Origin of the sequence: Streptomyces sp. NPDC053431 (genome assembly GCF_044544925.1) — a bacterium.
GTDB lineage: Bacteria > Actinomycetota > Actinomycetes > Streptomycetales > Streptomycetaceae > Streptomyces.
Genome location: NZ_JBITXX010000018.1, coordinates 1 through 57,671, shown reverse-complemented (window position 1 = coordinate 57,671; position 57,671 = coordinate 1). Strand labels below are relative to the sequence as shown.

At 72.1% G+C, this 57,671-nt stretch carries 50 protein-coding genes and 2 pseudogenes (1 of these 52 running past the window's edge); 37 read left to right on the top strand and 15 right to left on the bottom strand.

All coding sequences use genetic code 11. From position 1 onward, the window contains the following. The 4 genes from ACIGXE_RS31160 to ACIGXE_RS31145 form a co-directional block, all read left to right on the top strand. Positions 1 to 961, top strand: the 3' portion of a protein-coding gene (locus tag ACIGXE_RS31160) for an alpha/beta hydrolase (protein ID WP_399752578.1). The gene continues 11 nt to the left of window position 1, outside the view; only the last 961 of its 972 coding nucleotides appear in the window; its start codon lies off the left edge, out of view; the stop codon is at positions 959 to 961. Positions 962 to 1,163: 202 nt separating this feature from the next. Continuing rightward, on the top strand, positions 1,164 to 2,828 hold the full coding sequence (locus ACIGXE_RS31155) for a flavin-containing monooxygenase (protein ID WP_399752576.1): 1,665 nt from the start codon (positions 1,164 to 1,166) through the stop codon (positions 2,826 to 2,828). Further along, entirely contained in the window at positions 2,825 to 3,205 is a 381-nt protein-coding gene (locus tag ACIGXE_RS31150) for a hotdog fold domain-containing protein (RefSeq protein ID WP_399752574.1), read from the top strand. Before ACIGXE_RS31155 ends, ACIGXE_RS31150 begins: the two co-directional genes overlap by 4 nt. Before the next feature lie 247 nt (positions 3,206 to 3,452). After that, positions 3,453 to 4,922, top strand: coding sequence for an MFS transporter (locus tag ACIGXE_RS31145; protein WP_399752572.1), 1,470 nt, complete (start codon positions 3,453 to 3,455; stop codon positions 4,920 to 4,922). A gap of 133 nt (positions 4,923 to 5,055) precedes the next feature. Here the strand turns inward: ACIGXE_RS31145 and ACIGXE_RS31140 are convergent, their stop codons facing one another. Then, a complete protein-coding gene (locus tag ACIGXE_RS31140) occupies positions 5,056 to 5,856 on the bottom strand; it encodes a hypothetical protein (RefSeq protein ID WP_399752570.1) in 801 nt (266 codons plus the stop codon). Between the two features lie 335 nt (positions 5,857 to 6,191). On the opposite strand from ACIGXE_RS31140, the gene ACIGXE_RS31135 reads away from it, so the two are divergent. The 3 genes from ACIGXE_RS31135 (at position 6,192) to ACIGXE_RS31125 (ending at position 11,024) form a co-directional block, all read left to right on the top strand. After that, positions 6,192 to 6,527, top strand: a complete 336-nt coding sequence (locus tag ACIGXE_RS31135) for a hypothetical protein (protein ID WP_399752568.1) — start codon at positions 6,192 to 6,194, stop codon at positions 6,525 to 6,527. A gap of 77 nt (positions 6,528 to 6,604) precedes the next feature. Further along, positions 6,605 to 8,200 (top strand): multicopper oxidase family protein, encoded by a 1,596-nt coding sequence (locus ACIGXE_RS31130; protein ID WP_399752566.1) that lies wholly within the window; start codon positions 6,605 to 6,607, stop codon positions 8,198 to 8,200. A 298-nt stretch (positions 8,201 to 8,498) separates the two neighbouring features. Further along, a complete protein-coding gene (locus ACIGXE_RS31125) occupies positions 8,499 to 11,024 on the top strand; it encodes a heavy metal translocating P-type ATPase (protein ID WP_399752564.1) in 2,526 nt (841 codons plus the stop codon). 72 nt (positions 11,025 to 11,096) lie between these two features. Here the strand turns inward: ACIGXE_RS31125 and ACIGXE_RS31120 are convergent, their stop codons facing one another. Then, positions 11,097 to 11,471 (bottom strand): winged helix-turn-helix transcriptional regulator, encoded by a 375-nt coding sequence (locus ACIGXE_RS31120; RefSeq protein ID WP_399752562.1) that lies wholly within the window; start codon positions 11,469 to 11,471, stop codon positions 11,097 to 11,099. A 64-nt stretch (positions 11,472 to 11,535) separates the two neighbouring features. Between ACIGXE_RS31120 and ACIGXE_RS31115 the strand changes: the two genes are divergently transcribed. Beyond that, a complete protein-coding gene (locus ACIGXE_RS31115) occupies positions 11,536 to 12,240 on the top strand; it encodes an NADPH-dependent F420 reductase (RefSeq protein WP_399752560.1) in 705 nt (234 codons plus the stop codon). Between the two features lie 72 nt (positions 12,241 to 12,312). On the opposite strand, the gene lanL is transcribed toward ACIGXE_RS31115, so the two are convergent. The 4 genes from lanL to ACIGXE_RS31095 form a co-directional block, all read right to left on the bottom strand. Continuing rightward, on the bottom strand, positions 12,313 to 14,544 hold the full coding sequence (gene lanL, locus ACIGXE_RS31110) for a class IV lanthionine synthetase LanL (RefSeq protein WP_399752558.1): 2,232 nt from the start codon (positions 14,542 to 14,544) through the stop codon (positions 12,313 to 12,315). Further along, positions 14,441 to 14,989, bottom strand: a complete 549-nt coding sequence (locus ACIGXE_RS31105) for a hypothetical protein (RefSeq protein ID WP_399752555.1) — start codon at positions 14,987 to 14,989, stop codon at positions 14,441 to 14,443. Before ACIGXE_RS31105 ends, lanL begins: the two co-directional genes overlap by 104 nt. 2 nt (positions 14,990 to 14,991) lie before the next feature. After that, on the bottom strand, positions 14,992 to 15,174 hold the full coding sequence (locus ACIGXE_RS31100; RefSeq protein WP_399752553.1) for an SflA family class IV lanthipeptide: 183 nt from the start codon (positions 15,172 to 15,174) through the stop codon (positions 14,992 to 14,994). A gap of 190 nt (positions 15,175 to 15,364) precedes the next feature. Further along, complete coding sequence (locus ACIGXE_RS31095; protein WP_399752550.1) at positions 15,365 to 17,953, bottom strand: SpoIIE family protein phosphatase; 2,589 nt, start codon at positions 17,951 to 17,953, stop codon at positions 15,365 to 15,367. Positions 17,954 to 18,541: 588 nt separating this feature from the next. On the opposite strand from ACIGXE_RS31095, the gene ACIGXE_RS31090 reads away from it, so the two are divergent. From ACIGXE_RS31090 to ACIGXE_RS31035, 12 genes and pseudogenes are all read left to right on the top strand, one after another. Next, positions 18,542 to 21,037 carry a SpoIIE family protein phosphatase gene (locus tag ACIGXE_RS31090; protein WP_399752548.1) on the top strand — a complete coding sequence of 832 codons (2,496 nt, stop codon included), beginning with the start codon at positions 18,542 to 18,544 and terminating at the stop codon, positions 21,035 to 21,037. Positions 21,038 to 21,124: 87 nt separating this feature from the next. Next, positions 21,125 to 21,271, top strand: a pseudogene (locus tag ACIGXE_RS31085) (hypothetical protein); the annotation flags it as partial. Between the two features lie 151 nt (positions 21,272 to 21,422). Next, on the top strand, positions 21,423 to 21,767 hold the full coding sequence (locus ACIGXE_RS31080; protein ID WP_399752545.1) for a hypothetical protein: 345 nt from the start codon (positions 21,423 to 21,425) through the stop codon (positions 21,765 to 21,767). 11 nt (positions 21,768 to 21,778) lie between these two features. Further along, positions 21,779 to 22,402 (top strand): TetR/AcrR family transcriptional regulator, encoded by a 624-nt coding sequence (locus tag ACIGXE_RS31075; protein WP_399752704.1) that lies wholly within the window; start codon positions 21,779 to 21,781, stop codon positions 22,400 to 22,402. Positions 22,403 to 22,679: 277 nt separating this feature from the next. Next, the gene (locus ACIGXE_RS31070) at positions 22,680 to 23,906 is read left to right on the top strand and encodes an acetyl-CoA C-acetyltransferase (RefSeq protein WP_399752544.1); all 1,227 of its coding nucleotides are present in this window, start codon (positions 22,680 to 22,682) and stop codon (positions 23,904 to 23,906) included. Between the two features lie 17 nt (positions 23,907 to 23,923). Continuing rightward, positions 23,924 to 24,679, top strand: a complete 756-nt coding sequence (locus ACIGXE_RS31065; RefSeq protein ID WP_399752542.1) for an SDR family oxidoreductase — start codon at positions 23,924 to 23,926, stop codon at positions 24,677 to 24,679. Then, positions 24,676 to 25,359, top strand: a complete 684-nt coding sequence (locus ACIGXE_RS31060) for an HAD family hydrolase (RefSeq protein ID WP_399752540.1) — start codon at positions 24,676 to 24,678, stop codon at positions 25,357 to 25,359. The genes ACIGXE_RS31065 and ACIGXE_RS31060 overlap by 4 nt, the downstream gene beginning before the upstream one ends. 13 nt (positions 25,360 to 25,372) lie before the next feature. Next, on the top strand, positions 25,373 to 25,564 hold the full coding sequence (locus ACIGXE_RS31055) for a hypothetical protein (protein WP_399752538.1): 192 nt from the start codon (positions 25,373 to 25,375) through the stop codon (positions 25,562 to 25,564). A 398-nt stretch (positions 25,565 to 25,962) separates the two neighbouring features. Further along, entirely contained in the window at positions 25,963 to 27,492 is a 1,530-nt protein-coding gene (locus tag ACIGXE_RS31050) for a Re/Si-specific NAD(P)(+) transhydrogenase subunit alpha (protein ID WP_399752536.1), read from the top strand. A gap of 1 nt (position 27,493) precedes the next feature. Then, positions 27,494 to 28,912 carry a Re/Si-specific NAD(P)(+) transhydrogenase subunit beta gene (gene pntB / locus ACIGXE_RS31045; protein ID WP_399752534.1) on the top strand — a complete coding sequence of 473 codons (1,419 nt, stop codon included), beginning with the start codon at positions 27,494 to 27,496 and terminating at the stop codon, positions 28,910 to 28,912. 210 nt (positions 28,913 to 29,122) lie between these two features. Continuing rightward, positions 29,123 to 29,884, top strand: a complete 762-nt coding sequence (locus tag ACIGXE_RS31040) for an aspartate/glutamate racemase family protein (protein WP_399752533.1) — start codon at positions 29,123 to 29,125, stop codon at positions 29,882 to 29,884. A 69-nt stretch (positions 29,885 to 29,953) separates the two neighbouring features. Further along, positions 29,954 to 31,627: a PucR family transcriptional regulator gene (locus tag ACIGXE_RS31035; protein WP_399752531.1), complete on the top strand. Its 1,674-nt coding sequence runs from the start codon at positions 29,954 to 29,956 to the stop codon at positions 31,625 to 31,627. A gap of 10 nt (positions 31,628 to 31,637) precedes the next feature. On the opposite strand, the gene ACIGXE_RS31030 is transcribed toward ACIGXE_RS31035, so the two are convergent. Then, positions 31,638 to 32,225, bottom strand: a complete 588-nt coding sequence (locus ACIGXE_RS31030) for an isochorismatase family protein (RefSeq protein ID WP_399752529.1) — start codon at positions 32,223 to 32,225, stop codon at positions 31,638 to 31,640. Between the two features lie 216 nt (positions 32,226 to 32,441). On the opposite strand from ACIGXE_RS31030, the gene ACIGXE_RS31025 reads away from it, so the two are divergent. The 12 genes from ACIGXE_RS31025 to ACIGXE_RS30970 all read left to right on the top strand — a co-directional run bounded on the left by ACIGXE_RS31025 (position 32,442) and on the right by ACIGXE_RS30970 (position 46,132). Next, positions 32,442 to 33,767, top strand: coding sequence for a serine hydrolase domain-containing protein (locus ACIGXE_RS31025; protein WP_399752527.1), 1,326 nt, complete (start codon positions 32,442 to 32,444; stop codon positions 33,765 to 33,767). A gap of 23 nt (positions 33,768 to 33,790) precedes the next feature. Continuing rightward, positions 33,791 to 34,828 carry a serine hydrolase gene (locus tag ACIGXE_RS31020; RefSeq protein ID WP_399752526.1) on the top strand — a complete coding sequence of 346 codons (1,038 nt, stop codon included), beginning with the start codon at positions 33,791 to 33,793 and terminating at the stop codon, positions 34,826 to 34,828. Continuing rightward, positions 34,825 to 35,739 carry a serine hydrolase gene (locus ACIGXE_RS31015; RefSeq protein WP_399752523.1) on the top strand — a complete coding sequence of 305 codons (915 nt, stop codon included), beginning with the start codon at positions 34,825 to 34,827 and terminating at the stop codon, positions 35,737 to 35,739. The genes ACIGXE_RS31020 and ACIGXE_RS31015 overlap by 4 nt, the downstream gene beginning before the upstream one ends. Before the next feature lie 198 nt (positions 35,740 to 35,937). Next, complete coding sequence (locus ACIGXE_RS31010) at positions 35,938 to 37,539, top strand: ABC transporter substrate-binding protein (protein ID WP_399752522.1); 1,602 nt, start codon at positions 35,938 to 35,940, stop codon at positions 37,537 to 37,539. After that, positions 37,536 to 38,564 (top strand): ABC transporter permease, encoded by a 1,029-nt coding sequence (locus ACIGXE_RS31005; RefSeq protein WP_399752520.1) that lies wholly within the window; start codon positions 37,536 to 37,538, stop codon positions 38,562 to 38,564. The genes ACIGXE_RS31010 and ACIGXE_RS31005 overlap by 4 nt, the downstream gene beginning before the upstream one ends. After that, the gene (locus tag ACIGXE_RS31000; protein WP_399752519.1) at positions 38,564 to 40,381 is read left to right on the top strand and encodes a dipeptide/oligopeptide/nickel ABC transporter permease/ATP-binding protein; all 1,818 of its coding nucleotides are present in this window, start codon (positions 38,564 to 38,566) and stop codon (positions 40,379 to 40,381) included. Before ACIGXE_RS31005 ends, ACIGXE_RS31000 begins: the two co-directional genes overlap by 1 nt. After that, positions 40,378 to 41,070 (top strand): ABC transporter ATP-binding protein, encoded by a 693-nt coding sequence (locus ACIGXE_RS30995; RefSeq protein WP_399752517.1) that lies wholly within the window; start codon positions 40,378 to 40,380, stop codon positions 41,068 to 41,070. The genes ACIGXE_RS31000 and ACIGXE_RS30995 overlap by 4 nt, the downstream gene beginning before the upstream one ends. 74 nt (positions 41,071 to 41,144) lie before the next feature. Continuing rightward, positions 41,145 to 42,167, top strand: a complete 1,023-nt coding sequence (locus ACIGXE_RS30990) for a dipeptidase (RefSeq protein ID WP_399752515.1) — start codon at positions 41,145 to 41,147, stop codon at positions 42,165 to 42,167. A gap of 243 nt (positions 42,168 to 42,410) precedes the next feature. Continuing rightward, on the top strand, positions 42,411 to 43,493 hold the full coding sequence (locus ACIGXE_RS30985; protein ID WP_399752702.1) for a M20 family metallopeptidase: 1,083 nt from the start codon (positions 42,411 to 42,413) through the stop codon (positions 43,491 to 43,493). Next, the gene (locus ACIGXE_RS30980; protein ID WP_399752512.1) at positions 43,490 to 44,248 is read left to right on the top strand and encodes a GNAT family N-acetyltransferase; all 759 of its coding nucleotides are present in this window, start codon (positions 43,490 to 43,492) and stop codon (positions 44,246 to 44,248) included. The genes ACIGXE_RS30985 and ACIGXE_RS30980 overlap by 4 nt, the downstream gene beginning before the upstream one ends. Positions 44,249 to 44,273: 25 nt before the next feature. Then, on the top strand, positions 44,274 to 45,386 hold the full coding sequence (gene menC / locus ACIGXE_RS30975) for an o-succinylbenzoate synthase (RefSeq protein WP_399752511.1): 1,113 nt from the start codon (positions 44,274 to 44,276) through the stop codon (positions 45,384 to 45,386). A gap of 107 nt (positions 45,387 to 45,493) precedes the next feature. Beyond that, entirely contained in the window at positions 45,494 to 46,132 is a 639-nt protein-coding gene (locus tag ACIGXE_RS30970) for a TetR/AcrR family transcriptional regulator (protein ID WP_399752509.1), read from the top strand. A 110-nt stretch (positions 46,133 to 46,242) separates the two neighbouring features. Here the strand turns inward: ACIGXE_RS30970 and ACIGXE_RS30965 are convergent, their stop codons facing one another. The 4 genes from ACIGXE_RS30965 to ACIGXE_RS30950 all read right to left on the bottom strand — a co-directional run bounded on the left by ACIGXE_RS30965 (position 46,243) and on the right by ACIGXE_RS30950 (position 49,733). Then, positions 46,243 to 46,470 carry a hypothetical protein gene (locus ACIGXE_RS30965; RefSeq protein WP_399752507.1) on the bottom strand — a complete coding sequence of 76 codons (228 nt, stop codon included), beginning with the start codon at positions 46,468 to 46,470 and terminating at the stop codon, positions 46,243 to 46,245. Between the two features lie 367 nt (positions 46,471 to 46,837). Then, on the bottom strand, positions 46,838 to 47,746 hold the full coding sequence (locus tag ACIGXE_RS30960) for an MBL fold metallo-hydrolase (RefSeq protein ID WP_399752506.1): 909 nt from the start codon (positions 47,744 to 47,746) through the stop codon (positions 46,838 to 46,840). Positions 47,747 to 47,887: 141 nt separating this feature from the next. Further along, the gene (locus ACIGXE_RS30955; protein WP_399752504.1) at positions 47,888 to 48,739 is read right to left on the bottom strand and encodes a helix-turn-helix domain-containing protein; all 852 of its coding nucleotides are present in this window, start codon (positions 48,737 to 48,739) and stop codon (positions 47,888 to 47,890) included. Positions 48,740 to 49,292: 553 nt separating this feature from the next. Next, positions 49,293 to 49,733 carry a hypothetical protein gene (locus ACIGXE_RS30950; RefSeq protein WP_399752502.1) on the bottom strand — a complete coding sequence of 147 codons (441 nt, stop codon included), beginning with the start codon at positions 49,731 to 49,733 and terminating at the stop codon, positions 49,293 to 49,295. 280 nt (positions 49,734 to 50,013) lie between these two features. On the opposite strand from ACIGXE_RS30950, the gene ACIGXE_RS30945 reads away from it, so the two are divergent. The 3 genes from ACIGXE_RS30945 (at position 50,014) to ACIGXE_RS30935 (ending at position 51,761) form a co-directional block, all read left to right on the top strand. Further along, positions 50,014 to 50,427 (top strand): hypothetical protein, encoded by a 414-nt coding sequence (locus ACIGXE_RS30945; protein WP_399752500.1) that lies wholly within the window; start codon positions 50,014 to 50,016, stop codon positions 50,425 to 50,427. Positions 50,428 to 50,523: 96 nt separating this feature from the next. Beyond that, positions 50,524 to 50,883: a hypothetical protein gene (locus ACIGXE_RS30940; protein ID WP_399752497.1), complete on the top strand. Its 360-nt coding sequence runs from the start codon at positions 50,524 to 50,526 to the stop codon at positions 50,881 to 50,883. 308 nt (positions 50,884 to 51,191) lie between these two features. Continuing rightward, on the top strand, positions 51,192 to 51,761 hold the full coding sequence (locus tag ACIGXE_RS30935; RefSeq protein WP_399752495.1) for a GNAT family N-acetyltransferase: 570 nt from the start codon (positions 51,192 to 51,194) through the stop codon (positions 51,759 to 51,761). A gap of 187 nt (positions 51,762 to 51,948) precedes the next feature. Here ACIGXE_RS30935 and ACIGXE_RS30930 read toward each other — a convergent pair whose 3' ends face one another. Beyond that, entirely contained in the window at positions 51,949 to 52,596 is a 648-nt protein-coding gene (locus ACIGXE_RS30930; protein ID WP_399752494.1) for an NADPH-dependent F420 reductase, read from the bottom strand. A gap of 54 nt (positions 52,597 to 52,650) precedes the next feature. Continuing rightward, positions 52,651 to 53,451: an inositol monophosphatase family protein gene (locus ACIGXE_RS30925; RefSeq protein WP_399752700.1), complete on the bottom strand. Its 801-nt coding sequence runs from the start codon at positions 53,449 to 53,451 to the stop codon at positions 52,651 to 52,653. A 128-nt stretch (positions 53,452 to 53,579) separates the two neighbouring features. On the opposite strand from ACIGXE_RS30925, the gene ACIGXE_RS30920 reads away from it, so the two are divergent. Both ACIGXE_RS30920 and ACIGXE_RS30915 read left to right on the top strand, forming a co-directional pair. Further along, positions 53,580 to 54,479, top strand: a complete 900-nt coding sequence (locus ACIGXE_RS30920) for a LysR family transcriptional regulator (protein WP_399752492.1) — start codon at positions 53,580 to 53,582, stop codon at positions 54,477 to 54,479. A 1,207-nt stretch (positions 54,480 to 55,686) separates the two neighbouring features. Next, a pseudogene (locus tag ACIGXE_RS30915) lies at positions 55,687 to 56,814 on the top strand (IS630 family transposase). A gap of 7 nt (positions 56,815 to 56,821) precedes the next feature. Here the strand turns inward: ACIGXE_RS30915 and ACIGXE_RS30910 are convergent. Together ACIGXE_RS30910 and ACIGXE_RS30905 are read right to left on the bottom strand one after the other, a co-directional pair. Beyond that, the gene (locus ACIGXE_RS30910) at positions 56,822 to 57,106 is read right to left on the bottom strand and encodes a DUF3027 domain-containing protein (protein WP_399752490.1); all 285 of its coding nucleotides are present in this window, start codon (positions 57,104 to 57,106) and stop codon (positions 56,822 to 56,824) included. 119 nt (positions 57,107 to 57,225) lie between these two features. Then, the coding region (locus ACIGXE_RS30905) for an IS5 family transposase (RefSeq protein WP_399752488.1) at positions 57,226 to 57,671 on the bottom strand (446 nt) is incomplete at its 5' end.

Below are 57,671 nucleotides of genomic sequence, written 5' to 3'. Positions count from 1 at the left end.
GAATCCCTCGTACTGGGACCGGCTGGACGCCGACGCGCAGTACGTGGCACGGGTCATCGCCCGCACCCTCGGGAAGCCCGTACGGGAGCTGGGTGCGGAAGCGGCACGGAAGCTGCTGGCGACCCCGCCGGCGGAGCGGCCGATCACCCCTCTCGCCCGGGTCGAACGGCTGACCCTGCCCGCCCGCTCCGGTGAGCTCCGCGCGCGCCTGTACCACCCGGACGGCACGCCGCCGTCCGCCGGACCGCGTCCGGCGCTGGTCTATCTGCACGGCGGCGGCTTCGTCCTCGGCACCCTCGACGGAGTGGACGAGGTCTGCCGCGCGATCGCCGCCCGATCCGGGTGGGCGGTGTTGTCCCTGGAGTACCGACTCGCGCCGGAGAACCCCTATCCGGCCGCGCTCGACGACTGCCTCGACGCGTTCGCCTGGTTGCGCCGATCGGCTTCCGGACTCGGCGTCGATCCGCACACGATCGCCGTCGGGGGAGACTCCGCCGGCGGCAACCTCGCTGCCGCGCTGTGCCTCAAGCTCCGGGATCTCGGGCTCGCCGGCCCCGTGTCCCAGGTGCTCGTCTACCCGGCCGTGGACGGGGCGTTCGCCACCCCGTCCTGGACGGAGTTCGCCGACGCACCCCTGCTGACCAGTGCGGATGCCCGCTGGTTCTGGGAGCAGTACCTCGGCCCGGACCATCGGGGAGCGGTCGATCACTACGCCGCCCCGATGCGTGCCGCGTCGTTGCGGGACCTCCCGCCGGCGCTGGTTCTCACCGCCGAGGTCGACCCGCTTCGCGACGATGCCGAGGCCTACGCCGAGAGGCTGAGGCGTGACGGAGTGGAGGTCACGGTGACCCGCTGTGCCGGTGTCTTCCACGGCTTCTTCACCGAGGTGGGCGTCTTCGCCAGGACGGACGAGGCGATCGCGCAGGTGGCGCGCCACCTGCGGGGCGTCGGCGGCTCCTGAGCGCGCGGCCGGGGCGAACCGACTCGCAGCCGACTGTTGACGGCACCCGGACCCGTGGCTAGATTCCGTTGGTCATACGACTAAGTCGTTTGACTGAGACTTGCGCTCCCATGCGCCGAGGGGCGAACGGCCCCCGCGGAGGCGAAGCCCTGACGGCCCGATGTCATCCGCATTCGCATTTCGACTATCCGAAGGCACACGCATGACTGAGACCGCTCCACCCACCGCGCCCGTCGTCGACCTCCTCTGTGTCGGCGCGGGCTTCTCAGGCCTCTACGCGGCCTACAAGGCCGGGGAGAAGGGCTGGACATTCGCCGGATTCGAGCTCGCGCCCGACGTGGGTGGCACCTGGTTCTGGAACACGTACCCCGGCGCCCGGTGCGACGTCGAGAGCATCTACTACTCCTACTCGTTCAGTCAGGAGCTTCTGCAGGAGTGGACGTGGAGCGAGCGCTTCGCTCCGCAGGCGGAGATCCTGAGCTACATCAACCACGTCGCGGACCGCTTCGACCTGCGCCGGCACTTCAGCTTCAACACCCGCGTGACGTCCGCGACCTGGCTCCCGGACGAGCGGCTCTGGGAGGTGACCCTCGACTCCGGCGACACCCGGCGGGGCCGCCATCTGCTCGCCGCCTCGGGCGGTCTCTCGACGCCCAAGGACTTCGACGTGCCGGGCCTGGAGAACTTCACCGGGACCACGGTCTCGACGAGCCGGTGGAACATTCCGCTGAGCGACCTGGCGGGCAAGCGCGTCGCCGTGATCGGCACCGGATCGTCCGCGGTGCAGTGCATTCCGCTCATCGCCGAGGTCGCGGAGCACCTCACCGTGTTCCAGCGCACCCCCAACTACGTGTTCCCGGCCCGGAACGCCCCGCTGTCGGCGGACTACGTCGAGGAGATCAAGAGCAACTACGCGGCGATCCGCGAGGAGTGCCGCCACTCGCTCGGCGGCATCCCGGACCGCATCCCGGACGCCGCCGCGTTCGACGTCTCCGACGAGGAACGGCGTGAGCGCTACGAACGGGCCTATGTGCGCAGCGGGTTCAACGGCGTCGGCGGCGAGTTCTCCGATCTGCTGACCGATGCGAGGGCCAACGAGACCGCGGCGGAGTTCGTGCGCGAGAAGATCCGCCAGATCGTCCACGACCCCAAGACCGCCGCCGTCCTCGAACCCCGCTTCCACCCGCTCGGCGCCAAGCGCAGCTGTTTCGGCACCGACTACTACGAGACCTTCAACCGCCCCGACGTCTCGGTGGTCTCCCTGCGCGACGAGCCGATCGAGACCATGACGAGCGACAGCCTTGTCACGAGCGGCGGCTCCTACGAGGTCGACGCCATCGTGCTGGCGATCGGGTTCGACGCCTTCACCGGCCCGCTGTTCGCGCTGAACGTCTCCACCCCGAAAGCCGGGAGGCTGCAGGACGCGTGGAGCGAGGGAGTCCGGACGTACCTGGGCATCATGGCCGCCGGGTTCCCCAACTTCTTCATGATCGCCGGGCCGCAGAGCCCCGCGCTCGCGAGCAATGTCGTGGTCACGATCGAGCAGGCCGTCGACTGGATCACCGATCTGATCGGGCACGCCAAGGTCGTGGGGGCCGAGGTCATCGAGCCGACGGCCGAAGCCCAGGACGACTGGGTGAAGATCACCGAAAACACGGTGAACCAGACGCTCTACGCGACCGCCGACTCCTGGTACCGGGGTTCGAACGTGACCGGCAAGCCGACGACCTTCCTCGGTTACGTGGGCGGGGTCGGCAAGTACCGCCGGATGTGTACCGAGCTCGCCAAGCGCGGCTACCCGGGCGTCGAGCTCGACGGCGCGACCGTCGCCCGCCGCCTCGGCCGCATCGACAGGGAGATCGCATGAAGGTCGTGCACCAGCGCTACGTCGCCCACTCCGAGGCGCACTACGCGGGGAACCTCGTCGACGGGGCCTTCGGGCTGAAGCTCTTCGGAGACGCCGGAACGCATCTGGCGATCGCCATCGACGGCCACGAGAGCCTGTTCGCCGGCTATGCGTCGGTCGAGTTCCTCGCCCCGGTCCGCGGCGGCGACGTGGTCGAGGCCGAGGCGCGCCTGGCGTCGAAGGGAAGGCGCAGCCGGACCGTCGACTTCGAGCTGCGGATCATCTGCAGGTCCGTCGACGACAGCGGCCGGGCCGAGGTGCTGGCGGCGCCCGTCGTGGCCACTCGGGCGCGAGGGACGGCCGTCGTGCCGACCGACGCCGCGGCGACGGCACCGTGACCGTCGGGCACGGCGTCGGCCGCGCCGGCGGTCCGACACGCACCACGACACGTAGCCGGTCACGGCCGCGTGAAGCAGTTCACGGCGGTGGGCCCGAAGGTCCACCGCCGCACCGGTAGAGGCCGTCCGGGCATCGACGGGACGCAGTCCCGGCCGGGCGGCCGTCAGTGCGTACGGCCCGCCGATTCCGGCGGCAGGCCGTGCCGACGCATGCGTGGTCCCGCAAACAACCAGTTCGGAGACTGACATGACCGAGATCAATCAATCGGGCGTGCTGGCAGGGGAGTTGAGGCGGCACCGTGCGCCGCGAAGGGGGGCGCTCATCGCGGTCGGCGCCCTGCTCGTCATCCTGACCAACGCGATCATGTTCATCCTGCCCCCGCTCCTGCCGATCATCCAGGCGCAGTACGGACTCACCACCGTGTCCGCCACCATGTGGATCTTCACCCTGCTCACGCTGGGGGGAGGCGCGGGCTACATCCTGCTTCCGCGACTCGCCGACGTGTCCGGCGATCGCAACGCGTCCGTGTTCGCCTCCGGGTGTCTCACCGTCGGCGCGCTCGTCCCCGCCGTGGGCGACTCGTACCCGGCCCTGCTCGCAGGGTCCACGATCATGGGCTTCGGCAGCGCGGCCCAGCTGCTGCCCCTGGGCTTCCTGCGCCGGAGCCTGGGGGAGGAGGGGATCGTCACGGCGGTCCGCGTCCTGGTCGTCGCGTCAGGAATCGGAATTGTCGTGGGCATGATCGGCGGCGGGCTGATCGTCGAGACCCTGTCCCTGCGTACGTTCTTCTACGTCCTCGTCGCGGCGTTCGTGGCGACCACGCTTGCCTCGTTCGCGCTCATCCCCCATGTCCCGCCGGCGGAGTCCGGCGCTCGCATCGGCCTGCTCGGCACGGTGTGGCTGATCACCTGGGTCGGGGCGGTGCTGCTGACCCTGACGCAGGGTCTGGTGTGGGGCGCCGCGGCCGTCATCCCGTTGGCCGCCGGTGTCGTCGGCGGAGTCCTGTGGACGCGTGTCGAACGGAGGTCCTCGGCCGCGGTGTTCGACGTGGTGCTGCTGAAGTCGCCCCTCGTCACCGTGGCGTGCCTGTCGATGGCGGTGTTCGGTGCCGTGAACGCGGCCTTCCTGTTGCTGCTCAGCACGTACAGCCAGGTCGTCCCCTCCTACCTCCCGCCCGAGGACGCGTACGGACTCGGGCGCACCGCGCTGCAGACGGGCTGGCTCATGGTGCCCTTCGCGGTGATGTTCGTGGTGGGCGGCAAGGTGGTCGATCGTCTGGCCGCCAAGGGGTGCGGTGCTTCCGTGCTCGTGACGGGGGCGCTCCTCAGCGCCGTGGGACTCGCCTGGCTCGCGCTGGCCCACGACCGCCCGTGGCACTATCTCGTGGGCGCCGGGGTGATCGGCCTCGGGTGCAGCATGGGATACGCGGCCGGTTTCGGCATCGCCCAGATGGCCGTGCCCGAGGAGAAGGCCGGGATGGCCGCGGGTGTGGCCGGCACCGCCATGGCGATCGGCATCGCGTTCGGATCGGCGCTGATCACCGGCGTGCTGAGCGCCTCGGTCGTCGCCGTTCCCGGAACGGAGGTCGAGGTCGCCGAGAAGGGCCTCTACGGTACGAGCTACTGGATCTCGGTCGGCCTGACCCTGCTGATCGTGGTCGCCGTGCTCGTCTCGCGAGCGCGCAACGGCCGGCGCGTACCCGCCGCGGCTGCCTAGACCGGCCGCGGCGGCCTGGACCGGCCGCGGCCGGGGGGTGGGCCGAGAGGGCGCCGGCGAGGCGGTGCCCGGGCGGCCGGCGACCCGCGTCACCGGTTGCGGTGCCGCGGGTCGCCGGTCAGGGCCCGCCGGATCAGGCGGCGCGGCGGTCGCCCTGGTCGTCGCAGGGCAGGCCGGTGGCCGGGTTGTGGGCGAGGAAGTCGCGGGTGGCCTGTCGTTCCACCTCGGTGATCGCCGTCGGCGCGACGTCGATGATGCCGCCGAAGGGCCGGTCGACGTCCCGGATGATGATCAGCATCGTCGTCAGGAGTGCGGTGATCACCGTCAGGGTGATCAGCTGGCCGCGGTTGTTCCTCCGGGGCAGGCAGATGCCGAGGGCCATCACGGTGATGAAGAGAGTGGCGAGCAGGAACCAGAAGATGGCGCTGGGAATGCTCGCGCTCGCCTGGGTGAGGCGCTCCTCGCGCTCGTCGGAGCGCTTGTTGTCGGCGGCGATCAGCATGCCGAAGACCGGCTTGCCCTCCAGGGTGCGAAACGTCAGACGGAAGTCCGTGGACCACACGCTGGGCGCCGGCGACCCGTGGCCGTCCGACATGGCCGGCCACTCCCGCTCGCGCACGGCGCGGGCGTAGCAGACGGCGTCGGCCTGGATCCGAGCCCGCTGCGCCTGGGGCGCGTACTCGGCGGTCTCGACGAGCTGGTCCAGGGCCCGGGCCTCGCCGCGCGAGGCGACCTCGGCCTTCCCGTACGAGCTGTTGGCCGTGACCAGGACGAAGGAGAGCAGCAGGACCGTCATCGTCAGCAACGGGCCGACCATGTCCTTCACGGCCATGCCCGAGTCGTCGTCCTCCTTGAGCAGCTTCGGCCTCAGCCAGTGGTTGGCGGCGAGACCCGCCAGCAGAGCCACCACGGCGACGACGATGACGAGGACCACGAGCGGCCACCTCCAAGTAAGGAGCGAGCGGAGTCTCCCCTGCTGTGGACACAGGCGGAGCCTCGTGATCATGACGGGGCCGCTGACGGAATCCGAACGCAAAAACGATTACTCGCCTCCTAACGGGGGACCTCCGTTCCCCCAGGGGGACGCGGACCGCCGACCCCGTCCGACACGCCGCCGCCGACTGACCTTGGCGTTCTCGAGCCCGGGGCCGCACCGTTCGGCCGCGGTCAGCCGGTGGCGCCGACACCGGCGCCCGGTCGCGTGGTCGGGGACGGGCGCTGCTGCATCCGCTGCCCGTACCTGGTCCGGCCTTGCGGCTTGTACACGCCTTGGGACACTCCGCGGAGCACCGTGCCGTCGTCGCCGCGGCCGCCACGGCGAGCTGGTCGCACGCCTCCGTCCCGGCGGCGGAACAGGCGGCCGTCGCCGAGGAACATCACACGTCGCACCCCGCGCCCGCCCATGGAGCCGGAGCCGTCGTGCTCTGCCTCGCCGTGCTCGGCGCGGGCGTCCGACTGCTTCTCCTGTGGCGTGCCGCCCGCCGGCGGCTGCCGCCCGGCGACGTGTCGCGGGCGACGGGGCCAGTCGCGTACGCGCTTCGAGCGATCCCGCCCCCGACTCCGCCCGGGTCTCTCCTGACACGTCTGTCGTTGCTGCGCATATAGGACCATCGGCCGCTTCTCGCCCCGAGCGGAACCGATCCCCTTCGCCTGCCACGACCACGTCAAGAGGTTCCACCGTCATGACCCGACCCACCCGTCGTACCGTCCTCGGCGCCGGACTCGCCGTCGCCGGCACCGGCCTGCTGACCGCCTGCTCCGGCGGCGACACCGGCCACGCGTCTCACGGAAGCGGCGCGTCGGCGCCGACCGGCGACTACATCACCCCCGACAGCAAGGAGATCTCCGCGACCGAGGCCCTGCGCAGGCCCGGCCCCGAGCGGAGGTTCAAGCTGACCGCCGTGGAGACCCCGCTCGACCTCGGCGGCGGCAGGACGGTCCGCTCCTGGGCGTACGGGGACGAGCTCCCCGGCAAGGAGGTCCGCGTCACGGCGGGCGACACCCTCGCGCTCACCCTGGCCAACCACCTCCCCGAGGCGACGAGCATCCACTGGCACGGGCTCGCCCTGCGCAACGACATGGACGGCGTGCCCGGCCTCACGCAGCGGGACGTCAGGGCCGGCGGCTCCTTCCAGTACCGGTTCGCGGTCGTCCACCCCGGCACGTACTGGTTCCACCCGCACTCCGGCGTCCAGCAGGACCGCGGGCTGTACGCCCCGCTGATCGTCGAGGACCCCAAGGAGCCCTTGAAGTACGACAAGGAGTGGGTCGTCGTCCTCGACGACTGGGTCGACGGCGTCGACGGTTCCACCCCGGACGCCGTCCTCGCCGAACTCGGCAAGGGGATGGGCGGCATGGACCACGGCGGTCACTCCGGCGGCATGGAGGGCCACGGGATGTCCGGCATGTCGACGGCGAACCCGACGTCACCGTCGCCCGCACCGTCGAGCCCCTCCCGCATGCTCATGGGCGCGACCAGCGATCTCCTCGGCGGCGACGCGGGCGACGTCGGCTATCCGCACTATCTCGTCAACGGCCGTACGCCGGAGAACCCGCAGACCTTCACCGCCAGGCCCGGCGACCGGATCAGGCTCCGGATCATCAACGCCGGCGGTGACACCGCCTTCCGGGTCGCTCTCGGCGGCCACCAGCTCACCGTCACCCACACCGACGGCTTCCCCGTCGAACATACGCGGGCGGACGCGCTGCTCCTCGGCATGGGCGAACGCCTCGACGCACTCGTCACCGTCGGCAGCGGCACCTTCCCGCTGACCGCGCTCGCCGAGGGCAAGAGCCGCACGGCCCTCGCCGTCCTGCGCACCGGCGGCGGAGCCGCGCCCACCGCCTCGGTGCGGCCGAGGGAACTCGACGGCAAGGTGGTCCACGGTGGTCAGCTCAAGGCCGCCGAGTCGGTGCGCCGGGAGTCGAGCCCGCCGGACCGCACCATCGAGTTCGAGCTCACCGGCTCGATGACGGCGTACGACTGGGCCGTCAACGGCAAGAGGTACGACCCCGCGCAGCGCTACGGCGTCCGCTCGGGGGAGCGGGTCCGCCTGGCCTTCGTCAACAGCACCACGATGTGGCACCCCATGCACCTGCACGGCCACACCTATGCGCTCTCCGGCGGCGGCGCCCGCAAGGACACCTCCATCGTGCTGCCGGGCAAGCGGCTGGAGGTCGACTTCGACGCCGACAACCCGGGGCTGTGGATGGTCCACTGCCACAACGTCTACCACGCCGAGGCCGGGATGATGACCGTGCTCGGTTACCTGAAGTAGAGGCAGGGATCGAGGCGGTACGACGACGGCCTGCCGGCGCGCCCGGCAGGCCGCTCCCGTTCCGGTCGGCGGCCGAAGGGCGAAAGGCTGTCCTGGTGAGTGGCCGACGGGGTGCGCCGCCGCGGGCGAGCCGGGCTCGGGAGCCGGTACCGGCCTGGGGCAATCGGGTGACCCGGGAGCGGAGCGGCGGGTTGCCGAACGCGGCGGAACCTCCGCCGTCCAGACTCGGCGGGTGTTCCGGCCGACGCAGGCCGGTACGCCCAAGGGCCCGCAGACCTCGCCACAAGGAGGAGCAGCCGTGACGCACGCCCCGGGCAGCGATCATGAGCACCGGCCGTCAGGTGCTGCCAAGGAGCGCAGCACCGCCGTGCTCGACGTACGGGGACTGAACTGGGCCTCGCAGCAGTCCACCGTCGAGGCGGTGCTGGGGCGGCGGCCCGGTGTGGTCGCGGTGGAGGCGAATCCCGTCGCCCAGTCCGCGACCGTGGTCTTCGACCCACGGCGTACGTCGCTGGCGGAGCTGCGCCGTTGGGTGACCGACTGCGGCTATCACTGCGCGGGCCAGTCCGTGCCCGCGCACCTCTGCGATCCCATGACCGAGCCCGACCCGCCCGCCTCCGCCACGGCGGTCACCCCCGCGCCGACCCCCGCCGAGGCGGCCCCCCAACCGGCCCCCCAACCGGTTGGGCAGCCGGTTCCGCAGCCGGCCTCTCAGCCGGTTCCTCAGCCGCACGCGCACCCGTCGGCTCCCGCGGAGGCCGTCAGATCACCCCATGAGGCGATGGGGCACGGCGGTCACGCGGGCATGTCGATGGCGTCGATGGTCGCGGACATGCGCAACCGCTTCCTGGTGGCGGTGTTCTTCTCGATCCCGATCCTGATCTGGTCACCGATCGGCGAGGACGTGTTCGGCGTGCACGCGCCCGTGCCGTTCGGTCTGCGGCAGGACGTCTGGGCGCTCCTGCTGAGCCTGCCCGTGATCTTCTACTCCTGCACGATCTTCTTCGACGGCGCCGTGCGGGCGCTGCGCGCCCGCACCCTGGACATGATGGTCCTGGTGGCGGTCGCCGTCGGCGCCGGCTGGCTGTACTCCCTGGTGATCACGCTCACCGGTGGCGGGGACGTCTTCTACGAGGCGGCGACCGTGCTGGCCTCCTTCGTCCTGCTCGGGCACTGGTTCGAGATGCGGGCCCGGGGCGGGGCCAACGACGCCATCCGTACGCTCCTCGACCTGGCCCCTCCCAAGGCGGTGATCCTGCGCGACGGCGCGCCCGTCGAGGTGCCCACGAGCGAGGTCGCCGTCGGAGACCTGATGCTCGTCCGTCCGGGCACGAAGATCGCCGCGGACGGAGTGGTCGAGGACGGCGAGAGCGAGGTCGACGAGTCGACCGTCACCGGGGAGAGCCTGCCCGTGCACAAGGCGCCCGGCTCGCCGGTGGTGGGGGCCACCCTCAACGCCAACGGCACCCTGCGCGTGCGCGCCACCAGAGTCGGCTCCGACACGGCGCTCGCCCAGATCGTCAAGCTCGTCCAGGAGGCCCAGAACTCCAAGGCCCCGGGCCAGCGGCTCGCGGACCGGGCCGCGTTCTGGCTGGTCCTCGTCGCTCTCGTCGGCGGGGCTCTCACCCTGGGCGTCTGGCTGCTGGCCACCGACCGGCCCTTCAGCACCGCCATGCTCTTCGCGATCACCGTCGTGGTCATCACCTGCCCCGACGCCCTCGGCCTCGCCACGCCGACCGCGATCATGGTCGGCACGGGCCTGGGCGCCCGCCGCGGAGTGCTGTTCAAGAACGCCGTCGCGCTGGAGAACTCCGCGCGGATCCAGGTGGTGGTCATGGACAAGACCGGGACTCTCACCAAGGGCGAGCCCGACGTCACCGACGTCATCACCGCACCCGGCCGGAACGAGCGGGAGGTGCTGCGGCTGGTGGCCGCGGTGGAGAGCGAGTCCGAGCACCCGCTCGCGGAAGCGGTCGTCCGGTACGCGCGGGGGCAGGGTGTGGAGCCGGTAGACGCCCGGCACTTCGAGAACGTGCCCGGCCACGGCGCGACCGCCGTCGTGGACGGTCATCGCGTGGCGGTCGGCAACCTCCGCCTCGCCGTGCGCGAAGGCGTGGAACTCGGCGAACTCGCCGCCCGTCGCGAGGAGCTGGCCGCGACGGGACGCACGGTCGTCGTCGCCGCCGTGGACGGGCGGGTGGCGGCCCTGATCGGCATCGCGGACGCGCCCCGGGAGACCTCCGCCACGGCGGTGGCCGAACTGCGCGAGCTCGGCGTGGAGGTCGTCATGCTCACCGGGGACAACGAGGCCACCGCGCGCAGGATCGCCGGGCGACTCGGCATCGACACGGTCATCGCCGAGGTCCTGCCGGGAGACAAGGCGGCCAAGGTCGCCGAACTCCAGGCCGACGGGAGGAGGGTGGCGATGGTCGGCGACGGCGTCAACGACGCGCCCGCCCTCGCTCAGGCCGACCTCGGCATCGCCATCGGGGCCGGCACCGACGTCGCCATCGAGACCGCCGACCTCGTCCTGATGCGCTCCGACCCCCTCGACGTACCCACCGCCCTGCGCATCGGCCGCGGCACCCTGCGCAAGATGCGGCAGAACCTGGGCTGGGCCATCGGCTACAACGCCGTCGCCCTGCCCATCGCCGCCGGTGTCTTCGAACCCGCCACCGGCCTGGTGCTCCGGCCCGAGATCGCCGCCTTGTCCATGTCCGGTTCCAGCATCGTCGTCGCCGTCAACGCCCTCGCCCTCAAACGCCTCCGGCTCCCCACCCCGGCCCCGCGGGCCGCCGACACCCCAGGAGACGCCGGGGCATGAACACCACCGCCACCGACCACGGGCCGCCCCGGCGACACGTGCTCGCTCGGCCCCCTGGTGCGATGCGCCGTATCAGGGGGCGTCGAAGCGGTCCTGCGAGGCCAGGACGGTGTCCGCGTAGCGGGCGGCCCAGGTGCCCATCGCGCGGATGGGGACCAGCAGGGCGGTGCCCGCCTCGGTGAGGGTGTAGTCGACGCGCGGGGGCGCCTCCGCGTAACGGCGGCGCTCCACCAGGCCGTTGTACTCCAGACGACGAAGCGCGTCGTTGAGCACCTTGGGACCGATCCCCCCGATCCGGTCCAGCAGGGCGCGCGGGCGCATCGGCCCGCCCTCACCGAGGACGAACACCACCACGCTGTCCCATCGGTTCGCCAGCACCTCGAACGCGACCCGGGCCCGGCAGTCCGCCGCGAACCCGTCCCCCGCCAACTCCTCGCGCTCTCCCATGCGTCCATCCTGCACCGCCGATGCGCACCGTACGGTGTGCATCGGGCCGCCTAGCGTCCGGGGCATGACATCTAACGAGGCAAGAGCGAGCGACAGCGGCACCCTGCGCATCGGCATTCTCGGCACGGGTTCGATGGCCGCGGCCCTGGGCGGTGCATGGGTACGGGCGGGGCACCAGGTCCTGGTGGGCGGCCGGAACCTGGCGGCGGCGGCCACGACGGCGGCGAGGATCGGAGCCGCCGGGCACGGCGGCTTCACCGAGGCGGCCGCTTACGGCGAAGCGGTCCTCATGGCCGTACCGGCGGACAGCGCACCGGCGCTGGCCCAGGAGCTCGCCCCGGCCCTGGCCGGCCGGACCGTGCTCGACTGCACCGTGCCCATGGCGCCCGGCCCGGACGGCCCCCGCCTGACCACCGGCGGCGGCACGGACTCCGTCGCCGCGCGCATCGCGGCGGCCGCGCCGGAGGCCGGTGTCGCCAAGGTCTTCGGCATCTGCCACGAGAGCATCTGGACCCTGCCCCGGCCCGTCTTCGAGGGCGCGCCCCTGGCGGTGCCCTTCTGCGCCGGCACACCCAGCGCGGCCGCCTTCACGGAGGAGCTGATCACGTCGATGGGCTGCTCCCCGCTGCCCTGCGGCGGACTGTCCCGGGCGCCGCTGCTGGAAGCGGCGGCGGTCCTCGCCATCGGTGTGTGGTGGTCCGGCGGCGAGGCACGGCACGTGCTCCCCTCACCGGCCCTGGCCCCCGGCGCCGTCGACGACGAGCCCTAGGCGCACGGGCGGCGCGGACGGGCCGCCCGCTCGGACGTCCGTGGCAGCGGTCGGACGAGGCCGAGCCGGGGGTCAGACGAGGCCGAGCCGTGGGCCGCCCCGGTCGTGCAGGCGTCGGAAGAAGGCCAGTACGCCCGCCGAGCCGCCGGCCCAGGTCGCACTCGGCCGGGCGAGACCGGTGTCCGGGAACACGGGACGGGACCAGGTGCCGCCGCTGCGGCTCAGGATGAGCAGGGCGACGGTCTCGGCCTCGTCCCAGAACTCCTCGGACGCGGACGCCCGCGCGACGTCCACCATCAGGTCGCCCACCCCGGCCAGTCCGCAGCACTGCGTGACGAGCGGCATCCGCGGCGCCAGCGCGGCGCAGGCGCGCGCGGCCCGCTGGGCGAGGTCGAGGTATTCGGGCCGGTCCAGGTGCTCGGCGGCCCGGACGAGCACGGTCCCGATGCCGGCCAGGCCCCGGCACCACGAGCCGTAGCGGCGGGTGGCCCCGGGCTCGGCGGCCGCCGCGATGATGCCCGGGGTCACGGCGGCCAGGCGCGCGGCGGCCTTCTCGGAGCGGCTGATCGCGTCCGGATCCCCGGTCGCGGCCCCGTACGCGAGCAGGAAGCACGCGACGCCCGCCTCGCCGTGCGCGATGCCCTCGCGGAGCGCGGCGCTGCCGGCGGTGTCCGAACCGGTCGGGGACAGCCGGGCGGTGCCCGACGCCAGCATCCGGTCGCACTCGGCGGCGACGGCGAGGTGCCGCTCCGCGGCGGGTCGGTGACCGGACCGGAGGGCGTGCCGGGCGAGCAGCAGCCGGCCGAGGCCGATTCCGGCGGCGCCGGCGATGAGGTCCGCCTCCGGGGGTCCGCCGTCCGGCGCGGGCCCCGGCAGGACGGGATACACGGGCCGCGTGTCCCCGTGCGTCTCCGACCCCGACCCCGACCCCGACCCCGACCCCGACCCCGCGCCTGACCCCGCCTCCGGCCCTGCCCCTGACCCCGGCTCCGGCCCTGCCCCTGACCCCGGCTCGGAACCCGCCCCCGCCGCTGCCCCCGCCCCCGCCGCTGCCCCCGCCCCCGCCTCCGCGAGGAAGAGTTCGACACCGGTGCGTCCGGTGTAGAAGGCGGGTGGCAGGTTCCTGGACTGTTCCGCCGTCCACCGCGCCAACGCGGCGAAGGCGGACGCCACATGGGGCCGGTGCGCGTGGTGGAGGAGTTCGAGACCGAGTCCCGAACTGCCGCCGTAGACGTCGATCGAGGTGGGGACGTTCAGCCGGGCGGCCCGTTCCGGATCCACGATCGCGTGCGCCTCACCCACGCAGAACGCCGTCGTGTGCTCGATGATCTCGTCCAGCAGGTCGCTGTCGATCCGCGGGCGCGCGGCCCGGCGTGCGGTTCCCGCCGTGCCGCTGCGCAGCCGGTCGGCCGCGGCGGTCCGCACGGCCGGGTCGAAGCTCAGGAGGCCGGTGATCGACGCGCGGACCGCCCCGTGGGCGCGCCCGGGCAGGGCCCATGCCAGGCAGGCCAGGGTCCTGTCCCGGTTGACCCCGTGGTCGGTGTCGACGATCACCGGATCCAGGCCCGTGGCGGCGAAGAACAGGGTCGCGCCGAGGGCGTAGTAGTCGTCGGCGGGGGCGGCCGGGCCGCTCGCGCGCAGAACCGGCTCGCTGTATCCGGGGGTCGCCCCTCCCGGGCCGGAGCCGTCCCACTCGCTGATCCCGAAGTCGATCAGGTGACAGTGACCGGGGCCCAAGTCGTCGAGCACGACGTTGTCGGGCTTCAGGTCGCGGACGACCACGTTCCGGCCGTGGATCGCGTCCAGGACCCCCAGAAGCCGCGAGGCGAGCGCGGACAGGGCGCCCGGCGGGCGGGCGTCGTCCCGGTAGGGGCCGTTCCGCAGCACCTCCCGGCGCAGGTCCCGGTCGCCGCAGCTGCTCATCACCAGGTACTCGTCCGACCGGTGGGCGAAGTAGTCCCGTACGCGGGGCACTCCCGTGACGCCGTCGAGCGCGGTGAGGACCCTGCGCTCGTTGCGCAGCCGGTGGCGGGCGTCCGTACCGGACTCGTCCTCGCCCACGAAGGCCCTCGCCTGTTTGACCACCACCGGCTGTCCGAGCGTGCGGTCGACCGCGCGGTAGACGTTGCCGCGGGGTGCCCGCGCGATGCCCGCGGTGACCGTGTAGCGTCCGCCGCCGAAGCCGGCCGCGGACGGCTCGTCACCAGGTGCGGTGCCGTTCGCGAAGGGGTCCTCGGCCCAGGGCGGGCACCGGTAGCGGCCGACGGCCAGACCGTCGAAGATCCGGCCGTCCGGCCCGGTCAATGACGGATTCGAGCCGCCCGCTCCGGCCGGTCCGGTAGTCGCCCGTGAAGGGGCCGTAGCGGTAGTAGACCGGGGCTCTCGGGTCGACCCGCCGGTCGCTGACGACCCGCGGGCCTTCCCGGTCACGCAGTACGGCGACGAGCTCCCGGGCGACCTCGACCACGGCGCCGGCCGCGGGATAGACGGTGATCGCCTTCCCGACCGCTCCGGCGCTCACCACCCCGGAGTTGAGACGGCGCAGCGTCTCCGCATCACGCGCGAACTTCGCGTGGCAGACATGCCGGGACAGCACCGGCAGGACGAGCCGGATCACGGTGTCGAGGTCGCCGGGACGCGCCGAGACGTGCAGTTTCCAGCCGTGTTCCATCGCCGGCATCCGCGGATCGTTGAGATAGGCCCACGTGCCGTCGGACCAACCGTGGCGGCCGGTGATGGAAACGGCCACCGCTACGAGTTCAGGTCGCAGGCGAAGCGGGTGGTGGCGGTCACCCAGGGGTCGGCGAGACACGCCGTGTGTTCGCGCTCGCTGCGGTCGTCGTCCTCGAACACGATCGACTCGTCGTCGATCTCCAGCGGACCCGCGTCGCGGAATCCGTCGGCTTCCAGAAGATCCGGCACGGCTAAGGGCATGTGACGCCTCCATCGTGTGTCGTGCACTGAGGAGCAGGAAATGGCCGACGCGGGCCGGTGGACCCGCCGGGCCAAGGACTCGCGGAACAACGGTAAGGAGGGGCGAACCCGCTGACAAGGGGACAGGTGCCACCACGCTCGCAGGCGCCTCGGGGGCCGCGCCGCCCTCCGCGCCCGCCGCCTCTCCGGCCTACGAGAGGCCGAAGTCGTCGGAGGGCAGGATCTGTTCGGCCCAGATGACCTTGCCTTCCGGCGTGTACCGGGCGCCCCAGTGCTCGCTGAGCTGCGCCACCAGGAACAGTCCGCGGCCTCCCTCGTCCGTGCTGGCGGCGTACCGCAGGTGCGGGGCGGTACTGCTGCCGTCCCACACCTCGCAGGTCAGGGTGCGATCGCGCAGCAGACGGACGCGGACCGGCGCGGCGCCGTACCGGATGGCGTTGGTGATGAGCTCACTGAGGATCAGTTCCGTGGTGAACGCCAGCTCCTCCAGGCCCCACTCCTCGAGCCGCTCCGCCGCGAGGGCGCGTACGGCGCCGACCTCGCTCGGGTCGAACGGTACGTCCCACTGGGCGACCCGGCCGGGGCCCAGGGTCCGGGTCCGGGCGATGAGCAGCGCGATGTCGTCGGACGGGCGGCTGGGAAGCAGCGCGTCGAGTACGGCGCGGCGGCTGGCGTGCGGGTCGCGGTCCGGGTGGGTCAGCGCCGTGCGCAGCCTCTCCACCCCCTCCGCGATGTCCCGGCTCCGCTCCTCGACCAGCCCGTCGGTGTACAGGACGAGCTGACTGCCCTCCGCCAGGTGCAGATCCATGGACTCGAACGGCATGCCTCCCAGCCCCAGCGGGGGGCCGGCCGGCAGTTCCGAGATCGTCGTCGTGCCGTCCGGGGCCACCACGAGCGGAGGCATGTGTCCCGCCCGTGCCATGGTGCAGTTCTGGGAGACCGGGTCGTATACGGCGTACAGGCAGGTCGCGCCCAGGACGCCGCCGTTCGGCGCGGCGCTGTCGCCTTCCTGGTCCATGCGCTGGACGAGGTTGTCGAGACGGGCGAGGAGTTCGTCCGGCGGCAGGTCCAGGGAGGAGAAGTTGTGCACCGCCGTGCGCAGCCGCCCCATGGTGGCCGCGGCGTGCAGACCGTGCCCCACGACGTCTCCGACGACGAGCCCGACGCGGCTGCCCGGCAGCGCGATCACGTCGAACCAGTCGCCGCCCACTCCGGACTGCGCGGGCTGGTAGAAGTGCGCGATGTCCATGGCGCTCTGCTCGGGCAGATCCTGCGGCAGCAGGCTGCGCTGGAGCGTCACGGCGAGATGGTGTTCGCGCGTGTAGCGGCGGGCGTTGTCCATGGTGACCGCGGCGCGCCCGACGAGCTCCTCGGCCAGGGACAGGTCGTCCTCGTCGAACGGTTCCGGTTTCTCCGACCGCCAGAAGTTGACCACCCCGAGCACGACCCCCCTGGCCTTCAGCGGGGCGGCGATGAGCGAGTGGATCCCGTAGTCGACGATCGCCGACGTCCGGGGCGGGTCCTGCGCGTGCCAGCCCGGCGCGTCACGCAGATCGGGTACGAGTTCGGCCGCGCCCGTGCCGTACCCGCGGGCCTGCGGGGTGGAGGGCAGGAAGTCGATCAGGCTGCCGAGCGGGTACAGCGGGTGGTCGGAGCGGATGCCGTTGACCGCCGTGCGTCGCATGTCGGCGCCCGGCCCGGGCTCGTCGCCGTTCAGCACCGGGTCGGCCAGGTCGACCGTGACGAAGTCCGCGAACCGGGGGACGGCGACGTCGGCCAGCTCCTCCGCGGTCCGCACCACGTCGAGGGTGGTGCCGATGTCACCCCCGGCGTCGTAGAGCAGCTTGAGCCGCCTGCGGGCCGTCTCCGCCCGGCTGCTCAGCAGCCGCATCTCGGTGGAGTCGCGGATGGTGACCGCCGAGCCCTGCGGACGGCCTCCGGAGTGGGTGGGCCGCTGATTGACCACGAGCAACCGGTCCCCGGCCTCCAGCACCTCGTCGGTGGCGATCCGGCCGGACAGCAGCAGGTCCGCCATCCGGCGGTCCATGCCGACCTCGTCGACGGGGCGCCCCTCGGCGTCGTCCGGCAGGTCGAGCAGCCTTCCGGCCTCGTCGTTCGCCAGGAGCAGCCGTCCCTCGGCGTCGGTGATCAGCACCCCTTCGCGGACGGCGTGCAGCACCGCGTCGTGGTGCTCGTACATGCGGGTCATCTCCTGCGTGCCGAGCCCGTGGGTCTGGCGGCGCAGTCTCCGGCTGATCAGTGCCGTCCCCACGGTCGCCAGCGCCAGGCCGCCGGCGATGGCCAGGAGGATGACCGGAAGCTGGCTGTCGGCGATGCCGGTCACGCTCTCCACCGTCAGGCCCGCCGAGACCAGGGCGACGACCTTGCCGTCGGGCGCGGTGACCGGCACGATCGCCTGGATCTCCTTGCCGAGTGGCCCGTCCACACTCTCGGTGTGCACCTGGCCGGCGAGCGAGGGCTCGATGGTGCCCACGAACCGCTCGCCGATGCGCTCGGGCTGCGGATGGCTGTAGCGGATGCCGTGGGTGTCCATCACCACGATGAAGTCCACCCCCGCGACCTTCCGCGTCTCCTCGGCCGCGGGCTGCAGGATCGCGGACGGGTCCGGTGACTTCAGCGCCTCCTGCAGGCCGAGGGACTTCGCGAAGGTCTGCGCCACGGAGACCGACCGGTCGCGCGCCTCACGGTCGACGTCGTGCTGCGACTGCAGCAACAGCGCCAGCAGGGCTCCGGCGGCGAGCAGCACCACGATCGCCACCTGAAGGACGAAGACCTGTCCGGCGACGCTTCCGAATCTTCTGCCTAGCTTCGACCGCACCGGGACGCCGGGCGCGGGAGACGGGTCGGGGCCACAACCCCAGTTGTAGCACTTCCCCGGGGCCCCGGCCCGGCCACGGACGGTAGGCACCGGCCGCGACCCCACGATCTCACCGGTGTCGGTCAGGACGAGGGTGTTCTGCGGCAGCCCCGGCGTTCGGCGCCCGGCCGGCCGATCGGCGGTGCCGCCCAGGGGGAGAGCCGGCCACCGACGGTGACGGGTCGGGGTCGAGGGCGAGGCGCCCGGCCGGGTTCCGGAGGTGCGCGGGGGGCGGACGTCACGCGGCGTGAGCCGTGTCCCGCGGTCCTCCGGCCCGGTCGAGCGGTCTTCCGGCTCCGTCGAGCGGTGCTCCGGCTCGGTCGAGCGGTGCTCCGGCTCGGTCGGGCGGTGCTCCGGCCCGGGGCGAGCGGTGCTCCGGCCCGGTCGAGCGGTCCTCCGGCTCGGTCGAGCGGTGCTCCGGCTCCGTCGAGCGGTTCCCCCGCTACGCGGCGTAGCCTGACGAGGGGGGCCGTCCGTGGGGAGGCCGCCATGACAACGCCCGGGGCAGGGGAGCAGCGGTCCGGCACTCCGTTCAGCCTGCGGACCATGGCGACGGCCGTGCTCGACCACCGGGGCGACATCATCGGCTGGGACGCCGCGGCCCAGGAGCTCTACGGCTACCCGGCCGAGGACGTCATCGGACAGCCGGCCCGCGACTGCCTCGTCCCCGTCGACGGACGTCCGCTCTTCGCACCGGACCGGCCCGTCGACTCCTGGGGCGGCAGGTGGGCCTTGCGCACCCGCGACGGGGGTGTCGCGGACGTGGTCCTGTACGTGCTGCGCCTCGGTCCCGCCGGCGCCCGGCCCACCACCGCGGCCTGGGGCCTCGTGTCCGTCGAGGCCGAGCGGATGGAGCGCTGGGCGACCGACCAGGCCATGCTCGGCGGGCTGTCGACCCAGTCGCCGCTCTCGCTGACCGTGATCGACGAGAACAGCCGCGTGAAGTGGGTCAACCCCGCGACGGAGGAGCAGCTCGGCCTTCGGCGCGAGGAGTGGTTCGAGGTGGCCGTGCGGGAGATCCTCCCGGAGGGCGAGATCGTCTCGCCCTCGGGTGGCCGCTCGCTCGAATCGGTGATCGAGCAGGTCTACCGCACCGGCGAACCCGTCATCGACGTCCACTACCGGACCCCCCTGCCGGGCGACCCCGCCCACCGGCGCGTCTGGTCCTGCTCCTACTTCCGCCTGCAGGACGCCGCGGGGCGTTACCTGGGCGTGTGCGAGTCGGCGTTCGAGATCACCGAGCGCTACGAGGCCCAGCGCCGGCTCGAGCTGCTGAGCCGCTCCAGCAGCGTCGGAACGACGCTGGACGGGGTCCGGACGTGCGAGGAGCTATTGGCCGTGGTCGTCCCCGACTTCGCGGACTCGGCTCGGGTCGACCTGGCGGAGTCCGTATTCACCGGTGAGGAGGCCGTTCCCCGGGGCGTCCCGACGCCGTCGCGGCGGATCGCCCGCGGAGGCGCCGCGGCCGCGGGTCACGACGCCCCCACGGAGGAGCCGAGAGAGGAGCGGAGGGAGGGGCCGACTGACGGGACGGAGGAGCCGAGAGAGGAGCTGAGGGAGGGGCCGACGGACGGGACGGGGGAGGATCCCGCGAAGGAGACGCCCACCGATGACAGGAAGCTCGTGCTTCCCCTCGGGGCCGGCGGCGGGAGGCTCGGGACGGTCACTCTGCTGCGCACCGCCGCGCGCGTCCCTTTCGACGCCGCCGACCGCGCGCTGGCCGCCGAGTTGGTCGCACATGCGGCGGTGTGTCTCGACAACGGACGGCGTTACGCCCAGGAGCACGCCACCGCGCTGCTGTTCCAGCGCAATCTGCTCCCGCAGGAGCTGCCGGAGCACACCGCCGTGGAGAGCGCCCACCACTACGCCCCCGGTGGAGGGCCTACGGGGGTCGGTGGCGACTGGTACGACGTGATTCCGCTGTCCGGCGCCCGCGTCGGGCTGGTGGTGGGCGACGTGGTGGGCCACGGGCTGCACGCCGCCGTCACCATGGGGCGGTTGAGGACGACCGTACGCGCTCTGGCCGCGCTCGACCTCGCCCCGGACGAGCTCCTCGGGCGGCTCGACGACCTGGTCGGGCAGGCGCGGATCGGCATCGACCCGAAGGAGGCGAACGGCACGGACCCGGCGGTCGGCGCCCGATGTCTGTACCTGGTGTACGACCCCGTCCACGGCCGGTGTGCCGTCGCCGGCGCGGGTCATCTGCCACCGGTCCTGGTCGCCCCCGGCGGGACCGCCGAGCCGCTGGACATCCCCGTCGGCCTGCCCCTGGGCGTCGGAGGGATGCCGTTCGAGTCGGCCGAGTTCGAGATCGCGGAGAGCAGCCTGCTCGCGTTGTTCACCGACGGGCTGGTGACGGGCGGCGGGCAGGATCCCGACGAGGGGGTCGCCGCTTTGTGCCGGACGCTGGACGAGCACTCCGGACTGCGTCCGGCGGCGCTCCGGGACCGGATCGTCGCGTCCGGGTCGTCCGCCGACGCGCGCGACGACGCGGCGCTCCTCCTGGTCGGGGTCCACGCCCTGGCCGAGGAGGACGTGGCCGGCTGGCGCATCGATCCGGATCCGGCGAGGGTGGCCGGAGCGCGGGCGGCCACGAACGCGCGGTTGGCCGACTGGGGTCTCGACTCCGTGGGTTTCGCGGTCGAGTTGATCGTCAGTGAACTGGTCACCAACGCGATCCGGTACGGGGCTCCGCCGGTGGATCTGCGGCTTCTGCGGGACAGGGACCGGGCCCTGATCTGCGAGGTGTCGGACGGCCGCGAGACCTCGCCGCATCTGCGGCGGGCACGGCCGGACGAGGAGGGCGGCCGCGGGTTGTTCCTGGTCGCCCAGCTCGCCGATCGATGGGGCACGCGTTACACCCGCGAGGGGAAGACGATCTGGGCCGAGGTCCCGATCGGCACGGACGCAGGGGGTCTCGACCTCTTCGGAGACCCCTTCGCAGCCCCCTTCGGAGACGCCTTCGGAGACGTGACCGGGGCCTGAATCGCCACGGAGACGGCTGCCTTCAGGGGTGCCGCAAGTCGGTCGTCTTTCAACGATCTTCCGTCGTCCGGCTGATATTCTCGACTCGTGATCGGGAACTCGGGGGCGCCCCAACTGGCTTCACGCCCGGCGCCCGTGCAGCGCCGCGGCGTGCGGCGCGTGCAGGCGATCCTCGACGCCGCCGACGAGATCCTCGCCGAGGAGGGGTACGGGGCCGCCACGCTCGGTGCCATCGGCAGGCGGGCCGGCATTCCCACCGCGTCCGTGTACCACTACTTCGCCGACCGGAACCAGGTGGACGCCGCGCTCATGCGGCGGCTGCGAGGACATCGAGGCGCTCGTCGCCGAGGCGGCGGACGACCCGGGTCTCGGCACCCTGCGCGAGGTGATCGACGCGTTCATCGACCCGCAGCTCGCCTACTGCCGCGAGCACCCGAGCGTGGTGGAGCTCTGGTACGCCCCCGGGCGCAGCCCGGTGCTCGTGGAGCTCGAAGAGACCTGGGGCAAGGCGCAGGCCGAGCAGCTCCGGCGCCGTCTGGTCGACCGTGGGCTGATCGCCGCCGACACGCCCCGGCTCGCCGTGGAGGTCGTCTACGAGGCCGCCGACCGGGTGTTCGGCGTGGCCTTCAAGGACTCCCGGAGGGGCGACGACGCCACGATCGACGAAGCGCGCCGCCTCATGACCGCGTACCTCGGGACGTATGCCCCGAAGGCTCCGAAGCGGCGCTAGGAGATCGGGTCTTGTCCACGGAGCAGGGGCGCCGCAGGGGCCGCCCGCCGGCGACCGTCAACGGGCGCACGGTGCCCGAGCGTTTGCTGGACGCGGCGCTGCAGCTCTTCGCCGAGAAGGGCTTCGAAGGGACGTCGGTGGCGGACGTGGTGCGCGCCGCGGGCGTCACCAAGGGCGCGATGTACCACTACTTCCCCTCCAAGGACGACCTGCTCCACGAGATCTACCTGCGGGTGCTGCGGATGCAGACCGAACGCCTCGACGCCGTGGTGGCGATGGACCTGCCCGTGGCGGAGCGCGTCCACGCCGCGGTGTCCGACGTTGTGGTGACGACGATCGAGAACCTCGAGAGCGCCACGATCTTCTTCCGGTCGCTGCACCAGCTCGCCGAGGAGAACCAGCGCCAGGTACGGCGGGAGCGCCGGCGCTATCACGAGACCTTCCGGGCGCTCGTCGTCGAGGGGCAGCGCGAGGGCGTCTTCCGTGCCGACGTCAGCGCGGAGCTGGCCGTCGACTACTGCTTCGGCTCGGTGCACCATCTGCCGATGTGGTGGCGCCCCGAAGGCGCCTCCTCCGCGGCCGAGGTCGCCCGCACGTTCGCGGACCTGTTCCTGGCCGGCATCAGCGCCCGCTGACCCCGCCCGCCGGGCATCAGCGCTGACCCTGCCCGCCGGGCATCAGCGCCCGCCGACCCCATCCCGCCGGGCCGCCGTGGCCGCCGCTGCGGGGGCGGGCGTCCGCGCCCTCCCGAAGGGCGCAGCTCGTCCTTCACGATGGCGCCGATGCGCGGTGCGCGCACCATGACATAAGTCATTCCGCCTTGCCCCGACCACCTGTTGACGGCCTTCCGCCGCTCATGCACAGTGGGCCCTCCTTGAGTAAGCAACCGCTTAGCATGGAAAGTGAGGGCACATGCCCGAAGCAGTGATCGTCTCGGCTGCCCGGTCCCCGATCGGCAGCGCCGGCAAGGGCTCGCTGAAGGACATGCGCGCCGACGAACTGACCGTGCGGATGGTCCGCGCGGCGCTGGACAAGGTGCCCGGGCTCGACCCGCGCGAGATCACCGACCTGATGCTGGGCTGCGGTCTGCCCGGCGGTGAGCAGGGCTGGAACATGGGCCGCAACATCGCCGTGCTCCTCGGCTACGACCACCTGCCCGGGACCACCGTCACCCGGTACTGCTCGTCGTCCCTCCAGACCACCCGGATGGCCTTCCACGCGATCAGGGCCGGCGAGGGCCACGCGTACCTATCCGCCGGTGTGGAGTCGGTCAGCCACTTCGACAACGGCACCAGCGACCACATCCCGGGCCACGACATCCTCAACCCCGCCTTCGGCGAGGCCGGCCGGCGCACCCACGAGCGCGCGCAGGGCGGCGGGGACGCCTGGACCGACCCGCGCGAGACCGGCGTGCTGCCGGACGTCTACATCACCATGGGCCAGACCGCCGAGAACGTGCAGCAGATCCTGGGCATGTCGCGGGAGGAGCAGGACGCCTTCGCCGTCCGCAGCCAGAACCTCGCCGTCCAGCGCATCGAGGAGGGCTTCTGGGCCCGCGAGATCACCCCGGTCACCCTCCCCGACGGCACCGTCGTCACCACCGACGACGGCCCCCGCCCCGGCACCACCCTCGAAGGCGTGAGCGGGCTCAAGCCGGTGTTCCGCCCCGACGGCACCGTGACCGCCGGCAACGCCTGCCCGCTCAACGACGGCGCCGCCGCCCTGGTGATCATGAGCGACACCCGGGCCCGGGAGCTCGGCCTCACCCCGCTCGCCCGGATCGTCTCGACGGCCGTCACCGGACTGTCCCCGGAGATCATGGGCCTCGGCCCGGTCGAGGCGATCCCCGCCGCGCTGAAGAGCGCCGGCCTCGGCCTCGACGACATCGACCTCTTCGAGATCAACGAGGCGTTCGCCGTACAGGCGCTCGGCTCCGCGCAGCAGCTCGGCATCCCGCTGGAGAAGCTCAACGTCAACGGCGGCGCCATCGCCGTCGGCCACCCGTTCGGCATGACCGGCGCGCGCATCACCGCCACGCTCGTCAACTCGCTCCAGTGGCACGACAAGCAGTTCGGCGTCGAGTCCATGTGCGTCGGCGGCGGCATGGGCATGGCCATGGTCATCGAGCGGCTGAGCTGAGAAGGGGCACGGAAGACATGAAGCGTTTCGAGGGAAAGACCGCGATCGTCACCGGTGCCAGCCGTGGCATCGGCCTGGCCGTCGCCGAGCGGCTCGTCGCCGAGGGCGCCCGGGTCGTCGTCACCGGCCGCACCAAGGACACGCTGGACACGGCGGTCGCCGGCCTGGGCGGTCCCGCCCACGCGCTGGGCGTCGCCGGCAAGGCCGACGACCGCGAGCACCAGGCCGACACGATCCGCCAGGCGATCGAGGCCTTCGGCAGCGTGGACCTGCTGGTGAACAACACCGGCGTCAACCCGGTGTACGGCCCGATGATCGAGCTCGACCTGGCGGCCGCCCGCAAGATCGTGGAGATCAACTGCCTCGCCGCGCTCTCCTGGACCCAGGCCGTCCACGAGGCGTGGATGAAGGAGCACGGCGGTGCGATCGTCAACGTCTCCTCGGTCTCCGGCGTCCGGCCAGCGCCCATGATCGGCATGTACGGCGCCAGCAAGGCGATGCTGATCTCGATGACCGAGCTGCTGGCCGTCGAACTGGGCCCGGACATCCGGATCAACGCGGTCGCGCCGGCGGTCGTCAAGACCAAGTTCGCCACCGCCCTGTACGAGGGCCGCGAGGAACGGCTGGCGGCCGGGTACCCGCTGAAGCGGCTGGGCGAGCCCGAGGACATCGGCGGTGTCGTCGCCTTCCTGCTCTCCGAGGACGCCGCCTGGCTCACCGGCCAGACCGTCGTCGTCGACGGCGGCGTCACACTCGTCGGAGCGGCCGAATGAGCGGCGCCGCCGAGCCGCCGACCGCACCGGTCGAGGCCGTCGTCCTCGACTACGGCGGCGTGCTCACCGCGCCCGTCAAGGACTCGATCGAGGCCTGGATCGAGGCCGACGGCATCGAGCCGCAGTCCTTCTCCCGGGCCCTCAAGGCCTGGCTGGGCCGCGGCGCACCCGCCGGCACACCGATCCACCGCCTGGAGACCGGCGAGCTGACCGTCGCCGAGTTCGACGCCCTGCTCGCCGCCGAGCTCACCACGACCGACGGCCGGCCGGTCGAGCCGGTCGGCCTGCTCGCCCGGCTCTTCGCCGGCATGCGGCACGACCCGGCAATGCTCGCGCTCGTCGAGGAGCTGCGCGAGCTCGGTATCCGGGTCGCCCTCCTGTCCAACAGCTGGGGCAACACCTACCCGCGCGAGCTGATCGACGCGCTGTTCGACCCCGTCGTCATCTCCGGCGAGGTCGGCCTGCGCAAGCCACTCGCCCCGATATACGAGCTGACCCTGGCGCGGCTCGGCGTCACCGCCGGACGCGTGCTCTTCGTCGACGACGCCGAGCCCAACGTGCTCGGCGCGCGGGCCGTCGGCATGCGGGCCCACCTGCACGTCGACGCCTCCTCCACCCGCGCGGCACTCGCCGCCCTCGTCCCGGGCCTGCGCCCCTCGCCGAACGGATCACCGGCATGACCGACACACCGGCATGACCGACACCCCCACCCCCCCCGCGCCCGCGACCGTCTTCCACGGCATCGCCGAGCTGGAGCGCCCGATGCTCTGCCGGGAGGTGTACGACCTGCGGGGCGTGCGGATGGCCGTCAACCACGGCGCGGACGGCGACGCGACCGATCCGCTCCTGGACGCCGGACTCTCCGCCCTGAACGAGAAGCACTGATGCACTTCGGTTCGACCCCGGGACCGAGGAACCGCGCGCGTCGCTGCTCGACTTAACGGACCGGCACGGGTACCCGGCCGAGCAGCCACGGCGCCGGCGCGCCGTCCCGGGACTTCGTACTGGCCAATATGTACGTACACATCCGGACCCTGCGGTTCGCCGACGGCCCGGACGAGGTGCGCAAGAACGCCCTGGCCACGACCGAGCCGCGCGGTCAGGCCACGGTGCGGGCGTCACGTGCCCGCTAGCAATGTTGCGTACACCTCACCAAGGGGAGCTGTGCAAGCGGAGCCCAGGACGGTCAAGCTGAGCGGCGTGCTCCGGATCAAGGCGGGCGCACTTCTGATCTCCTCGAGAACAAGCCGTTGACGGCCTGAGCAGGGAAACGGAGAACACTTGTGATTGTCGGAGTCCTCAAGGAAGCGCGGGCAGGTGAGAGTCGCGTCGCGGCCACGCCGGCCACGATCGAACAGATCCGCAAACTGGGGTACGAGGTCGTCGTCGACCCGGGCGCGGGGATCGCGGCCGGCTTCACCGACAGCGCCTACGAGGTGTCCGGTGCGACCGTCGGTGACGCGACCGCCGCGGACGTGGTGCTGGGCGTCAACGCCCCGAGCGCGGCCCAGCTGGACGGGGTGCGGCCGGAGGCGACGGTGATCGCCCTGTTCGCGCCGGCGTTCGACCCGGCGATGGTCGAGGACCTGGGCCGCCGGCCCTTCACGGCGCTGTCGATGGACGCCGTGCCGCGCATCAGCCGGGCGCAGTCGATGGACGTGCTGTCGTCGATGGCGAACATCGCCGGCTACCGGGCCGTGGTCGAGGCGGCGCACGAGTTCGGGCGGTTCTTCACCGGTCAGGTGACGGCGGCGGGCAAGGTGCCGCCGGCGAAGGTGCTCGTCGCGGGCGCGGGCGTCGCCGGTCTGGCGGCGATCGGTGCGGCGGGCTCGCTCGGTGCGATCGTACGGGCGACCGACCCGCGGCCCGAGGTGGCCGACCAGGTGCGGTCGCTGGGCGGCGAGTACCTGTCGATCGAGTCTCCGGAGGTGGAGGTCTCGAAGACGGGCTACGCCAAGGAGATGGGCGACGACTACAAGGCGCGCGAGGCCGAGTTGTACGCCGCGCAGTGCCGTGAGGTCGACATCGTCATCACCACCGCGCTCATCCCGGGGCGTCCCGCGCCGACGCTGGTCACCGCGGAGATGGTGGCGAGCATGAAGCCGGGTTCGGTGATCGTCGACATGGCGGCCGCCAACGGCGGCAACGTCGAGGGCACCGTGAAGGGCGAGAAGGTCGTCACGGAGAACGGCGTGACGATCATCGGTTACACCGACCTGGCGGGCCGGCTGCCGGCGCAGGCCTCGCAGCTGTACGGCACGAACCTGGTGAACCTGCTGAAGCTGATGACGCCGGAGAAGGACGGGCGTCTGGTCCTCGACTGGGACGACCCGGTGCAGCGCTCGATCACCGTCGTCCGCGCGGGCGAGTCGGCCTGGCCGCCCCCGCCGGTCCAGGTCTCGGCGGCCCCGGCCCCCGCGCCCGCGGCGGCCCCGGCGGAGGCGCCGAAGCCGAAGAAGGCGCCGATGACGGCGAAGCAGAAGTTCGGCGGCGTGGCCCTGGGCGCCCTGGCGCTCTTCCTCACCGCCGGGTTCGCCCCCGCGGCGCTGCTGCCCCACGTGACGGTCTTCGTGCTCGCGATCGTGATCGGCTACTACGTGATCGGTCATGTGCACCACGCCCTGCACACGCCGCTGATGTCGGTGACGAACGCGATCTCCGGGATCATCGTCGTCGGCGCGCTCCTGCAGATCGGCCACTCGAGCACGGCGGTCACCGTGCTGTCGTTCGTCGCGATCCTTCTGGCCAGTATCAACGTCTTCGGCGGCTTCGCGGTGACGCGTCGCATGCTCGCCATGTTCAACCGGAGCTGACATGTCTGCGACCCTTGCCGCCCAGGCGGCCTACCTCGTTGCCGCGCTGCTGTTCATCCTCGCGCTGGCAGGACTCTCCAAGCACGAGTCGGCGCGGCTCGGCAACGCCTTCGGCATGCTCGGCATGGGCGTCGCGCTGGTCGCGACGGTCGTGCTCGCGGTGGACGGTGACGTCAGCACCGCGGGCCTCGGCCTGATGGCCGTGGCGATGCTCATCGGGGCGCTGGTCGGTGTGCAGCGGGCCCGTGGCGTCGAGATGACCGGCATGCCCGAACTGATCGCGCTGCTGCACTCCTTCGTCGGTCTGGCGGCCGTGCTGGTCAGCTGGAACGGCTTCCTGAACGTCGAGCACGACCCGGCCGGCCACGAGGCCAAGGCGCTGGACGCGCTGGGCACGCTCGGCATCCACCACGCCGAGGTGTTCATCGGCCTGTTCATCGGCGCGGTGACCTTCACCGGCTCCATCGTGGCGAACCTGAAGCTCTCGGCGCGGATCGATTCCAAGCCGCTGGTGCTGCCCGGGAAGAACGCCCTGAACCTCGGCGCGCTCGGCCTCTTCCTCGCCCTCACGGTGTGGTTCGTGATCACGCCGGAGCTGTGGCTGCTGATCACCGTGACCGTCCTCGCGCTGGCCCTCGGCTGGCACCTGGTGGCCTCGATCGGCGGCGGTGACATGCCGGTCGTGGTCTCGATGCTCAACAGCTACTCCGGCTGGGCCGCGGCGGCCTCCGGCTTCCTGCTCGGCAACGACCTGCTGATCATCACCGGCGCGCTGGTCGGCTCCTCCGGTGCCTACCTGTCCTACATCATGTGCAAGGCGATGAACCGCTCCTTCCTCTCCGTCATCGCCGGCGGCTTCGGCATCGAGGCGCCCGCGGGCTCCGACGTCGACTACGGCGAGCACACGGAGATCACCGCCCAGGGCGCCGCCGAACTCCTCGGCTCCGCCCGCTCGGTGGTCATCACGCCCGGCTACGGCATGGCCGTGGCGCAGGCGCAGTACCCGGTCGCGGAGCTCACCTCGAAGCTGCGCGCGAAGGGCGTCGACGTGCGCTTCGGCATCCACCCGGTCGCCGGCCGCCTGCCCGGCCACATGAACGTGCTCCTCGCCGAGGCCAAGGTGCCGTACGACATCGTCCTCGAAATGGACGAGATCAACGAGGACTTCGCCCGGACCGACGTCGTCCTGGTCATCGGCGCCAACGACACCGTCAACCCGGCCGGCGCCGAGGACCCCAGCAGCCCGATCGCGGGCATGCCGGTGCTCACCGTCTGGGAGGCGGAGAAGGTCATCGTGTTCAAGCGCTCGATGGCCTCCGGATACGCGGGCGTCCAGAACCCGCTCTTCTTCAAGGAGAACACCGCCATGCTCTTCGGCGACGCGAAGGACCGGGTGGAGGACATCGTCGGCGCGCTCTGATCCGCGTGAGGCCGTCCCTCTCCGGGGCGCCTCACGGCGCCGGAAGGCGAGCCGGGTTGCCCGTCTCGCCTTCCGGCCGGCCTTCGTGGTGACGTACCGATCCCGGTCGGACCTTTCGGCCCCGGCGACGACGTCCCGCCCTCCCGATCGGACGAGGATCCCGTGGAGCCCCGCGGACGACGGCGGGAGAAACGGAAAGGCCGCCCCGCCATGCGTCACGTCACCCGTCCGACCCTCGGCATCCTCGGCGGGATGGGCCCCCTCGCCACGGCCGACTTCTACCGGCGGCTCGTCCAGCGCACCCCGGCCGGATCCGACCAGGCCCATCTGCCCGTGCTCATCTGGGCCGATCCCGCGGTCCCCGACCGGACCGCGGCCCTGCTGGGAGAAGGACCGTCGCCCGTGCCCGCCCTCGTCGAGGGCGCCCGCTGGCTGCAGCGCGCCGGAGTCAGCTGCATCGCCGTGCCCTGCAACACCGCGCACGCCTACGTCGAGCAGCTGTCCAGGGCCACCGGGGTCGAGGTGCTCGACATGATCAGGGCCGCGCTCGAGACAGCGGCCCGCCGCAGGCCGGGGCTCGAACGGGTGGGCGTCCTGGCGACCCGGGGGACCCGCCTGACCGGCCTGTACGAGCGGGCCGGTGCCCGGCTCGGACTCGACGTGGTCCAGGTCTCCGGCCCCGTACAGGAGGAGTACGTGGACGCGGCGATCCGCGCGGTCAAGGCCGGCGCCGCCCCCGCCGCGCCCGAGAGCTGGATCGCCACGGCGACCGAGAGCCTCCGGGAGCGCGGCGCGCAGACGGTCGTCGCAGCCTGCACCGAGATACCGCTGATCAGCTCGGCGGCCTCCCGGGTGCTGCCGCTGGTCGACTCGACCGACGCCCTGGCCGAAGCCGCCGTCTCCCGCCTCTGGCGCCCCGCGGCGGCCCCGGGCCCCGCCCTTGCCGTTCGTACCGGGGGACGAACCGGCTGACGTATCCTCGTCCGCAGGCACCACATCGCAGGGCCGTGCGCGTCCTAACCTGCGGAGATGATCAGGCACATGTCGACGCACCCCGCCCGAAGCCTCGGCCGGGTGCTCGAGGACTTCGGCCACACGCTTCTGGACCTGGTGTACGGCGACCCCGACGCGGCCGGGGAGATCGGCGGCGTCGGCATCCACGACCCGTACGACGAGCAGCACCACCCGGAGCGCGCCATCGTGCTCGGCGTCGGCGTCCACGGCGCGGAGCAGACCGGCCGGCTGCTGCGCCACCTCGCCGCGCTCGGCGCCACCGCCCTCGTCGTCCGCGGCCCCGTCGCCGACGCCGACGAGCTGGCGCCGGTCGTCGACGAGACCGGCATCGCCCTGCTCGCCCTCACCCCCGGAGCCTCCTGGGCCCAGCTCGCGGCCATGCTGCGCACCCTGCTCGCCGAAGGCGACGTGGGGGAGGGCGAGGAACAGACCCTGGGCGGGGTGCCGTCCGGGGACCTCTTCGCCCTGGCCAACGCCATCGCCACCCTCCTCGACGCCCCCGTCACCATCGAGGACCGCCGCTCCCGCATCCTCGCCTTCTCCGGACGCCAGGACGAGGCCGACGCCCCCCGGGTCGAGAGCATCCTGGCCCGCCAGGTCCCCGAACGCTATCTGCGCCACCACGAGGAGCACGGCGTCTTCAAGGAGCTGTACCGGAGCGAGGGCCTCGTCCACGTGCCCCCGCCCACCCTCGGCGGCGAAGTGGCGCTGCCGCGGGTCGCGGTCGCCGTGCGCGCCGGCGACGAGTTCCTCGGCTCCGTGTGGGCGGCGCTGCGCAAGCCGCTCACCCCGGAGCGGGAGAAGGCCTTCCTGGAAGCGGCCAAACTGGTCGCCCTCCACATGCTGCGCTTCCGGGCGGGCACGGACGCGGAGTACCGCTTGCGGGCCGACCTCGTCACGACCGCGCTGGAGGGCGGGGCCGGAGCGGTCGAGGCACTCGGCCGGCTCGGCCTCGTCGACGAACCCACCCTGGTCCTGGCCATGGGTCTGGCGGCCGAGCACGGCGAGGACCACGCCCACGTCACCGCCGAGCGCCAGCGGCTCGCCGCCGCCCTGGCCGTGCACCTCACCGCCGTACAGCCGCGATCCGCGGTGGCACTGCTCGGCGACGTGGCGTACGCGCTGTTCCCCGTCCCGGGCGACGGCGCCCACGCACGGGAGCGCGCCCTGCACGTGGCCGCCGACTTCCTCCGGCGCACCGGCGACCGGGCCGGCGCCGTCGTCGGGATCGGCTCGGTCGCCGAGGAACCGGCGGCGCTCCCGCGCTCCCGGGCCAACGCCGACCGGGCGCTGCGCGTGCTGTTCACCGGCCGGACCGGCAGGCGCGTGGCCTCGATCGCCGACGTGTACGTGGACGCACTGCTGCTGGAGTTGCGGGACCTGGCCGTCGCCAACCGCGACGAGCTCTCCGGCCCCCTCGCCCGCCTCGTCGCGTACGACGCGAAGCACAACGCCCACCTGGTGGAGACGCTGCGGGCCTGGCTGGACGCCTTCGGGGACGTCATCACCGCCTCGGCGAGCGTGTTCGTCCACCCGAACACCTTCCGCTACCGCATCCGCCGGGTCGCCGAAGTCGGGGAGATCGATCTCCGGGACCCGGCCGCGAGGTTCGCCGCGATGCTACAGCTGCGCCTCCTGGGCCCGCAGAGCGGCGGCGGGGCGGGGGCCGAAGACCCGCGCCCCGCCGCCGGACTCGACTGAGAGACCCCGGTCAGAGCCGCACGCCCGGCGGCAGCGTCAGGTCCGCGTGGGTGTCGTGGAAGGCGTCCGCGGCCTCGATGGTGCGCATCCAGTCGTAGAACAGCTCCTTGGTGGACAGCGTCTCGATGCCCCGGCCCGCAAGCCGCCGCAGACCCCGCTCGTGCGCCGGGCCGGGGGAGTAGGCGGCGTCGTCCACGACCACGACGCGCTTGCCCGCGTGGTGCAGCTGGATCGCCGAGTGCGCCACGCAGATGTCCGTCTCGATGCCGACCAGGATCGTCGTCGTACGCCCGGTGGCCTCGATCGCGGTGGCGATGTCGGGGTTGTCCCACACGGCGAAGGCGTTCTTCGGCAGCGTGACCGCCTCGGCCGGCAGCGTTTCGCGGATCTCCGGCACCGTGTGGCCACTGGCGGCCGGGTCCTCCTCGGTCACCACGACCGGGATCTCCAGGCGGTCCGCCACGGACGTGATCCAGGCGATGCGCCCCACCATGTCCTGAAACCGCTGCCGGTCCACGTCGAGCCGCTGGGGCGGGTAGAAATCGGTCTGCACATCGATGATCACCAGGGCGCAGTCGTCGCGGTCGATCAGCGGCATCGTCGTCTCGTCTCCTCGTACGTCGGGTGCACGCCACCCTAGGAACGCCCGCCTCCCCCGGAGTCGTCCCCCGGACCAAGCTCCGACCTGCGCGTTCGTATCCCCGTACGAACCATGAGGGGTGCCTCCGTACGTACGCTTCCGGCCCAGCACATCGAGCGGTGACCCGGCACATCGAGCCGCGACCACACCCATCGAGCCATCCGGAGGGCGAGCGTGAAGGCCGACATCGAGCACTGGGCGAGCCGTCTCGCGGCGCTCGCCGCCGACTCCGAGGTGCCCGGCGCGAGCCTGGCGTTCTGGTACGGCGGCGAGCTCCACGCGTGCGCCGCCGGCGTCCTCAACACCGCGACCGGGGCGCCCGCGCACCCCGACGCGCTGTTCCAGATCGGCTCGGTCACCAAGGTGTGGACCGCGACCCAGCTGATGCTGCTGGTGGAAGAGGGCCGGGTCACGGCGGACACGCCCGTCGCCGAGATCCTGCCGGAGTTCCGGGTGGGCGACCCCCGCGCCACCGCGACGATCACCCTGCGCCATCTGCTCACCCACACCTCGGGCATCGACGGCGACCTGTTCCTGGACACCGGCCGCGGCGACGACTGCCTGCGCCGGTACGTCGAGGCGTGCGCCGACCTGGAGCAGACCTTTCCCGTCGGGGACTCCCACTCGTACTGCAACTCCGGGTTCGTCATCGCGGGTCGGGTCGTCGAGCGGCTCACCGGCACCGGGTGGGACCAGGCCCTGCGGGAGCAGATCTGCGACCCGCTCGGCCTCACCCACACCTGGACCCTGCCGGAGGACGTGCTGCGCTTCGGCGCCGCCGTCGGCCACGACGAGCACGGTGCCGTGGTGCCGCGGTGGGGACTGCCCCGGTCCGTCGGCCCTGCGGGACTGATCTGCGCCCGGGCCGCCGACGTGGTCGCCTTCGGCCGCGCCCACCTCACCCCTGGAGCGCTCCTCGCCGACCCCGCCGCGCTCCGGCGGCCACAGGCCGACCTGCCCAATCCGCACACCGGCGGACGGCAGTGGGGCATCGGCTGGAGCCTGGACGAGTGGGACGGGCACGAGGTCGTCTCCCACACCGGCGACACCATCGGCCAGCACGCCGCCCTCTGGGTCCTGCCCGAGCTCGGCACGGTCGTCGCCGTGATGATCAACGGCGGTCGGAGCGTCGAGTTCCAGCACCGTCTCGCCACCGAACTCCTCGGGGACCTGCACGGGATCGAGGTCCCCGCCCCCCTCGCGCCGCCCGAGCGACCCGTCCACGTCGACGTCGAACCCTTCACCGGCGTGTACGAACGTGCCGGCAGCCGGATCCACGTCACCTCGCACGAGGGCCGGCTCCGCCTGCGCACGGAACCCACCGGCATCCTCGTCGGACTCGCCCGCTCCCGCACCCTCGACCTCGTCGCCGTCGACGCGACCACCTTCGTCGGCCGCGACGAGGACGACTCGGTCTGGGACGCGGTGGTGTTCGAGCAGCGCCCCGGCGGCCCCTCCTACCTCCACCACAGCGGCCGCGCCACCCCCAAGTGTCGCTGACCGCCGCACGATTGGACCTCTCCATGGCACCACCCACCAGCGTCGACGAGGTGACCGCCGCTCTGCGGGCGGTCTTCGACGAGGCCGGAGTCGAGGGCTTCCTCCACGCCCGCGACATCGACATCGACATCGACATCGACAGCAACGGCGACGGCGGCAGCGTCGGCGGCAGCGTCCGAGGCAGCAGGAGCGACGGTGGCACCGGCACCGGCACCGGCACCGACGGCGTCGGTCATGAGGTCGCGTTCCGCGCCGACGCCCCCGTCGTCGTCGCCTCGATCCGCAAGATCCCCGTCGCCGTCGCCTACGCCCGTCAGGCGGCGGCCGGAGCCCTCGACCGGGCCGCCCGGCACACCGTCACCGCCGCCCATCGCGAGGGCGGCGGCATCGGGACCGACAGCTGCCGCCACGACGTCACCATGAGCACCCGCGACCTGGCCTTCTTCATGCTCTCCATGAGCGACAACGCGGCCACCGACAAGCTCATGGAGATCCTGGGCACGGACCGGGTACGCGCCGTGGCCGCCGAACTCGGCTGCCCGCGGCTGCCCGTCGGGCGTTACCGCGAGCTGTGGGACCCGGTCTGGGAAGAGCTCGGCCTCGACCCGGACGGCGACCTCGACGCCCAGCTCGACCGGGTGAGCGAGGAGCGGATCAGGGGCCTGGCCATGCTCGACCCCACCCGTTCCGCGCACAGCACGCCACGGGAGATCACGTCCATGCTGACGGCGATCTGGCGCGACCGGGCAGGGCCCGCCGAAGCGTGCGCCGAGGTCCGCGAGCTCATGAGCCGTCAGCTGTCCACCCACCGCCTCGTCGCGGGCTTCGACGACGGCGTCCGCGTCGCGGCCAAGAACGGCTCCCTGTGGGGCGTGCTCAACGAGGCCGCCGTCGTCGAGTACCCCGACGGCGGCCGCTACGCCGTCGCGGTCTTCCTGCGCACCCCCGCCCTCGGCGGCCGTGACCCGGCCGCCGACGCGGCGATCGGCCGGGCCGCCCGGACCGCCGTCGACCACCTGCGCCGGGCACCGGCCGCCACCCCACCCCAGGAGACGCCATGACCACAGCCGCGCGGACGGCCGGTGCCGACCAGGTCCACACCGCGCTCTCGTCCACCTTCGCGGAGGCCCGGGTCGCCGGGTCCGTCCACGTCCGCGACCTCGACACGGAGGCGGAGTTCGGCCACGGCGCCGACACCCGGGTCGTCCTGGCGTCCGTCTTCAAGATCCCCATCGCCCTGGAGTACGCACGGCAGGCGGCGGCCGGCGAACTCGACCCGGCCCGGCGCCACACCGTCACCTCCGCCTACCGGGCCGGCGGCAGCGGCACCGACGGCTGCGCGTACGACGTCGAGATGAGCGCCCGCGACCTCGCCTTCATGATGATGACGATCAGCGACAACGCGGCCACCGACCTGCTCCTGGACGTCGTCGGGCCCGACCGGGTCCGCGCCACCCTGGACGAGCTCGGCTTCCCCGGCTTCGGTTTCTCCTCCTGCGCCGCCCTCGACGACGACATCCGCCGGGAACTCGGGCTCGCCCCGGGCCGCTCCCTCGACGAGCAACTGGCGGGCGTCCCCGACGAGAGGCTCCTCGCCCTCGGCGCCTGCGCCCCTGGCAGCAGCCCGTCGAGCACACCCCGCGAGGTCACCGCGCTGCTCGCCGCCATCTGGCGGGACGAGGCCGGCCCGGCGCGGGCCTGTGCCGAGGTCCGGGACATCATGGCCCGACAGGTCTGGCAGCACCGGCTGGTGTCCGGCTTCCCCGAGGCGGGCGTGCGGCTCGCCGGGAAGACCGGCACCGACTTCGCCGTACGCAACGAGGCCGGCGTGGTCACGTACCCCGACGGCAAGCGCTACGCCGTGGGCGTCTTCCTGCGCACGTCCACCGCGGCCGAGCGGCAGCCCCTCGCGGACCGCGCGATCGGCCGCGCCGCCCGGATCGCCGTCGACCACCTCCGCGCCGGAACGTGACGAGCCGGTGTCCTCCTCCCGTACCGACCGGCCCCGGACCGCACCCCTCGCGGTCCGGGGCCCACGTGTCTCCGAGGCCGTCGCGCGGCTTGGGACCCGCCACCCAACGGGCCCGGCCGTTTTCGTCGCTCCGGCTGAATCAATTCCGGCCACGAGCCGCGACTGTGGGGCAACTCTCCCGCTCCAAGGAGTCCCCCAATGAAGCCCCCTCTGAAGCCCTGGACGCACAGGGCCAAGGCGATGTCCGCCTTTCTCGCGGTGTCACTGCTGGCGGCCGGCTGCGGCAGCGTCACCCGGGCCGGATCGTCCGGCGGCGACGCCTTCAGCTACGCGATCAAGAGCGACCCGGGACTGCTCGACCCCGCCCAGGTCCAGAACACGACCACCTACACCGCGCTGTCGCTGGCGTACGACACCCTGGTGCACGCCGGCCCCGACGGCCGGATCGTCACCGGACTCGCCGAGAAGTGGGACGTCAGGCCCGCCTCCGTCACCTTCACCCTGCGCCGCGGCGTCACCTGCGCCGACGGCAGCCCGGTGACCGCGAGCACCGTCGCCGCCAACGTCGCCCACGTCACCGACCCCGCCACCAAGTCGCCCGCGTACGGCGTCGTGGTCCCCGAGGGCCTCACCGCGAAGGCGGACGACACGGCCCGCACCGTGACCCTGTCGACGCCCGAGCCCTTCGCCTTCATCCTGCAGAGCACCCGCTACCTCTTCGTCGTCTGCGGAGCGGGCCTGAAGGACCGCGCCCTGCTGCGGAGCGGCACCTCCGGATCCGGCCCCTTCCGGCTCACCTCCGCCGAGCCGAACGAGAGCTACACCTTCGCCAAGCGCGCCGACTACGCCTGGGGGCCGGACGGGGCGACCACCGCCGATCCCGCCATGCCCGGCTCGGTCGTGCTCAAGGTCGTCGGCAGCGAGTCGACGACCGCCAACCTCCTGCTCTCCCACCAGCTCAACGGCGCACAGCTCGCCGGCCCCGACCGCGCCCGGGTCGCCGTCCCCGGCGTGACCACCACCGTGCAGGCCAACGGCACCCAGGAGTTCTTCTTCCACCAGGGCCCCGGCCACCCCGGCAGCGACCCCGCCGTCCGCGAGGCCCTGCTCCAGGCCGTCGACCTCCACTCCCTCGGGGCGATCGCCACCGGCGGCACCGGCCGCGCCCCCACCGGCCTGGTCATGGAACCCAAGCCCTGCCCCGGCGACACCGTCACCGGCCACCTGCCCGCCTTCGACCCGCTCGAGGCCCAGTCCGCGCTGCACGCCGCGGGCTGGCTCCGCGGCCCCGACGGCATCCGCGTGAAGGCGGGCAAGCGGCTCACCCTCCGCATGATCTACGGCACGTCGTCCGGCGAGACGATGGCGGCCGCCGCCGAATACCTGGCCCAGGCCTGGAAGAAGGTCGGCGTCGACGTCCGGCTGCGGGCGGTGTCCGACGCCGCCTACGGCGAGGTCGAAGCGGTCACCCAGGACTGGGACGTGGACTGGGCGCCCCTCGGCGTCACCCTGCCCACCCAGCTGCTCGGCACGCTGTCCGGCCCTTTCACCCCCGACGGCGGCAACTTCGCCCACCTCACCAACACCGCCTACGAGAAGCTCACCACCGAGGCGAGCCGGCTGCCCGGCACCGCCGGCTGCGCGCTCTGGGACCGGTCGGAGCACGCCCTGCTCGACAGCGGCGACATCGTCCCCGTCGTCGACAAGACCGTCACCGTCGCCGCCCACAACGCCACCTTCCGCATCACCTCGGGCCTCTTCGACGCGACGTCGATCCGTATGACGGGAGGACGGAAGTGACCACCAGGACCGATGCCCTCACCCCGCACGAGGCGGCCCCGGCCGCCGCACCCCGCCGCACCCGGCGGCTGACCCCGCGCTTCCTCGCACGACAGCTGCTGCGCCTGGCGGGCTCCCTCGCCGTGCTCGTCGTGGCGTCGTTCGCGATGATCCACCTGATCCCCGGCGACCCGCTGCGCCAGATGCTCGGCCCGACCGCGCCGAAGGAACTCGTCGACCTCCGCAGACGCGAACTCGGGCTCGACCAGCCGCTGCTCACCCAGTTCAGCCACTACGTCCGGCAGTTGCTCTCCGGAGACCTCGGCACCTCGTTCTTCTCCTCCCAACCGGTGAGCGACATCATCGGACAGGGCCTGCCCAACACCCTGGCCCTCGCGGTCCTCGCCACCCTCGTCGCCCTCGCCGTGGCCGTACCGCTGGGCCTGTGGGCCGCGGTCCGCACCCACCACGGACGCCGCCGGGGCACCGAGACCGCCTTCACCATGCTCACCGGTGCCGCCGTCGCCATCCCCGAGTACCTCTACGGTCTGGCGCTGCTGCTCGTGCTCGCCCTGGGCCTCGGCCTCTTCCCGCCCGCCGGACTCACCGGGCCCGCCTCCTTCGTGCTGCCCGTCACCGCCCTAGCCGTCGCACCGGCCGCGATGATCGCCCGGCTGGCCCGGGTGGAGACCCTGCGCGAACTCGACACCGACTACATGCGCCTGGCCCACGCCAAACGCCTGCCCGCACGGCGGCTCTACGCGGTGCACCTGCTGCCCAACACCCTGACCGCGACCCTGACCATGGGCGGCCTGCTGCTCAGCGGTCTGATCACCGGCAGCGTCCTCGTCGAGAACGTCTTCGCCTGGCCCGGTCTCGGCCTGCGCACCGTCGAGGCCATCACCCAGAAGGACTACCCCGTGGCGCAGGCCATGATCCTCGTCTACGGCGCGCTCGTCCTCGTCGTCAACTTCCTCGTCGACCTCCTCCTCGGGATCCTCGACCCCAAGTCGTCCCGGTCCGCCGCCACCTCCAGGGAGGGCTGATGCGCCGTCTGCTGAGAAACCCCGCCGGCCTGCTGGGCGCCGTACTCGTCGCCCTCATGGTCCTCCTCGCCGTCGTCGGACCGCCGATCTGGCAGGACGCCGCCGACCGGATCAATCCCGAGGAGATCGCCCAGGGAGCCTCGTCCGCGCACCTGCTCGGCACCGACGCCCTCGGCCGGGACCTGCTCGCCCGGACCCTCGTCGACACCCGGCTCACCCTCGGGCTCGCCTTCCTGGCCACCCTCGTCGGCACCGTCTCCGGCATCCTCCTCGGCACCCTGCCGCAGATCCTGCCGCGCCCGGCGGGCCGCGTGGTCGTCGCCACCGTCGACCTCCTCGTGGCCTTCCCCGCCCTGCTGCTCGCCATGTTCACCGCCGTCGTCGCCGGCCTCGGCGCGCAGGGCGCCGTCCTCGGCATCGGCGTCGCCCTCGCCCCGGCCTTCGCCCGGCTCACCCACACCATGACGGCGACCGTCGCGGGATCGGACTACATCGCCGCCGCCCGCATGCTGCGCGTCCCCCGCCACCGCATCCTCACCCGGCACCTCCTCCCCAACATCGCCGAACCGCTCATCCTCAACACGGCCCAGGCGATGGGCGGCGCCCTGCTCGGCCTGTCCGCGATGTCCTTCCTCGGCATGGGCGTCCAGGCACCCTCGTACGACTGGGGGCGGCTGCTCAACGAAGCCTTCGGGCACGTCTACGTCACCCCCTCCGTCGTCGTCGCCCCCGCCCTCGCCGTCAGCCTCGCCGGCCTCGGCTTCATGCTCCTCGGCGACACCTTCGCCCGGGCCGCCGCCCACACCCGCGAACCGGTCGGCAAGCCCGTCGCCCCCGTGGTGACGCCCGCCCAGGACCGGCCCGTACCGGACGCCGTGCTCGAGGTACGGGACCTCACCGTCGCCTTCCCCGGCGGCATCACCCCCGTACGCCAGGTGTCCCTGACCGTCCGCGCGGGCGAGATCGTCGGTCTGGTCGGCGAATCGGGCAGCGGCAAGAGCCTGACGGCCGCGGCCGTCGGCCGCATCGTCCCCTACCCCGGCCTCGCCGGCAGCGCCCGCATGCTGCTCGACGGGGTGGACCTGGACGGCCTGACGGACGCGGAGCGCCGCAAGCTGCTCGGCTCGTCCCTGGCGATGGTCTTCCAGGACCCCACCTCCTCGCTCAACCCGGCCCTCCGGGTCGGCGGCCAGCTCGCCGAAGTGGCGACCCTGCACGACGGCGCCACCCGCGCGGAGGCCCGGGCCCGCGCCGTCGAACGCCTCGGCCGGGTCCGCATCGAGCGGCCGGCCCAGGTCGCGGCGCGATACGCGCACGAGCTGTCCGGCGGCATGCGCCAACGCGCCGTCATCGCCATGGGCCTGATGGGCACGCCCCGGCTCGTCATCGCGGACGAGCCCACCACCGCCCTCGACGTCACCGTCCAGCGCGAGGTGCTGCGGGTGCTGCGCGAGGTGGTCGACGAGACGCGCGCCGGCGCCCTGTTCATCTCCCACGACATCGCCGTCGTCAGCGAACTGTGCGACCGGATCGCCGTCATGTACGCGGGCCGGATCGTCGAGGAACTCCCCGCCGACCGACTGCACTACGCCCGCCACCCCTACACCCGCGCGCTGGTCGGCTCGCTGCCGGACATGGACACCGACCGGTCGGGTCCGCTCACCACGATCCCCGGCCGCCAGCCCGCGCCCGGCGACATCGGGGACGGCTGTGCCTTCGCCGACCGGTGCGCCTTCGCCACCGCGCGCTGCGCGATCCGCCCCAAGCTGGTCGCCCGTACCGAAGACCACCGTGTGGCCTGCTGGGAGGTCCTGTGAACATCGACCGACTCACCGTCCGCTACGGCTCCTTCACCGCCGTCGACGGCATCAGCCTGCAGGTCCCGGGAGGCTCCGCGACGGGCCTGGTGGGGGAGTCCGGCTCCGGGAAGTCCACGCTCGCCCGCGCCGTGGCCGGCCTGACCCCGTACCGGGGCACGATCACCGGCGTCGCGCCCGGCCGCGTCCAGATGGTCTTCCAGGACCCGTACTCCTCGCTGAACCCGCGCATGAGCATCGGCGACGCCATCGCCGAGGGCACCCGCGTCCCGCGCGCCGGGCGGGCGGCTGAGGTCGGGCGGCTCCTCGAACTGGTCTCCCTGCCCGCCGCGTACGCGAGCAGGTATCCTCGTGAGCTGTCCGGCGGCCAGCGTCAGCGCGTCGCCGTCGCCCGCGCGCTCGCCGCCGGGCCCGAGCTGCTCATCGCCGACGAGATCACCTCCGCCCTCGACGTCTCCGTCCAGGGAGCCGTGCTCAACCTCCTGCGCGAACTGCGCGGCGAACTCGGCCTGACCATGCTGTTCATCTCGCACAACCTCGCCGTCGTGCGCTACGTCTGCGACTCCGTCGCCGTCATGCACCACGGCCGGCTCGTGGAGTCCGGCCCCGTCGAGGACGTGATCGGCGCTCCCCGTCACCCGTACACCCGCACCCTGCTCGACGCGGTCCCGCGGCTGGCCCGCGCCTGACCCCGCCGTCGCGACCGGCGGCCCGGCACCCGTCCGGGCCGCCGGTCGTCCCACCGCCGCCCGAAAGGATCGTCGTGTCCCACGACCTGCACCACCGCGCCGTCGTCGCCGACGCGCACAACGACCTCCTCATGGCCGTCGCCGCCCGCCCCCCGAAGCGCTGGGGCGCCTTCTTCCGCGAACGCTGGCTGCCCCAACTGCGCGAAGGCGGCATCGACATCCAGGTGCTGCCGGTCTTCATCGACGACCAGTACCGTCCCGAGGGCGCGCTCCGGCAGACCCTCCGCATGATCGAATGCGCCCACGTCCTCGCCGAGGCCAACGCCGACCAGGTCGCGCTGTGCCGGAACGGCGACGACGTCGACGCCGCCCTCGCCGAGGGCAGGATCGCCCTGGTCCTCGCCCTGGAGAGCGCGCCCGGCATCGACGCCTCCGTCGAGCTCTTCCCCACCCTCTTCCGGCTCGGCGTACGGATCGCCTCCCTCGCCCACTGGGGGCGCACCCCGCTCGCCGACGGCAGCCGCGAGGACGCGACGGGCAGCCGGCTCACCACGCCCGGCGTCGAGGCGCTGCGCACGATGGAACACCTCGGCATGCTCTTCGACATCTCCCACCTGGGAGCGAGCGGCGTCGCCCACGTCCTGGAGCTCGCCACCCGACCCCTGATCGCCACCCACTCCTGCGCCCGCGCCCTGCGCGACCACCACCGCAACCTCACCGACGAACAGATCCGCGGCGTGGCGGCCACCGGCGGCCTGGTGTGCGTCACCTTCGTGCCGGACTTCCTCACCGACGACCAGGAGAAGGTGAGCGCCGAGCGGATCGTCGACCACATCGAACACGTCGTCTCCGTCGCGGGGATCGACCACGTCGGCCTCGGCTCGGACTTCGTCCGCGAGGTCATGACGGACGTCACCCCGCCGTGCTGCGAGAGCCTCGACGACGAGGACCCGATGTTCGCCTTCCCCGGGCTCGAAGGCCCGGCCGGAATGCCCCTGGTCACCGAGGCGCTCGTCCGCAGGGGACTGCCGGAGGCGGACGTCCTGAAGATCCTCGGCGGGAACATGCGACGGCTGATGACCCTCCACATGGGCTGACGTCCGGCGGGGCCTCGGTGCCCGGTGGGTCCTCCGACCCGCCGGGCACCGGCCGTTCGACAGGCATTGGGTCCCGCGTACGAATCGGGCGCCCAGGTTGTCGCCGCGCCACCAACCGGGCCGTCCCCGGCCTGCCTAGCGTGGCCGTCATCCCAACCTGGAGGACCCACCGTGCCGGTCGACCAAGACCCCCAGCCCCCGCGAGCGGACCACGCGGCCGCCCCCGCGCCCGGCCTCGACGCCATGCTCGCCGACCTCGAAGAACTCGTGACCTGCGAGTCGTACTCCGCCGACCACGCCGCCGTCGCCCGCAGCGCGCGGGTGGTCGCCGCCCAGGGCGCCCGGCTGCTCGGCGCCCGCCCCGAGACCGTGCTGACCGACGGCGTCACGCACGTCCGGTGGACCTTCGGGACCCCGCGCGTCCTGCTCCTCGGCCACCACGACACCGTCTGGCCGATCGGCTCCCTCAAGACCCACCCCTGGTCGCTGGAACAGGGCATCGCCCGCGGCCCCGGCGTCTTCGACATGAAGGCCGGCCTGGTCCAGATGTTCCACGCCCTGGCCGCCCTGCCCTCCCTCGACGGGGTGTGCGTCCTGGTCACCGGCGACGAGGAGGTCGGCTCGGACACCTCCCGCCCGCTCATCGAGGACCTGGCACGCCGGTGCGCCGCCACCTTCGTCCTGGAGCCCTCCGCCCCCGGAGGAGCACTCAAGACCGGCCGCAAAGGCGTCTCGCTCTACGACATCACGGTCCACGGCCGCGCCGCCCACTCCGGGCTCGAACCCGAGAAGGGCGTCAACGCGGCGACCGAACTCGCCCACCAGATCCTCGCCCTGAGCCGGATCGCCGACAGCGTGACCGCCGCGACCGGGCCCGGGACCACGGTCACCCCCACCCTGGCCTCGGCGGGCACCACGGCCAACACCGTCCCCGCCCGAGCCGACCTCAGCGTGGACGTGCGCGTCCCGAGCGCCGCCGCCCAGGACGCGATCGACCGGCTGATCAGGACGCTGCGCCCGGAACACCCCGGTGCGCGGCTGCACGTCGCCGGCGGCCCCAACCGTCCGCCCCTGGACCCCGAGGCCTCGCACGGCCTCTTCGCGCTGGCCGGCGACATCGCCGCGCGACTCGGTCTCGACCCCCTGCGGCAGGCCGCCGTCGGCGGCGCGTCCGACGGCAACTACACCGCCGGGGCCGGCTGCCCGACCCTCGACGGCCTCGGCGCCGTCGGTGACGGCGCCCACGCCGACCACGAACACGTCGTCACCGCCACGATGCCGGCCCGCGCCCGGCTCCTGGCCCACCTCGTCGGAGCGATGCAGTGACCGCACTCGACGTCCGGGAACTCCACAGCATGGAGGACCTCGACACCGTCAGCCGCCTCTACGCCGACATATGGGGCAGGGCCGCCGACAGCCCGCCCGTCTCCGCCGAGGTGATGCGCGCCCTGTCCCACGCGGGCAACTACGTGGCGGGGGCGTACGAACAAGGGCGCCTGGTCGGCGCGTCCGTCGCCTTCTACGGCGACCCCGTGGGCACCACCCTGCACTCCCACATCACCGGCGCCTCCCAGGGCCGCGGCATCGGCCTCGCCCTCAAACTGCACCAGCGCCGCTGGGCCCTGGACCGCGGACTGCGGCGCATCACCTGGACCTACGACCCGCTGATCCGCCGCAACGCCTACTTCAACCTCGTCAAGCTCGGCGCCCGCCCCGAGGAGTACCTGCGGTCCTTCTACGGCGCCATGGACGACGCCATCAACGGCGGCGACGAGTCCGACCGCGTGCTGACCGCCTGGGACCTGACCGCGCCCGCGGGGCCGTACACCTTCGACCTGCCCGCCGGCGCCGCGTACGGCGTGCGGGACCTCGACGGGCGCCCCGTGATCGGCCCGACCGACGCCGGCACGGTCCTCATCGACCTCCCCGACGACATCGAGTCACTGCGCCGTACGGACCCGGGCGCCGCCCGCGACTGGCGGCTGGCCGTACGGCACACCCTGGGCGGCCTGCTCGCCGAGGGAGCCCGCGTCGCCGGCCTCCACGACCGGCGCAGCTACGTCGTCCACCGCACCGCCTGAACACCCCACCAGGAGCCACCCGCACATGAAGACCAAGATCACCGGCGTCGAACTGCGCCGCATCGCGATGCCGCTCGTCGCCCCGTTCCGCACCTCCTTCGGCGTCGAGACCAGCCGTGACGTCCTGCTCGTCCGCGTCGTCACCTCCGAAGGGATCGAGGGCTGGGCGGAGTGCGCGGCCATGTCCGCACCGCGCTACTGCGCCGAGTACGTCGACGGGGCCCAGGACGTGCTGCGCCGCTTCCTCGTCCCGGCCCTGCCGAAGGAGGGCGTGGACGCGACGACGGTCGGCCGCGCGCTCGAACCGTTCACCGGCCACCACATGGCGAAGTCGGTCCTGGAGACAGCGGTTCTCGACGCCCAGCTCCAGCTCTCCGGCGAGTCGTTCGGCTCACACCTGGGCGCGGCCCGTGACCGCGTCCCCTGCGGCGTGTCCGTGGGAATCATGGACTCGATACCCGAGCTCCTGGACGCGGTGGACCGCTACGTGGCCGAGGGCTACGTCCGGATCAAGCTGAAGATCGAACCCGGCTGGGACGTGGCGCCGGTCCGCGCCGTCCGCGAACGCTTCGGCGACGACCTCCTCCTCCAGGTCGACGCCAACGCCGCCTACACCCTCGTCGACGCCCAACAGCTGGCCAGGCTCGACGACTTCGGCCTCCTGCTCCTCGAACAGCCGCTGGCCAACACCGACATGGTGCAGCACGCCCAGCTCGCAAAGCTGCTGCGCACCCCGATCTGCCTGGACGAGTCCATCGAGTCCGCCGCCGACGCCGCGGCGGCCATCTCCCTCGGCGCCTGCTCGATCATCAACATCAAGCCGGCCCGCGTCGGCGGCTACCTCGAAGCCCGCCGCATCCACGACATCGCCCGCGCCCACGGCGTCCCCGTCTGGTGCGGCGGCATGCTGGAGACCGGCATCGGCCGCGCCGCCAACATCGCCCTGGCGGCCCTCCCCGGCTTCACCCTCCCCGGCGACACCTCCGGCTCCCACCGCTACTTCGCCACGGACATCACGGAACCCTTCGTCCTCGCCGACGGCCACCTCGCCGTCCCGAAGGGCCCGGGCCTGGGCATCGAGCCACTGCCGGAGATCCTGAACCAGGTCACCACGTCCACGGAGTGGATCGCGCTCTAGGGCTTCCTCCCGCAGGCTCCCTGGGCGCGAGCGCGCCCAGGGAGCTCCGCCGTGGCCCTGCTCCGGTCCCCGGGCGGGAGCAGGGGCGACTGCTACGATCTGGAATCGTGTTCGAGCAGAATCCGACAGCTCAGCCGTCGAGCCGTCCGGCCGTGCAGCGCCGCGGAATGGAACGCAGGCGGGCGATCCTCGACACCGCCGAGGCGCTGCTCGTCGAGCAGGGTTACGAAGGGGCGACCCTCAAGGCGGTCAGCGAGCGGGTCGGGATCCCGATCACGTCGGTGTACCACTACTTCTCCGATCGCCATCAGGTCGACGCCGCGCTCCTGCAACGGCACATGGGTGCGCTCGACGTGATCCTCGCCGAGCTCCTCGACGAGCCCGGCCCGGCCACGCTGCGAGACGCGGTCGACGCCGTCGTCGACGCGCTCCTGAACTACTTCCGCCAACACCGGGACTGCGCCGAGGTGTGGTTCGCGGGACGCGACGAGCGGATCGACCAGCTGGTCCTCGCGTTCGACCAGGCGCAGGCGGAACGGATGCGCACGTTCCTGGTGGAGCGGGGGCTCCTCGCCTCCGACACCCCTCCACTCGTCCTGCAGCTCGCCTTCGAGGCCGGCAGCCGGCTCTTCGACGTCGCGTTCCGCACCGCGCCGACCGGCGACGACGCGACGATCGACGAGGCGCGCCGCTTCGTCACCGCCTACCTGGAGACGTACGCCGCGCCGCCGACGGTGGAGGACTGACGAGGCCGCGCCGATTTCTACCGGCTGGAGGAGGCCGCCCCGCTGCTGTCGTACGCGACTAGGTCGTCGGTGTGCGCCGACGGCGCCGGAAGGGCGCGGGTGGTCGGTGGTCAGGCGTCCTGTTGGTGATTGGGCGTCTTCCGCGTCTTCACCCCGCCGACGATGAGTGCCAGCCCCAGCACCACGATGCCGAGGTAGGCGGTGGACGGAAGGTCGACGATCTTGTGCATCCAGCCCCACTCCGTGCCGAAGAGGGCCTGTGAAGCGAAGCTGACAAGCCCCTGGGCGCCTACGACGTAGCCGATGCTCTCGACGGTGTATCCGATGGTTGTTCGCACGGATCCACCCTCTCGTGGCGGAGCCGCAAGATCGTCCTCCACAGGGCTGACGAGACAGTAGGCCAAAAGATGCAGGCGACGTGCCGGTACGTCGTCGAGCTGGGTGGCGACGAAGCTGCGCAGGGGGCTGTTCCCAGGACAGGGCGAGGCCACGTACCTGCCGCGGCAGCGCTCAGATCCGGCAGCAGCCCTGCCTCATCAAGACGGTCACCGCCCCCACCGCCGGTCCGCGGAGCCCGGCCGGCATCGCGGTGGGGAATACCGCCCGGGCCAGGTCGTGGCGGCCCGGTGGTGTAACCGCCTTTCTGGGTCCTGGACGACGCCGTGTCGTGGCCGCGCACAGGCGTGATCGCGCCTGTGCGTGTGATCAGGCCCGGGTGAAGGGCTCGTTGAGATGTGCCGTGGCCAGGAGCGCGTGCTCGTCCCGGGCGCGGGACAGCAGGGCGGTGCGGGTGGCTCGGGCGGTGGGCTTGTCGCGTTCGAAGCGGTAGGCCACCGACGGGTCGACGAGCTGCACCGCGTGCACCAGGACATCGCCGGTGATGTAGATCCGCCGTCTGCCGCCGTCGACCAGGACGGACTGGTGGCCGGCGGTGTGCCCCGGAGTCGGCAGCGCCCGCACCCCGCCGCCGGCCAGCCGGACGGGCCCGTCGACCTCGTCCAGCAGCCCTGCGGCGCGCAGCGGCGTCACCACGTACGACAGCGCGCTGTCCGTGGCGGTGAGCGAATCGACCTCCGTGCGCTGTACGACATGCCGGGCGTCGGGGAACAGCGGCGTACCGCCGGTTCCGACCACCCAGCCGAAGTGGTCCTCGTGCAGATGGGTCAGGACCACCGTGTCGACGTCGTCCGCCTCGATGCCGGCGGCGGTGAGGACGCGGGGCAGTCGGCCGGGGACCGGCGCCCAGCCGGACGCCGGGCTGCCGGCCGGTCCCACCCCGGTGTCCACCAGGGTGACGCGTCCGCCGGGACGGCGCACCGCGTAGCACCAGAAGCTCAGCCACCAGGTCCCGTTCGGCCCGGCCGCCCGCGGGTCGATCCGGTCGGCGCGCTCCCAGGCCGCCTCCGTGGCACCGCCGAACTGGTCCCCTCGCGTGCCCGGGAACGCGCCGCGGGCGTCGAGCAGTGCCAGCACCTCGTACCTCCCGGCATGCCGCGCCACCACTCCAATGCGGTGCGGCGCGGCCGCGGCGGCGATCGCGCCCGGGCCCAGCACGCCGGCGGCGAGGCCGGCCGCCGCTCCCCTCAGTACGGTGCGCCGTGCGGGCTCCGTCATGTTCCGGATCATCGACAAACCTTTCCGTCCCTGTCTCGGGGCGCCCCGACCCCCGTGCGGGGCGCTGCGCCGAGCGTGCCGGAAGCGGGGCCGGGCGGTCTTGTAGATCCTTGCTCGGTCCACGTCGGTGAGCCGGCCGCCTCACTCCTCCGCCGGGGGCACGGCGCACTCCTCGGCCGGGGGCGGGGAGCTCAGCAGGGCGCGCAGCCGCCCTGGCGGGAGTCCGGCCAGATCCCGTACGACATGGGTCATGTGCGCCTGGTCGCTGAAGCCCAACTCGTGCGCGAGCCGCGCCAGGTCCCGCTCGCCCTCAGCGAGGCGCTCCAGCGCTCGGTTGACACGCAGCCCGTTGCGATAGCGGGTCAGGGACATGCCCGTGACGGTCGCGAAGACCCGGCTGAGGTGGTGCGGCGAGCACCCCACCAGCCGGCTCACCTCCTCCAGACCGCACAGCGGGTCGTCGTTGAGCACGGTGCGCGCTTCGTCCACCGTCCGGCGCCGGGCGGCGGCCGACCTGGGGCGGCCCGCCTCCACGCGGTCGGGGGCCAGTCGGCCGAGTAGCAGAGCGGCCAGCGCGGTGACCCGCTCGGCGAGTTCGAAGTCGTCGCCGCAGGCCCGGCCCCGGCCGAGCAGCACCCGGTGGGCCAGGGCGACGTCGGGTGTCGTGAAGACCAGTCCCTGAGGCACCGACGGATCGCCGCCCAGCAGGCCGGCGAGCACCGATTCGGCCAGCACGATCTCGGTGTAGACGTCGCCGCCGCGAGGATGGCTGAACTGCTGCTCGCTGCCCGGCCGTTCCACGTACACGCTCGCCGGATCCAGCAACTGCTCCCGGCCGTCGACGCGACCGCGTACCAGGCCCCGGCGGACCAGGACGAAGCCGAAGACGGTCGCCGGTCGCGTTTCGGTCCAGCCGCGCGGGGGGCGGCCGCAGCTCACGTCGGCCAGCAGCAGGCCGTTCGTCCGCAGCACGGTGCGTCGTAACACGGGCATGGCCGCACCCTAGTGCTGCGTGTTCCTGGGCGGCAGCGGGCGCACCGCCTGACGGCCCGTACGGTCGAGCGGCTCGGCGCCCGTGACCGGGCGCACGCACGGCGACGCCTCGCGGGCCACGCCTGCAGCGGCGGCGCCACCCGATCACCGCGCCGCAGTGGCGTTCTTTCGCCCGGCCGGCTCAAACGGGTCCGAGGACCCGCAAGGCCGGCAACTCGCCGCGGTCGGGCCGCCTCAAGCGAGAAGACCGACAGCCAGGCGGCCCGCCCACGCAAGGGCGCACGCGGTGGACGACCGCCCGGCTTCGACGAGGACCGCTACAAGAAGCGCAACACCGTCGAGCGGGCGATCAACCGCCTGAAGCGGTCCCGGGCGGTCGCCACTCGCTACGACAAGAGCGGCTATGTCTTCCCCGGCACGGCTCCCGTGGCAGCTCTCACCACCTGGCTCCGAACCTGATCGGCGGAATGCTCTGTGGCACTGCGCCGACAACGTCCCCGCGTTGCCGTTGCCGCTGATGATCTGCACCCTCACAACAGCGGTCGAACCCCCGCTATGCGGGGCGGAGAACGGGATCGATCTTCGACAGGCTCGAGTGCAGCCGACGGGCTCCCCGGGCGACACGATCGTCGGCGTCGCCCGACATCTCCTCGCAGAGCCGTAGCGCCTCGTCCAGGTCCTGGGAGAAGATGCTGAAGACATCGACGATCGCGGTGTGGATCCAATCGGCGTGGTTGTCGTTGGCGACTGCCAGTGCGGACGCGACGATCGTCAGTCCGGCCTTGTCCTTTCGTCGAAGCAAGCCCTCCGCGGTCCGCCGGGTGACGAAGGTGTCACCAGGATCGAGCACAAGCTCCAGCAGCGGCTCTACGGCCTCCTGCATCTCGGCGAACCCTGCCAGGCTGTGACCGGCATCCGCCCGGTCACGCCAGTCATCGCTTCGCCCAAGTTCGCCAAGCGTCACGACGACCGCGCGCCGCAGGTCACTGTCCACGGATTCGCCCGCCCTCCCATGATTTCGGTACAAGTATCGCCGAGACGCTATACCGGATGATCGACCGGACAGGTCCTGGCTGCGCCGGCCGTCGCGGATCGGTGTGCCGGCAGGGGAGAGGTCCACGGTCATCAGGCGGCGGACCGCTTCCTGGAGCCGTTGGGGGATGTGCGGTGCGGGCGGCCGCATCTCGGCGACTTCGGCTCACACGTCGCCCTGCTCGAACGGCACGCGGCCCGGCCGAGGGAGCGGCCTGCTGCCCGACCGGGCCTGCGCGGTCTTGGACCGACTCGCCGAAGTCGGCTTCGGTTCCGACTACGTGGCTGTTCAACGCGAGGCTCTGGTGCTGGCCCGGGCACTGGTCCCGGAGATTTTCGACAGCTTCCTGACCCGGCTCGAACATTCGCTAGACGATCCCGAGTCCGTCGAGCTGACCAAGCGCGGTTGGGATGCGAGGGCCTGGGACCCGAACGACCCGCGGATCGAGGAGTTGGCGTCCGCACTGGCCGACAAGCTGCTCACCGACCGCGCGCTGCTGGCGATGCCGACTGGGTTTCGGAACCAGTCCGACGCCGCCTCCCGCTACGGAATGATCAACCACCACCGGGAGGACCAGTCGCCGTCCATCGCCCGGTTGAACACGCTGGTCGAGGCGCACCTGCGCGCAGCCGGCATCGCCGTTCCGAGTCAGTGACGGCCGCCGTACCGGTCCTCCGCCTCAGCCCGGCGCGAGCAGGTTGGTGACTGCGGCAATCGCTTCCGGGGAAAGGCGCGGTTGGGGGGTGAGGGTGTGGCTGCCACACTTGCGCGGTGCGCGCCGCGGCTGGCGGTGCAGGGGAGAACGGATCTCAGTGTGTCCCGATGGACTGTGCTTGCCATACCCGTCGACGGTGTCAGCGACACGGATCGAAACGCGCGTACGCTCGCGGAATTCGACGGCAGTGCGGAGGAAGCCGAATCGGTCCTGCTGGAGGCGGCGAGCACGTACGAGCACAAGCTCTGGAAGGTGAACCGACGAGAGATCTTCAAGTGCTCCAGCCGGTCCTACTTCCTTCGCATCCACGGCCGAATGGCTACGTACGGGCTTCTGCTCCAGCTCGCGGAGCTGGTCCACGACACTGCGGAGCCCACAAGCAAGTCCCCCGCCTGAGAAGGCGCATGTGCCGACGTAACGGCTTCCCGCTCTGCCGGTCAGAGAGGTCGCAGGGCCGGATCACGTTCTCGGAGGGGCGCGCTTGTAGGTCGTGAAGGTCGTGAAGGGCTTGAAGGGTGCCCGTCTGGCCCCGTAGCGGGCGACGACCAACCAGTCCTTGCACTCGAGTGAGGAGCGTGGGAACGCCGCGCCTCGTGGTGGAGCGGGGCTGTCGGGCGCTGCCGTTGAAAAGGCGTGGCTACCCGTCAGCCACGATGCGACAATCCGTCCGCGTCTTGATCCACATCCGCGTCCCGGAGGTCCGCATGGACATCGCCTCGCTGCTGCCGATGACCACGCCCCGGTTGTCGCTGCGTCTGTTCACTCTCGGCGACGCCGATGACCTGTACGCCTACCAGAGCCTGCCCAGCGTGGCGCGCTACCTGTACCGGCCGGCGCACACGCGGGAGCGCAGCGAGCAGGTTGCGGCCGAGCGCGCGGCGCAGTCGGTTTGGTGCGCCGATGGCGACAAGCTGGCGCTTGCCGTGTGCCGACGCGATGAGCCCGGCGTCGTTGGCGAGGTGACGCTCACCCTGGCCGACGCCCGCGCCGCTCAGGCCGAGATCGGCTGGACTCTCGACCCCCGACACCAGGGGCACGGCTATGCGACCGAGGCGGCCGTGGCGCTGGCCGGGTTCGCTTTCGACAGGCTGGGCGTGCACCGGCTCTACGCGCGGCTGGATGTGGAGAACACCGGGTCTGTGCGGGTCTGCGAGCGCCTCGGGATGCGTCGGGAGGCGCACCTGGTCGAGAACGACCTCGACGGGGATCGCTGGGGCAGCGAGTACATCTACGCGGCGCTGGCCGCGGACATCGGCGGTCGATCAGGCAGTTGAGCCCGACCCCCTCCTGTTCGTGATCTTCCACAGGGGAGAATCCTGGTCGACCAGGGCCCGTACGACTGGGTGCCGCCCTTCCCGGAAGCGATCGGGGGCGGGCCGGCGGTTGTACGGGTCGCCGGTGCGGGGCTGCTGGGAATGGCCCGCCCGCTGCCTGACTGCGATCTGAAGCCGGTCCGTGGGGTCAGCGGGCGAGGGAGACGGCGAAGGGTTCAAAGCCGTGTCGGCGCAGGATGGGGGGCACGACCAGGATCATGGACTCGGTGGCGCGGGCTGTGGTGATGTCGCCGAGGTTCTCGATCCATGCGGGCTGCCAGCCCAGGTCGCCGAGGAGGCCGGTGACGGTCTTCTTCGCGTCCTCGTCGTTGCCCGAGACGTAGACGGTCGGTGGGGTGGCCAGGGTTTCGGGAGCGGTCATGACCATGAACAGCATGGTGTTGAGGGTCTTGACCACATGGGTGTCGGGGAGGGCGGCCTGGAGCTGTTCGGCGAGGCTGCTGCCGGGGTAGCACAGGTCGCCGGGCAGGCCGTCACCGGCGTCGCGGGTTGCGTTGGAGACGTCGACGAGGATCTTGCCGGCGAGTTCGGTTCGCAGGCCGGCCAGGCGGTCGAGGGCGCTGTCGCCGGGCGTCGCGTTGATCACGATGTCCGCGGTGCGGGCGGTGGTGCGTTGGTCGGTGATGGAGAAGCGGGGGCCTGTGCCGTCGGCAGCCGCTGTGGTCTCTTTCGTCGGGCTCCGGCGGCCGAGGACGACGTGGTGTCCGGCCTCCGAGAGCTTGCTGGCGAGGTTGGTGCCGACGCGGCCGGCGCCGAGGATGCCGATGTTGGTCATGCGTGATGCTCCTTGCGGTATCGGGGTGGGGAAGAGCGGAGACGTCCGGTCCGGTCAGGCGATCGGGGAGAGGACCTTGAGAGCGGTGGCATGGATACCGGGGGCGGCGGCCAGGAAGTCGCGGCTGCCGGTGTTCCACGGTTCGCCCGCCAGGTCGGTGACGGTGCCTCCGGCCTCGGAGACCAGCAGGCCGCCGGCGACCAGACCCGAGCGGACGTCGGAGAACTGCCAGAACGCGTCCATCCGTCCGGCGGCGACGTGGATGAGCTGCATCGTGGCGGGCACAGACACGCGCACGACCAGGCCGTTGATGAGCATGGCGGTGACGGAGTCACCGATCCGCCGGAAGGTGCGCTCGTCCTCGCCGGGCTTGGCCTGGCCGGTGCCGATGAGCGCGGCGCCCAGGTCGGTCTTGGCGGACACCTTCAGCGGTCGGTCGTTGAGGCGGGCACCACCGCCGGCGACGGCGGTGTACGTGTCGCCGGTGAGCGGCAGGTGGACGACGGTGAGTACCGGCTGGTTGTCGCGGACCAGGGTAGCGGTGACGGCCCAGTCCTCCATTCCGTGGACGTGGTTGATGTTGCCCTCGGCCGGGTCGACGACCCACCACTCCCCGGGCGGGAGAGCGCCGCCGGCCAGCTCGTCCTCGGCCCACTGCGACCCTCGCCGGGCCTGCAGCAGCGGTTCCCGCAGCACGTCCAGCACCGCGTCGTCGTTGGCGTGGATCTCCTCGACGACCTCGTCGAGGCTCACTCCTCGGGCGTGCGAGGTGTAGCGGTCGCGCAGCGTGAGGCCGGCGGTCTTCACCGCGGCGGTCACCTCGGACAGGAGCGTCGTACCGGCGTCAAAAGGCATGGCTGTGCTCACGATGGGGCTCCTTGGGATCGGTCGAAGCTGGGCGGTTTTCTCGCCCCCGCACTTCGAAGGTAGGCCGCCTGACCATTAACAACAAGTGCATGCTTGTCACTTGTAGAGTTACTCTCATGCAACTGGATTTGAACCTGCTCACGGCTCTGGACGCTCTGCTGGAAGAGGGCAGTGTCGCCGGCGCGGCAGCACGCCTTCACGTCACCGCACCGGCGATGAGCCGCTCCCTGGGCCGCATCCGCAAGGCCACCGGTGATCAGATCCTGGTCCGCACCGGCCGCAGCATGGTCCCCACCACCCGCGCGCTGGCCATGCGCGCCCAGGTCCACGCCCTCGTGCAGCAGGCCCACCAACTCCTGTCCGCGCAGCAGGAACTCGACCTGGCGGCTCTTGAGCGGGTCTTCACCGTGCGCTGGCACGACGCGCTGACCGCCGCTTGTGGCGCCGCCCTGATCACCGCCGTCCACCGCCAGGCCCCCGGCGTCCAGCTGCGCCTGCACGCCGAACCCGGCACGGACACCCCCGAGCTGCGCCGAGGCGAGGTCGACCTCGAATCAAGCTCCAGCGCTCCGACGCTTCCCGACATCCGCCACCGCCTCGTCGGCAGGGACCGGCTTGTCGTCGCCGTCCGCCCAGGCCACCCGCTCACCGAAGGCCCGCTGACCCTCGAGCGCTACGCGGCCGCCGAACACCTCACCGTCTCGCGGCGCGGAAGCCTGCGCGACCCGATCGACGACGCCCTGGCCACGCGCGGCAACGAACGACGCGTCGTGGCCGCCGTACCCACCGCCGCCTTCGCTCTGCAACTCGCGCTCGGCACCGACCTGGTCGTCACCCTCCCCGACGCGGTCACCCGCACGGCCCGGGAACAACTCGGCCTGGTCACACTGCCGCCACCACTCCCGCTGCCCGACGTCCCCCTGTACCTGTTGTGGCACCAGCGCTACGACGATGACCGCGCCCACACCTGGCTACGCGAAACGGCCGCCGAAACCGTCCAGGCACTGTTCGGCTGACTCCCGTACTCGTGAACACCGTCTATGCGCCCGAGCGCGCGGCGCCCAATGTCATGTTCCGGACTCGCAGTTGCACGACCACCAGACGTCCCCCGCTCGGTACGTCCACGGGAACCCGCAGGTAGGAGCTGTGTATCCGGGTCGACTCGCTCCCACCGTCCGGGCATGGCGCCCCGGCCGTCGTAGCCCGACAGGCGAGGTGGACGAAGCGCTCAGGTCCTGCGCAGTCATCGCCTCGTCGACCTCCACGTCAGGGACGGAGAGGGGAAGGTGACGGCGGACGTGGAGCTGACCTCCAGGGGCGAGCGCGCCCCCATCGCCTGACCCCGGTTGCCACACCGCAGAGGCCCACCCGGAACATCATCGGGGTGGGCCTCTGCACGTGGTGTGTCAGTCCCAGCCAGGGTCGCCGGCGACGTCCCACTGCGGGTCTGGGCGCTTGGGGTGGGGGGACCGAACGCACGGTCCGGCTTGAGGCTCAAGAGGGACCGTGCGTCGCCGCGTTGGATCAGTCGGTGGTCAGCGGAGCAGGGCGATTCGGATCGCTCGCTCCACGTGGGCCGCCGTGTTCCCGTGTCCTGCCGCGTTGGGGTGGACCAGGGTGACGCGCTTGCCGATGACGCCGCAGTCGCTGTTCCCGGTTCGGTGTCGGCCGCGTCCGTCTCGCTTCGACGATCCGGCGGGTGAAGACCTCTAAGCCTCGGCCAGAACACGGCGTTTCACCAGGGAGCCGTGGTGAGTCGTGTGCCATCTGCCGGCTGCCGATCGGCAGCGCTCCACGGAAGCTGAGCAAGTCGGGAAAGGCCTGCTACGAGTCCTCCTGAGCGCGAGCGTACGCTCGATCTCGGCGCTGCCGCTTCCTGTCCGTGACCCTTCGCCGGTGTTCGGCTGCCTTCTGCGGGTCGTGCGTGTACCCCTTCCACACGCGGTGGCAACGGCCCCTCCGCCGCCGTTCAGTTCCACGTTACGGCCTGCATGCCACGTGCTCAGCTGGCCAACTAAGACGCTCAGTCACAGAACCACGTGTGACTGAGCACGCTATGCGCCTGGATGGACAACTTCGATGCTCAAAGTCCGGCGCTCGACCGGCGGCTAGGGAGGGCTTCACCTCGGATGATGCCTAGTGCCGCATCAGGCAACGTTCGCCCCGTCTTGACGTGTCGCCCGGTTGCTACGCCGGGCAGTACCGGACGGCCAGAATGACCGCGTGGCTGAATGCGTGCGGGTCCGGGAGATTGACGACGACGAGGGCAGACGGCTGCTGCGGATCATCCGTAGGGGCACCGGCTCGGTGGTGACCTGGCACAGATGGTGCTGCTGTCCGCACAGCGCATGCCGGTGACGAAGATCGCCGAGGTGACGTTCACCAGCGCGGATCGGGTCCGGGATGTGATCCACAACTTCAACGCCGACGGCTTCGACTCGCTCTACCCCAAGTACAAGGGCGGCCGGCCCAGAACGTTCACCCTGCCCGAGCGCCGTGAGATCAAGAAGACCGCCAAGTCCAAGCCCGTCGAGCACGGCCTCCCGTTCTCGACCTGGAGCCTGGCGAAACTGACCGACTTCCTGGTCGCCGAGGGGGTGGTCGACGACATCAGCCACGAGGGCCTGCGCATCCTGCTCCGCGAGGAAGGCGTCTCCTTTCAACGCCTGAAGACCTGGAAGACCTCCCGCGACCCCGACTACGCGGCCAAGAAGGCCCGGGTCGAACACCTCTACGCCATCGCCGACGGCGAGGTCATACCCGAGAACGGCGAGCCCGAAGTCATCTTCTGCCTGGACGAGTTCGGCCCCCTCAACCTCCAGCCCCACCCCGGGACGGCAGTGGGCCGAACGCAGCGGCCGACACAAGGACCCCGACCGCGAACCCAGACCCCGGCGGCGGGCCACCTACACCCGCCCGCACGGCGTCCGACACCTGTTCGCCGCCTACGACCTGGCCAAGGACCAGCTCTACGGGCACATCAAGAAGACCAAGAGCCGGTCCAAGTTCCTGGAGTTCTGCCGCTACCTGCGCTCGCTGCACCCGATGGACTTACGCATCGCGATCGTCTGCGACAACTACTCACCCCACCTGACGACCAAGCGGTGCCAGCGGGTCGGGACCTGGGCTGCGGCAAACAACGTCGAGATCGCCTACACCCCAACCAACAGCTCCTGGCTCAACCGGATCGAGGCCCAGTTCACCGCCCTGCGCTACTTCGCCCTCGACGGCACCGACCACCCCAGCCACAAGGCCCAAGGCAGCATGATCCGCCGCTACATCATCTGGCGGAACAGACACGCCGCGGATGAACGCCTCCGCAGGGTCGTGGCCAGAGCCAACGTCGCCTGACCGGCCGCTACCCGAACGAGCCGTCGGCTCGACCGGCGAAGCTCTCGCAACCGTCGTGCTCGAACCGCACTCGCCCGTCGAATGACGAGCCAGGGTTGCTGCATGCCCCGTAGTCCTGGCCGAGCCGGCCGCTCAACGCGATCCAGAAGCAGCATCCTCCGCACTGGGCGTCATACCACTCGTCCCGATAGCCGGACTGGGCCGTCGAGCGGTTCAACGACACCTGCCAGCGCGCATGGCACCGATCATTGTGATCCTGATCGTCACCCGTCCAAGGCTCGTCCTCGGCCACTGTCGATGTCTCCCCGCCCGTTCGATCCGAGACCGTCAGTCCCGGCGCTTGCCAATGATCCTCTCACCGGGAAACAGGGCGAAGGTTCTCTGATGCGGCACTAGGGCGTTTCTTTCGGATCATCTCGCCGACCAGATGAAGATGGCGGCGATGTGGAGTCCGGCGAGGTAGATGGTGGCGGTCTTGTCGTAGCGGGTGGCCAGGCCGCGCCATTGCTTGAGTCTGTTGATGCAGCGTTCGACGGTGTTGCGCTGCTTGTAGGCCTCGCGGTCGAAGGCGGGCGGACGGCCACCGAGCCGGCCGCGCCGTTTGCGGTTCGCGGCCTGGTCGGAGGGCTGTGGGATCACGGCCCGGATCCCGCGTCGGCGGAGATGGGTTCGGATCGCGCGGGACGAGTAGGCCTTGTCGGCCAGGACCACGTCCGGTGTGATCCTGGGCCGGCCGATGGGTCGGGGCACCCGTAAGCGGGTCATGACTTCGGGGAATGCCGGTGCGTCACCTGCCTGGCCGGGCGTGAGGACAAACGCCAGTGGTCGGCAGTTGCTGTCTGCGGCGAGGTGGATCT

Coding starts and splice junctions, on each gene's coding strand:
- ACIGXE_RS31155 (WP_399752576.1), top strand. CDS start 1,164: ATGACTGAGACCGCTCCACCCACCGCGCCCGTCGTCGACCTCCTCTGT.
- ACIGXE_RS31150 (WP_399752574.1), top strand. CDS start 2,825: ATGAAGGTCGTGCACCAGCGCTACGTCGCCCACTCCGAGGCGCACTAC.
- ACIGXE_RS31145 (WP_399752572.1), top strand. CDS start 3,453: ATGACCGAGATCAATCAATCGGGCGTGCTGGCAGGGGAGTTGAGGCGG.
- ACIGXE_RS31130 (WP_399752566.1), top strand. CDS start 6,605: ATGACCCGACCCACCCGTCGTACCGTCCTCGGCGCCGGACTCGCCGTC.
- ACIGXE_RS31120 (WP_399752562.1), bottom strand. CDS start 11,471: ATGGGAGAGCGCGAGGAGTTGGCGGGGGACGGGTTCGCGGCGGACTGC.
- ACIGXE_RS31115 (WP_399752560.1), top strand. CDS start 11,536: ATGACATCTAACGAGGCAAGAGCGAGCGACAGCGGCACCCTGCGCATC.
- ACIGXE_RS31100 (WP_399752553.1), bottom strand. CDS start 15,174: ATGCCCTTAGCCGTGCCGGATCTTCTGGAAGCCGACGGATTCCGCGAC.
- ACIGXE_RS31090 (WP_399752548.1), top strand. CDS start 18,542: ATGACAACGCCCGGGGCAGGGGAGCAGCGGTCCGGCACTCCGTTCAGC.
- ACIGXE_RS31070 (WP_399752544.1), top strand. CDS start 22,680: ATGCCCGAAGCAGTGATCGTCTCGGCTGCCCGGTCCCCGATCGGCAGC.
- ACIGXE_RS31065 (WP_399752542.1), top strand. CDS start 23,924: ATGAAGCGTTTCGAGGGAAAGACCGCGATCGTCACCGGTGCCAGCCGT.
- ACIGXE_RS31060 (WP_399752540.1), top strand. CDS start 24,676: ATGAGCGGCGCCGCCGAGCCGCCGACCGCACCGGTCGAGGCCGTCGTC.
- ACIGXE_RS31055 (WP_399752538.1), top strand. CDS start 25,373: ATGACCGACACCCCCACCCCCCCCGCGCCCGCGACCGTCTTCCACGGC.
- pntB (WP_399752534.1), top strand. CDS start 27,494: ATGTCTGCGACCCTTGCCGCCCAGGCGGCCTACCTCGTTGCCGCGCTG.
- ACIGXE_RS31040 (WP_399752533.1), top strand. CDS start 29,123: ATGCGTCACGTCACCCGTCCGACCCTCGGCATCCTCGGCGGGATGGGC.
- ACIGXE_RS31035 (WP_399752531.1), top strand. CDS start 29,954: ATGTCGACGCACCCCGCCCGAAGCCTCGGCCGGGTGCTCGAGGACTTC.
- ACIGXE_RS31030 (WP_399752529.1), bottom strand. CDS start 32,225: ATGCCGCTGATCGACCGCGACGACTGCGCCCTGGTGATCATCGATGTG.
- ACIGXE_RS31020 (WP_399752526.1), top strand. CDS start 33,791: ATGGCACCACCCACCAGCGTCGACGAGGTGACCGCCGCTCTGCGGGCG.
- ACIGXE_RS31015 (WP_399752523.1), top strand. CDS start 34,825: ATGACCACAGCCGCGCGGACGGCCGGTGCCGACCAGGTCCACACCGCG.
- ACIGXE_RS31010 (WP_399752522.1), top strand. CDS start 35,938: ATGAAGCCCCCTCTGAAGCCCTGGACGCACAGGGCCAAGGCGATGTCC.
- ACIGXE_RS31000 (WP_399752519.1), top strand. CDS start 38,564: ATGCGCCGTCTGCTGAGAAACCCCGCCGGCCTGCTGGGCGCCGTACTC.
- ACIGXE_RS30985 (WP_399752702.1), top strand. CDS start 42,411: ATGCTCGCCGACCTCGAAGAACTCGTGACCTGCGAGTCGTACTCCGCC.
- menC (WP_399752511.1), top strand. CDS start 44,274: ATGAAGACCAAGATCACCGGCGTCGAACTGCGCCGCATCGCGATGCCG.
- ACIGXE_RS30960 (WP_399752506.1), bottom strand. CDS start 47,746: ATGACGGAGCCCGCACGGCGCACCGTACTGAGGGGAGCGGCGGCCGGC.
- ACIGXE_RS30955 (WP_399752504.1), bottom strand. CDS start 48,739: ATGCCCGTGTTACGACGCACCGTGCTGCGGACGAACGGCCTGCTGCTG.
- ACIGXE_RS30935 (WP_399752495.1), top strand. CDS start 51,192: ATGGACATCGCCTCGCTGCTGCCGATGACCACGCCCCGGTTGTCGCTG.
- ACIGXE_RS30930 (WP_399752494.1), bottom strand. CDS start 52,596: ATGACCAACATCGGCATCCTCGGCGCCGGCCGCGTCGGCACCAACCTC.
- ACIGXE_RS30925 (WP_399752700.1), bottom strand. CDS start 53,451: ATGCCTTTTGACGCCGGTACGACGCTCCTGTCCGAGGTGACCGCCGCG.
- ACIGXE_RS30920 (WP_399752492.1), top strand. CDS start 53,580: ATGCAACTGGATTTGAACCTGCTCACGGCTCTGGACGCTCTGCTGGAA.